This is a genomic window from Desulfosporomusa polytropa, from assembly GCF_055380075.1.
This window is the reverse complement of the sequence record NZ_AP042400.1, coordinates 464919-522589: the sequence shown is the minus strand read 5'-3', so window position 1 is coordinate 522589 and position 57671 is coordinate 464919. Positions and strand designations below refer to the sequence as shown.

The following is a 57671-nucleotide window of genomic DNA, read 5'->3' as shown; positions in this document are numbered from 1 at the left end:
AACGGCAGCTAATACTGCCACTTTTGCTGGACTAATTCCTAATACAGTCGCCAACAGTACACTGTTTTGGATAATATCTGCTTTTTGTTGTAATGTTGGAGCAATATTCATTCCACCGTCAGTAATAATCAAGAGGCGTTCAAAACCAGGTAATTCATACACGGCCGTGTGGCTCAATACCCGCCCGGTCCGTAAGCCTACTTCTTTATCAAGTACAGCTCGCAGCAGATCAGCTGTGTTAATTTTCCCCTTCATCAGCACATCAGCTTGGCCGCTAGATACCAATGCCACAGCCCGGTAGGCAGCCTTACGGCTATCCGGCTCATGAACCAATAATACGTCATCCAGACTAACATCAAATTTATGTGCAATGGCCTTTATTTTATCAATATCGCCTACCAGCGTAAATTCTGCAATTTTTTGTTCGCGTGCTCCCTGAACCGCTTCAAGAACAGCATCATCTTGTGCTGCCGCAACAGCTACCCGCTTAGGCGCTTTGTCTTTTACGGCATTAAGTATATCATCAAAGGTTTTAAGAGTCTTTTCAGTCAAAAGCCCTCACTCTCCTTTAGCATATTCGGGAAAATAACTCATACTGGTTTTTTTCCATTCGCGCGTACTAAATAGTAACTGATAGTTGTCAAGTCCGGTTACTTGGGCCAATTCGTCGGCTAATGCCTGGCATTCTGCCCTCGTATGCGCATGCAGCATTGTGTAAAAATTATAAGGCCACTCAGGTTGGGGGATACGCGAGTAACAGTGGGTAACCACTGTATATGTTGACATAAGCTCTCCTATTTCAGTAAGCCGGGCTTCAGGTACCAGCCAGGCACAAAGCGCATTGGCAGCATAGCCGACTTCCCGATGCCGTAATACAACCCCCATTTTGCGCAGTTTTCCGGCTTTACGGTATTCAGTTAATTTCTCTAAAAGTTGGTGTTCTGTAATTCCAATACGTTGAGCCAATTCTTTATATGGTTCAGCAACTAAGGGAAACTCGCCCTGCATAACAGCAATTATCCTTTTGTCCAGATTATCTAACATAAAACACCTCACCAACTGCTTAACAGCTTATGTAACAGTCCTAATTATCCTTATAGATTGAAGGCAACGCTCACTTTATATTTTTCAATGGCAGGCAGGCTAATAAGCCCCTCCACTCCAGGTAAATTGGCAATAACAGCCAATATCTGATCTTGTTCCAACTGATTCGCTGTAAGGAGGGTAAACCAGAGATTGTATTCTCCATCCCGTTCATAATTATGCGTTACACCTGCATAGGCATTAACTGCTTCGGCAACATCAGCCATCTTTTCCGGATGTACTTTAGCGGCTGCCAACGTACTGACATATCCTAGATAAGCCGAGTCAAAAAAAGCACCAAATCGTCTGATATAACCATGGTCTTTAAGCCAGGACAATCGTTCAATCACGGTGGTCTCTTCAACTTCCAGCCACTTTGCTACTATAGCAAATGGGCGTGGTTCAAGGGGCAGCCTTGTTTGAATAAGGTTAAGCAACTCTTTGTCAAAATCGGTCAGCATATACGCCTCCTGAATTGATCATAGTAATCAAAAGGAAACAGCCGGCTGACTGTTTCCTCCGTATAGTACTATCATTTTAGCAAAATATCCCTGATAACGTCAAGAAGTTCATTCCTGCCAGCACCACTTACCGTAGAATAAGGCAGAACGCACCCATCAGGATTGAGATTCAACATATCAATCCCTTTATAAATCTCCTGACTATGCTTCAGAATACGGCTTTTAGGGATTTTATCGGCTTTAGTGGCCACCACTTGAACATTAAGCTCATGCGCTACCAACCATCGATAAACGTTACTGTCACTCTCCATGGGTGGATGGCGAAGATCAATCAATTGGCATACTAGTTTTAGCCGGGGTGATGTGAGCCAATATTCCTCAATAAACTTTGACCAGGTTGCACGCGCCGCCTGAGCCCTTTTCGCATAACCATAGCCAGGTAAATCAACCAACATGAATTCTAACCGGGACGCATCAGGCAGCTTACCGGTAAGACGAAAGTAATTAATCGTCTGTGTTTTTCCCGGCGTACAACTGATACGAGCTAGCCCATTTTGACGGCATAATGAATTAATCAGTGAGGATTTACCAACATTAGAACGTCCAATAAAGGCAATTTCTGTAAGATCGCCTGCTGGATATTGACTGGAATTAACCGCAGTCGCAACATAACTGGCATTGATGATATTAAAAGACGCAGTATCAGTCATTACTCTGTCACCATGGCCGTTTTTAGCACTTCATCCATATGCTCCACCAATACAAAATCAAGACTGCGTTTTACATTTGCAGGAAGTTCGTCCAAATCGCGTTTATTTTCTTTAGGTAACATCACTTGTTTAATTCCCGCGCGGTGGGCAGCAAGTATTTTCTCTTTAATCCCGCCAACAGGCAGTACCCGGCCACGCAGAGTTATTTCTCCGGTCATAGCGAGCCCGCTCTTAATCGCTTTTCCTGTCAAGGCTGACACAATGGCAGTAGCCATCGTAATGCCTGCAGATGGTCCGTCTTTAGGAATAGCGCCCTCCGGTAAGTGAATATGGATATCCAGATTTTCATGAAAATCTTCATCAATTCCTAGCTCCTTGACCCGGGAGCGGATATAGCTAAACCCTGCCTGTGCTGATTCTTGCATTACATCGCCCAGTTGGCCTGTTAGGAGCAATTTCCCTTTACCTTTCATTGTTGAGGTCTCTACAGGCAGCACCTCACCACCAACCTCAGTCCAAGCCAAACCAGTTGCGACACCTACTTGACTGGTCTCTTCGGCTTGTGCATGGCGATATTTGGGAGCCCCCAGAAACGTATGCAGATTTTGCGCCGTAATTTTAATAACCGGTCCCTTGTCTTGGACTATTTTACGGGCCGCTTTCCGGCATAGATTGGCAATGTTGCGCTCCAAGTTCCTTACACCGGCTTCCCGGGTATACTCACGAATTATTTTTTGAATGGTTCCCTCAGAAAAAGCAATTTGTTTGTCAGACAGACCATGATCTGATGTTTGCTTAGGAATTAAATACCGTTTGGCAATTTCCGTTTTTTCTTCCTCAGTATAACCGGCAATCGAAATAACCTCCATGCGATCTAAAAGCGGCCGGGGAATATTATGCATCACATTAGCAGTAACTACCCACAATACCCGCGATAAGTCATAGGGTAATTCGATATAATGATCACTAAAGGTGTTATTTTGTTCCGGATCAAGTACTTCCAACAACGCCGAAGAGGGATCGCCGCGAAAGTCAGCATTCATTTTATCAATCTCATCCATAAGGAAAACGGGATTTTTAGAGCCTACCGTACGCATACCTTGAATAATACGTCCTGGCAAAGCACCGACATAGGTACGGCGGTGGCCTCTGATTTCGGCTTCGTCACGTACTCCACCTAAGGAAATCCGCACAAATTTACGCTCCATCGCCCTAGCTATCGAACGGGCTAACGAGGTTTTGCCAACACCAGGCGGTCCAACAAGACATAGAATTGGCCCTTTCATCGTTTCAGTAAGTTTGCGGATTGATAAATATTCCAAAATCCGTTCTTTAACCTTTTCCAAACCATAGTGATCTTCATTAAGTATCTTTTCGGCATCGGTAATATCCAGACGATCATCTGTTTCGATATTCCAGGGAAGTGCCAGCAACCAGTCCAGATAGGTACGAATGACACCACTTTCGGCCACCATCGGTGACATTTTTTCCAGACGGTCAATTTCTTTGCTGATCTTTTCTGTTACTTCGGCTGGGAGATTTTTTTCTTTGAGCCGTTCCCGGTATTCTTCCACTTCAGCTGTTCGTTCGTCTTTTTCACCAAGTTCTTTCTGAATAGCTTTTAATTGCTCACGTAAATAATACTCTTTTTGCGTTTTTTCCATTTGTTTGCGCACGCGGACATGAATTTTTTTCTCAAGTTCAAGAATTTCCATCTCGCGCCCAAGAATTTCACACAACCGTTCCAGGCGTGCAGTAATTCCCACTGCCGCTAACAGGGTTTGCTTATCTTCAATCTTCAGTGATAAATGACTGGCAATAAGGTCTGTCAAGCGTCCTGGTTCCTCAACTACCACTACTGATACCAGTGTCTCAGGCGGTATTTTCTTACTCAACTTAACCCATTGTTCAAATTGATTAACTGCCGTACGGGTAAGCGCTTCAATCTCTGGCGTCTTGGACTCATCCTCGTCAAATTCACGAATTTGAACCTGATAATACGGATCAAGACTGATAAAATCTTCAATTTCACCGCGATACAGACCTTCTACCAGTACCCTTATTGTTCCTCCGGGTAACTTCAATAGTTGCTTGATTTCTGCAACAGTGCCCACGGAAAAGATATCCTCAGGTTGAGGTGCATCATTTTGTGCATCTTTCTGTGTAGCCAGCATAATCAGCCGGTCTTGCACCATAGCTTCTTCTAAAGCACTAATGGATTTTTCCCGGCCAACATCCAGATGAATAATCATATATGGAAATACTAAAATGCCTCTCAGCGGCAAAAGTGGTATTGTACGCCGTTTTTCTGCCAACATTGCTTCCTCCTTCGGTAACCCTGCAGTTATTTAAGTCAATTAACAGTAGTTTCAACACCGTTATATAAAATATTCTAAGTGTCTGCTAAAAAATCCTTTTATTCCCCAATAATAACAGCCGGGTTAATAACCCGGCTAAATAATTTACACTTTTTCAACGCCAGCAGCTGCCAAAACCTTGGGCATAGCTGGCAGGACATCCAGCTTTACGGGTTCACTGGTTTTCACCATGGCATATTGTAGTACTTCTTGTAGTGTTTCCACCGGAATGACCTCGACATCCATATTCTTATATAAATCCTGCCAATTTTCGCTAGGTATGATAATGCGCTTGGCCCCCGCTTGTTGAGCTGCAGCTACTTTTGCACTCACTCCACCAACCGGCTTTACTAAACCTCTAATAGAAATTTCTCCTGTCATGGCAACTGTATTATCAATAGGTATATTATTTACAGCCGAATAAATAGCCGTGGCAACCGTTACTCCAGCTGACGGTCCATCGACAGGAATACCCCCGGGGAAATTAACATGTATGTCATAATTATGATATTCAATACCACACTCTTTGGCTAATACCGTAAGTACATTTTCCAGCGAACCTTTCGCCATACTTTTGCGCCGCATGGTGCGCCCAGCCGAACCAAATTCTTCCTCATCAATAACACCGGTAACAGTAAGTTTTCCTGTACCGTAATTATTGGGAACTGCCGTTACCTCCAGCTCCATAAGCATACCGATATTGGCACCATAGACCGCCAAGCCATTAACTACACCAACCTGGGGAATAATCGGAATTTTTTTCTCAGGCCGCGGACTGTATTGTCCAAAGTTGATAACCCATTCGACATCAGCTTGTGTAATGGTGCGTTCCAGTTTGCCTGCACTTTGAACAATCCCAACTGCTATTTGTATGATATTAACGGCCTCACGCCCATTGGTTGCATACCGTTTAATCACCCCCAAGGCACCATCTTCAAGACTATAATCGACCTTTTTAGCTGCAGTCAAAGCTACTTTAGCGATTTCATCAGGCAAAAGCGGTCGAAAAAATATCTCGACACACCGTGAGCGTATAGCTGGAGGAATATCTTGCGGCGTCCGGGTAGTAGCACCAATAAGGCGAAAATCTGCTGGCAAACCATTTTGAAATATGTCATGAATATGCTGGGGAATGTTGGTATCTTCACTGTTATAGTAGGAGCTATCCAAAAACACCTTCCTGTCTTCCAACACCTTTAATAGTTTATTCATTTGGATATGATGAAGTTCTCCAATTTCATCAATAAATAACACACCACCATGTGCTTTGGTTACTGCCCCTGCTTTGGGCTGAGGAATACCTGCCAGCCCCATTTGACCCGCGCCTTGATAGATTGGGTCATGGACTGTACCAATAAGAGGATCGGCAATTCCTCGTTCATCAAAACGGGCTGTTGTGGCATCAAGTTCAATGAATTTAGCCTCAGTCTGAAAAGGAGAATAGCCATTTTGTCTGGCTTCATTGAGTACCAACCGGGCTGCTGCTGTCTTACCGACGCCAGGTGGCCCGTAAATGAGCACATGTTGTGGATTGCCACCACATAGTGCGGCACGGAGTGCTTTTAACCCTTCTTGTTGACCGACTATTTCCGAAAAGTTAGTAGGTCTGGTTTTTTCAGCCAGTGGCTCAGTTAAGGATATTTCCCGCATTTTTTGCAGTTTATCCATTTCTTTTCTAGATTCGCGCTCTACCGCCATCTTATTACCCTGTTGTGACTTTAGCAGATTCCAGAAATAGAGTCCAATAACCACGGCAAAAAATAACTGAATCACACTGATAATATTGACAGCATAATCCAAAATTCCACGAACCTCCTTCCCGGGCAATTTATCGATGTTTTTCCTTTATCATGAGTCTAGTATTGGCAATGGTCACTATTTTATCCTGGCAAAACCCGGCAAGTTAGTTATGAAAAAAAGAAGCCTTGCGGCTTCTTTTTAAGCAGATTCTTCTTTTTTCTTGTTTTTACGCTCAACAGCTACCAGCATTGGTTCTTCTTTGTTACTAATAACTTCTTTAGTAACAATGCATTTAGCAATATCAGTACGGGATGGAATATCATACATGACATTGCGCATAATGGTCTCAATGATCGCTCTAAGACCTCTAGCACCAGTATTGCGTTTTAAAGCTTCAGCAGCAATTTCTTTTAATGCTTCATCTTTAAATTCAAGCTGCACATTATCGATTTCCAAGAACTTCTGATATTGCTTAACAAGAGCATTCTTAGGTTCGATTAGGATGCGTACAAGCGCTTCTTCGTCAAGAGCATCCAGTGTAACAATTACAGGAAGTCTACCGACGAATTCGGGAATAAGACCAAACTTGAGGAGATCTTCCGGCAAGATATTACGCAGCACTTCACCCACTTGCTTTTTCTCTTTGCTGCGAACTTCAGCGCCAAATCCCATCGACTTTTTCCCTGTTCTGGCACCGATAATTTTATCAACACCATCAAAGGCACCGCCGCAGATAAAGAGAATGTTAGTGGTATCAATCTGAATAAACTCCTGATGTGGATGCTTACGGCCACCTTGCGGTGGTACGCTGGCAACTGTACCCTCTAATATTTTAAGGAGAGCCTGCTGCACTCCTTCACCAGAAACGTCACGGGTAATTGACGGATTTTCCGACTTGCGCGCAATTTTATCAATTTCATCAATATAAACAATACCTTTTTCGGCTTTTTCCACATCATAGTCAGCAGCCTGAATAAGTTTTAAAAGAATGTTTTCTACATCTTCGCCTACATATCCGGCTTCCGTTAATGAAGTAGCATCTGCTACTGCAAAGGGAACATTGAGAATTTTAGCTAATGTTTGCGCCAACAGAGTTTTACCGCTGCCAGTCGGGCCAAGCATGATAATATTAGACTTCTGCAACTCAACATCATCCATTTTGGCACCAAGATTGATCCGCTTATAGTGATTGTATACAGCCACTGCCAGGGATTTCTTAGCTTCCTCCTGGCCGATAACATACTGGTCAAGAATATCTTTTATTTCTTTGGGCTTAGGAACATCTCTGAGTTCGACATCAATATCCTCACTCAGTTCCTCTTCAATGATTTCATTGCACAGTTCGATACATTCATCACATATATATACTCCCGGACCGGCAACAAGTTTTTTTACTTGCTCTTGCAGTTTACCACAAAAGGAACATTTCAGCTGACCCCTGTCATCACCGAACTTCAACATATTACCACCTCTCTACTTGGGAGTCTCCTTGTGTCTGTCACCCCGTACCACGACTGCATCAATGAGGCCATATTCTTTGGCCTGCTCGCTGGACATAAAGAAGTCCCGTTCGGTATCATTTTTGATTTTTTCCATCGGTTGACCGGTATGGTGGACAAGAATCCCGTTTAAATGTTCTCGCATACGGAGAATTTCCCGTGCGTGAATTTCAATTTCGGTAGCTTGCCCTTGGGTACCACCAAGCGGTTGATGAATCATAATCCTGGAATTAGGCAATGCATAGCGTTTACCTTTTGCTCCAGCTGTAAGTAGCAGTGCAGCAGCACTAGCTGCCTGCCCCATGCAGGTAGTAGTTACATCAGGCTTAACATATTGCATAGTATCATACATAGCCATAGCAGCAGTAACTACGCCCCCTGGACTATTAATGTATACATGGATATCTTTATCCGGGTCTTCAGACTCCAAAAACAACAACTGAGCAACAAACAAATCTGCCACAGTATCGTCAATAGGTCCACCAATAAACACAATACGGTCTTTTAGCAGTCGTGAGTAGATATCATACGCCCGCTCACCACGGTTAGACTGCTCTACAACAATTGGCACATAGGGCATTATAAGTCACCTCAAACCTAAAATTTATTTTTTTGCAACACTATCAATAATAAGTTCGACAGCCTTTTTACGAAGCACAGAATCCTGGAGAGCTTGGAATCTGTTCGTCTCACGAATTACTTTGGTAATTTCCTCAGCTGTTGTCTGATAGTTCTCTGCCATAGACTCAATTTCCTGCTGCATTTCCTCAGGCGTAGCAGTAAAGTTTTCAGCTTTTACAATAGCTTCTAAAACCAAATCGGTTTTGACATTATATAACGCAGAATCGTGGTAGTTAGCACGCAGAGCTGCCATATCCATTTTAGTATATTCCAGATATTTATCAAGTTTCATGCCGCGCTGCTGTAAATTGATATCAAAATCCTGAATCATATTATCAATTTGGTTTTCAATCATAAGGTCTGGTACGTCAACTTGAGCGTTGTCAACTGCCGTTTTGATGACTGCAGTACGGAATTCGCGTTCAGCTTTAGCAATAGCAGCCTGCTCTAACTTATTCTTAATATCATTTTTTAATTCCGCCAGAGTATCAAAATCACTAGTTTCTTTAGCAAAATCATCGTCAAGCTCCGGAACCTCTTTACGCTTAACATCATTAATCTTAACATTAAATATAGCCGCTTTACCAGCCAATTCAGCAACAAAATAATCTTCTGGGAAAGAAACTGTTACTTCCTTTTCTTCGCCAGACTTAGCACCTATCAATTGGTCTTCAAAGCCAGGGATAAAGCTGCCTGAACCAATTTCCAGAGGATAACTCTTGCCTTCGCCGCCTTCAAAGGCAACGCCATCAACAAAGCCTTTAAAGTCAATAATAGCCAAATCGCCTTTCGTAAGCTCCGCATCTTCAACAACTATCATTTTGGAATTACGGCTACGATTTTTTTCAAGCTCGGAATCTACATCTGCGTCAGTGATTTCAGCAGTAGTATTTTCTATTGCAAGGTCTTTATATTGTCCTAAGGTAACTTCAGGCATTTTAGTGACAGTAGCTTTAAATACTAATGGCTGGTCTTCTGCCAAGGTAACAACTTCAATTTCAGGACGACCAACTGGATCAATACCCTCTTCTTTAAGTGCTTTGCCAAAAGCCTCAGGAGCCAGAATTTCAAATGCTTCATCAAGCAGCGCTTCTTTACCAATGCGCGCTTCTATAACTTTACGTGGGGCTTTACCCTTACGAAAACCAGGAATGTTGACTTGATTAGCCAATTTGCGGTACGCCTTTTCCAGCGCCTTGGCTACCTCAGTTTGGGGTACCTCTAAATTGAGCACCATTTTATGATTGTCTATTCTTTCCGCTGTTACCTTCATTTATGTATTTCCTCCTTATGAAATCTGCTGACACAGCTTATGACTGTCAACATAGTCCCTTATAGTAGTATTCCCATTATTGACATAAATTTCATGTGCTTCCTGGTTTGATCATTGTTTTTTTGGCCAGTATCCACAAATTGCAGCAATGTCATGCATAATATCATACCACACTTAAAAACCAAAGACAAGATATGTGCAAAAAACCCAGCAGAATATGCTGGGTTTATAAATAATGGAGCGGAAAACGAGATTCGAACTCGCGACCCTCGCCTTGGCAAGGCGATGCTCTACCGCTGAGCTACTTCCGCGTATGTCTTAACAACGAAATTTATTATATACCATAACTCAATTATTTGTCAACACCCTTTTTGTGTTTTAACTTTTTAGGAGCTAACACATATTCATTGACTCGCATATTATGTATAAAAAACATAAAGAAATGTTTCTCCCAAAGGAGGCTGATCAGTTGTATTATTACCTGAAAGAGGAATGCGTACTTGTCGAAGGTACAGCACGCGGAGCCATCTATGATCTAACATCAGGCCGAGTATATTCAATTAATCGTGGCGCAGTTGAGCTCCTAAAAGCATGTCAAGGCACAGCAGTAGAAGCACTAATGGATATAGCCCTTGAGGACAATAAAGCATACATTTCCTTCCTTGATGGTTTAACTGCCAAAGGATTGGGCTCCTGCTATAATGCTCCTCAAACAATCACACAGAAGCACCCTATTTCCTGCTATCAGCCGCAATTAGAATTTGTTTGGCTAGAGCTTACCTCGACCTGCAACAACCGTTGTTTACATTGCTACTCTGCCAGCAGTCCAGAAGTACCTGCTGGTTGTGTGTCACATAACCGCTGGCTTGAGCTTATTACCGAAGCTCGTAAGGAGGGTGCCTATACCCTCCAGCTTATCGGCGGCGAACCACTGCTCTATCCAAAATGGCGGGATTTAGTAATCAAAGCCCGTGAAGAAAACTACGAACTAATTGAAATATTTACCAATGCCACTCTTATCGATGATGATTGTATTAATTTTTTCAAACAATATGATGTCAACATTGCTACCACTCTCTACGCTAACAATGCTGCAACTCATGACAAAGTAACGCTTCATCCTGGTAGCTTTGAAAAAACCATGACTGCCATAACCAAAATTCTAGCCAAAAGCATTCCGCTTCGCATTGCCTCTATTCTTATGAAAGCCAACGAGCACGAAGCTGATAATATTATGAACCTATGTACTGAACTTGGCGTAGAAGCCGCACCTCCGGATATTGTCCGGCCTACTGGCCGCGGTGATGACCAGGATTTATTACCGACAGCCTATACCAAGCAATCAATCAAACCACCTTTTTTTACTGACCGGGAATCCTTCGTCAAAGCCCAGAATTTCCATAATTGTTTAGCCGGGCGCCTCGCTATAACTGCCACCGGTGATGTCATTCCTTGCATCTTCGCCCGCAGCCAGGTTTGTGGGAACATAGTCGATAACTCTCTTCATACAGTTCTTACTAATCAACCACTCCAACTGTGTTGGCAAACATCCAAAGCGTGTGTAACTAGATGTCAAGATTGCGAATACCGTTTTGCTTGCCCGGATTGCCGCCCCCTGGCGCAAAGCCTGGACCCTGAAAAATGCTGGTATGCGCCCCCTACTGATTGTTCTTATAATCCTTATACCGGTAAATGGGAGGATGACTAGTAATATCAGCACCCCCTCCTGCCCGCCAACCATGGTTATTCAATATTATTTTTTAAGTTTCCTACTAATATAATTGTTACATGAATAGCGGCAAACAGTGAGCCGATTACATCAGCAATCAAATCAAGATTGGTGTCAAGCAAATTGGGTTGGCTAGGTATTTTGGGGTTAGCTAGACTATCACCCAGAAACTCACCAATCTCATATACCGCCCCAATACTAAGTCCTAATGTAATAATAAAGATAAATGTAAACCCCCGTCCTATCGTAGGCTGGGTAAGTTTACAAATAATACTATAGGCAAACAGTGAAAATGCGTAGCTGCCAAATACGTGCTGCACTTTATCAAAAATTGATGATGTAAGATAATAATCCAAATATAAACCCAAAAAGCTATCGCTAATCAGCACTGCCATTACACTAGCCCGGATACAGTTACTAATACTAATGCCGCACTTTACTTCAAAAAAAGTATAAAGTACCCACAAAACTATTTTTATGACTATATTCTGAGCATAGTCGTATCGTCCCTGTTGCACTAATCCCCATACTACGCCTAATAAAACCACCAGGAAAGTGCCTGTAAGAATAAGCATTGTTTTCCTTTGAGAAATCAAGATGTCCCTCCCAAGCTCCCGAGATATAAAGACTTATGCTACTATGCGCTTTGCATGTCCCTATAGTTTGCCTATTTATTTGCCAAATTATTTTTGAAACAGGAGTAAACAAAACTCTTCTCAGATGTAAATTATATCAAAAAAAGACTCGCATGACTGCAAGTCTTTTTTTGATTATGGTGCGGGAGACAGGAATTGAACCTGCACGCCTCGCGGCGCTAGATCCTAAGTCTAGTGCGTCTGCCAGTTCCGCCACTCCCGCAAATGAGATTGTGTTGTGCTGCAGTTGTTATATTATCATAGTTATTTTACTATGTCAATAACCTACTCAAGGAATGTTATGTATCTTAGAAAAAAGAGATATTTGAACCTTTTAAAAGCATCAACTATCTCTTTCATTTGATTATCACCCATTCACCTGCAATGCATATAATCAATCATCTGTATTTTTCAAGCTAAATTCCTGAATTACAGTGTCTATCTCCCGTTTCAAAGCATCAGGCAATCCCTCAATGTTCACATTAAGAAAGCCGCGGACAATCGTAGCTACCGCTTCCTCCTCATTCAAACCGCGAGCCATCAGATACTCAATTTCCTCAGGCGCAATCTTTCCAACTGCAGCTTCATGGCTGAGCTCTGCATTACCTGTCCGAGCTTCCAGTTCTGGCACGGCATGAATGACCCCTTGTTCTGACAGCAGTAAACCATGGCACTCTAAATGGGCTTTGGTTTCCGGCGACTGTCCCAGCAAATGTCCGCGATTAATCACCACGCCGCCGGTACTAATCGTACGAGCAATAATCTCGGCCTTAGCGCCTGGTGCCGCTAGGATAGCACGCCCGCCAACATCCATATGTGAACCTGGCGGTGCAACCAAAATAGAGTTAATACGGGAAACCGCGCCCCGTCCGACCAGCTTAGTCGTCGGATACATTTGCAAATCCTGTACCGGCTGCATACAGATATAATTTGAAATGTATAAACCATTTTCTTCAATGATAACGCCGGTACGAGGTCTAACCGCAATCTCCTCGCCCCAACGATGAATCATAGTAAATGTCAACTTCCCGCCTTTTTTTACATAGAACTCGCTAATACCAACATGCATGCCTTTTTTTACATGGGGATCAGTAGCGCAACCTGTAATAACATGCAGTTCTGCCCCTTCTTCCACAATGATAATATTATGAACATCTTGGATGATGTCTTCCTGACCAATATATAGACAAGCCTGCACTGGATAATCTATCTTCGAACCCGCTAAGGCCCGAATAAAATAGCCATGTTCCTGATGCAAAGCCGCCCTGGCAGTGTATTTATCAGCATCAGGCTCAACCGCCTGCCACCAATAATCACTCAACCAATCATACTTTTTCAAAGCCTCATCAGTACTCATTAGCTCTACGTCGTCACTGGCAGCATTACAATGCACAACCGAATGATCAATCTGCATATACGTTCCCGAGCGTTCCGCACCCGCTATTTCCATGCCAATACCCGCTAGTTGAGTTTGCTGTTCCAGTGAAAGTTGAGCAGGATCGGAAAAATACGGTTTTTCAATACCCTTATCAGTAAAAAGCGCAAAATCTATATCAGCACCCAGCACGGCCTTTTTCTCAGATGCGGCCTGTGCCTTGTCACGAATGCTTGCCTCGTTCTTCATATTTTCATCCCCTTATAACGCGCAATTAACACATTCCTCATATCCTTTGTCATGAATGCAAGCCAACATTTCCTGCGGATTGCCACTGCACGATAAGGTTCCCTGGTACATTACATGAGCCATATCAGCAGGTACATAATCCAAAATGTGGCCAGTATGTGTAATGATCAGCCCCGACTTTTGCCGATCAGTCCGGCGTTTTTTGATAGTTTGACCGTTCTTTCTAGTACCCCGGTCTAAAATATAATTTGCAGCTTGTCCAACCACAGCGATATTTTCAATGTCAACCCCTGACTCAGGTTCATCCAGCATGACTAAATCCGGCTGTTGCGCCATCAACTGCAACAGTTCGGAACGTTTGATCTCACCACCAGAAAACCCTTCATTCACACCTCTAGCTAAAAATCCCAACATATTTGTTTTACCAGCCAGCATCTCAACATCAACCTGGTTTTTTCCACAAATATTTACTATTTCCCGCACGGAAAGTCCTCGTAAAGTTGGCGGTCTTTGAATCATAACACCAATCCCCCTGCGGGCGCGTTCATCTACCGGCAGATTCGTAATATCCTGCCCCTTGAAATAAATCTTCCCGGTGGTGATTGTATACCGGGCAAAGCCCATAATTGCACCAATCAATGTAGATTTTCCTGTACCATTTGGACCAAACAGCACATGTACTTCTCCCTGCTTGATATGCAGGTTAACCTCATGCAATATCTGGCGATTATTGACTGCCACCGACAAATTTTCCAGTTTTAACAACAGTATCTCCTCCAATGGCTAGAATACCTTCTACGCATGAATTATACTCACTATGGTCTTATGATTTAAACATTCACTATCTCTGTAAACTGCTGCAAGTAATAATATGTATTACTATAATTTATAATTTCGTTTTATTCTATGATAATCCTTCCAAAATTTCATATATTTTCTTTCTTCCTTGAAACGAATATTTCCTCAATCGCAATTTTGCATCGAGCTCAATATTCCTTGACATACTGTACAGAATGCGATATATTGGTTATGAAATATATTTCACAATCTGAAAGGAGCTCTATGGGTCGCCCACATAAAGAACGCCGTGTTGAACAACTACCACCAATTACTCACTACAAGCCCACAGGAGTTCCTTTACACAATCTAGAAGAAGTTACCTTAACCATTGAAGAAATGGAAGCTATCCGTTTAGCTGATATCGAACAACTCGATCAAGCAGCAGCAGCTACACGCATGGAAGTCTCCCGCCCCACCTTTCACCGGATTGTCAATGCGGCACATCAAAAAATAGCTGCCGCCTTATGGGGAGGCCATGCACTACGGGTTGACGGTGGAACTTTTCGTATCGACCATCACTGCCGAACCAACCTGCGACATTTTGTCTGTCAAACCTGTGGCCACAAATGGACATTGCCGCGCGGCAACGGGCAGCGTTGCCATGATCTATTATGTCCTACATGCAAAGAGCCGACTGTCAATCACAACGATAAATAATTTCTAACTAAACTATGAATATATTTCACAATTTGCACGGGAGGCCGTTCTGTACTTATCAGCATTGCCAGCGGCAATGTACTGACCAAAAACTTCCTAGTAAGCAAAAATAAACAGAAGGGGGCACGAAATGACACTGTTAGAAGAAGCAAAAATTAAGCTTGCCCAATTAGCTAAAGATCATAATTGGGCGTCTAACGAAAAAGTTATGATCGTATCTGCACGCAATCTTACTCCTGAAGAGGCAATTGGGAAACCGGATCGCGATGATTATCCTTTACTTACTGGAAAAGAAGTCATGATGGAAGCGCGACTGCGTGATGGCGTGGGACAAGCCTTCACTGATCAACCTGGACAATTCGAAGGTACTCTGGAGGATGTATTGCAACTACCGCTAGATACCAATTTTCATCGTGCAGTATTTGTTGCGACCCTAAACGCAGCGATGCGAAATTTGCAGATGATTGAAGCAACTGTTCACTGCAAAGATAAAGAACCGACCCTTTGCGCTAAAGAGCTGCCTGATTATATTGAAGCAAAGTATGGCAGACCGAAAATCGCTTTTGTCGGCTTACAGCCTGCCTTAATTGAAGCGCTAAACAACGCGTCCTTTGAACTTAAAGTCACTGACCTAAATCCGGATAATATCGGTCAAATCCGCTGTGGTGTTCGCATCGAGGATGCAGCCCTTAATTCTCAGCACGCCTGTTGGGCAGATATCGTTTTGTCTACAGGAAGTGTCTTAGTCAATGACACCTACCACGAGTTATTGCAGGGAAAGCCGGTAATTTATTATGGCGTAACCGCAGCAGGCCTAGCAAAGTTGTTTGACTTGCCAAGATTTTGTTTCTGCGGTCGCTGAAATAACATCCCAATACTCAAATTCTGACAGTTAATTCGTAATTGAAGATTGCAATATATTAGGCCTCTGATAGATAGTCTATCAGAGGCCTAACTATCGTGGCATTATAACTAATTTGTTTTTACGGCTAGATTACGTTGAAGACGTGCTGGCGGACGGCTCTTCATTCCTAGCGCAACAAGGCCAGCAAAGATAGGAAGAATACATAGGACAAAAATTGATGCAGAAAGACCCCAAATATCACCGATACGACCAATTAATATTACAGCGAGACCGCCAATCCCTCCCGCAAATCCCATAGTCAGCCCTGCGGCAAGTGCTTTATTATTTGGAATTGCTTCTTGTGCTGCTATGACAGTCACTGAAAAACTAGATAGCAATGCAGCTCCAGCTAAAGCCAAAAAGATTGTACTTAGCATGCCTTGGGTATAGAAAAAACCCAAAAACATCGGTGTAGAAAGAACTAGAGAACCGACAATAAGCCGTTTACGGCCATAGTGATCAGAGATGAACCCGCCGACGATGCCACCGATGGCACCTGCGGCCAGCATAATAGTCAGCAAGTGCCCTGCCACCATGTTTGATACATTTTCTGATTTGAAATATAGTGGAAGCATTGTTAATAGCCCGGTGTAGGCTAAAGATCGAATTGCAATAACCCCAATAATAGCTACAAGTTCCCGACTTGCTGATTTTAACGATTGTACAACAATTGAAAGTGACGGGGTAGCACCTGATAAAATGTCGTTTTTCGGTGCAAAAAAAGCTAATAAAATTGCGACCAATAGGCCAGGGACTACGGTTACGACAGTAGCTTCTAATCCATACGCCTGAAATAGCGGAATAAGAAAAAGTGGCCCCAAAGCAAAGCCAAAATTTCCGAAAGCTACGAAACCAGAAAGTAATACAGCTTTATGCTCACCACTTAAAACGTTAACCATAGTTGAGGCCTGCGGATGAAATGCAGCCGTTCCAAGCCCGGCTAAACCTGCAAGAGTAACAATTAGCCAGTAATTTTGGGTAATTCCCGTTAAACTTAGCATAGCAGCCATCCATAATGTTCCTACATAGACAAACCATCGTTTACCCGCCCCATCCAAAAAATAACCGAATAGCGGTTGAAAAAACGATGATGTTATCGTAAAAGCCGATATCATTATAGCAGCACGAGTGGCCGTAAAATCAGGATGTAGCACTACCAGAAACGGTAGCATTTGAGGAAGATAGTTACTGTAAAAATCATTTAGCATATGAGATATTGAAAGTATTCCTATCTTTGAATATTGAACCGATTGTATTTGACTCATAAAACTCACTCCTTTGGGATTGGTATATATGTTTGACAGACCCTGTTTTTGATCTATTCTTTCTTTATCACTTCATTATATCCCGATAGAAAAAAATCAAAATTTTTACGGCGTTGTTCAATATCTACTGCAAAATCCGTGAGTGCTGAAATCCCCTTAGTTGTAATTTTGTACCATTTCTGAGGCTGGGACCCCTCGATTATTTTCCATTCTGTTTCTAATAAGCCCTGTTTCTCCATGTCTTGTAAACTTCGATAAACAATTGCACTATCAGCAAAACAATAAGGTAGATTTTCCTTCATCCTGGCCAAAAGCGATGCTCCATAAGAAGGTTCCTGTGCTAAAAAAAGCAATAAAAAGGCCGGGGTATGCCTTCCGTATTTTTTATTCATACGATTTACCTCAATTCTATTAGTTTAGGATGCTCTTAACTATACTGTTTGAAACATCATACTGTTATAAACAGTATATAGCTATAATACAGGATAATCAATATAATCCATGGAATTATTTTAATGAATTGTTCAAAACTATTTAGAGGGATATTAATCCTCATATGGAAATATTAACATTTAAGTTTATTTACAAGGGGGTTTTACGATTGCAACAGCTATTACCGGAAATCATCCCTAAACAAGGAATAATAAAAGAAATTAGAAATTCAATACAGGTTCTACCAATTCCTATATCAGGACTACTCTTAGGAATAATATCAGCAGGTACTATGTTATCTCCATATGGAAATATATTTAAAATTTTGTCAGGGATTATTTTCTTATTCGTAACTTTAATGCTGATATCAAAGACAGTTATCTATACGAATATGATTATAAAAGACCTCCAAAATCCTGTCATTGCTGGTATTGCATCCACTTTTCCTATGGCGATTGTCGTTTTATCCACCTATATTTACCCATTTTGTTCATTAGCCGCCTTCATTGTTTGCGGTTTAGGTATTTTAATGCACATAATTTTGATAATATATTATACTAACAAATATCTCCTTAACTTTAATTTACAACAAGTACTTCCTAGTTATTTTGTAGTTTATGTTGGTATTGCAATTTTTAGCGTAGTATCCCCAGTATTTAATGCTATGTGGATTGGTCAAATATTGTTTTGGTTTGGTTTTATTGCATATTTGCTTTTATTACCTGTTATCAGCTATAGAGTATTTGTAATCAATTCTATTCCTGAACCAATACTACCTACCATCGCAATTTTTGCTGCACCCGCCAGCTTATGCTTAACTGGATATTTAAATTCATTCCAAGAAAAGAATATGGTAATCGTCTGGTTATTGGCTTTTTTATCTATAACCATGCTGTTCATGGTACTTTTATATATGCCTAAAATGACAAAAAATAAGTTTTTCCCAAGTTATTCAGCGTTTACCTTTCCTCTTGTTATTAGTGCTATAGCAATGACATCATTAAATACTTTTTTAATTAGCATTGGTGTTGAAATTGCAATACTGAAATATTTAGCCCTCTTTGAAGAATTCTTAGCGGTATTTTTTGTGATTTATGTTTTTGTAAAATATATTAGCTTCTTATTCCATGATAATTGCCGATAAGAACAAGTTACTGAGAGGCGGAATAAAAAGGAACCATAATTTCTTAATGACAGGCAAAAGGCAAGTATCTAGGGACGTTTTTTCATTTTGCGCCAGAACCAAAAATTATCGAAACAGAATAGTATAAGGTCTGTACTCCTTAGTAAGAAGTACAGACCTTAATTTTATCTTATATTCACAAATAGAGTGTAATAACGAATAGACTGATCACAACCAAAATTTTTCTCACTATATTTGTCATATTTCTCTCCACCTCGGACTTTTAAGGCTTAACAGCTATCACATAATAGTTCGACCCCCTCTTCACTTCACCTTGAGGGGGTCGAAACTATATTTTACTTCCTAATAATATTATTAGACTGACACTGTGGACAAACCATCTCAATCCCTCTCTTACCTGTCCCAAAGGGTACGCTCCATTCATAATGACAATCTTGACAAATAAAATAACGCAACTCGTTAAGATGCTTATGTTCCAACTTAAAATTGCCGCCCTCAAAACGAAGAGCCTTCCCCTCCCACAAAGCCAAAGCGATTTTATTATGTGCCTTAGCCAGGATACGGTTAAACGTAGAACGTGATACTTCCATACTTTTGGCAGCATCAGTATGATCGAGTTGTTCCAAATCAGATAACCTGATAGCTTCTAGTTCTTCATAGGTAAGTACAATTTCCTGGAGATCTCTTAAGGGGATTCCTATTGGTTTATAGTGTGATATTGGTGGAACCTTTTCGATTTTTCGTTCTTTTAGTGGACGAACCATATAAATCTCCTTATGAAATATATTTCATTTTAAATATACTACAAATAAAATTTGATGTCAAATTATTATAACCAAACTTACCATTCATTGACATTTATTATTTAATATTATATATTATTGTTATGGTATATATTCCATAACATTTTAACTTACAAATTAGTCTCTCGATATCATCCATAAATTAAACTTGAATAATAAAAAAAAAGCTCCTGGTTTTCACCAAGGAAATGAAGAGAAGAGTCTTTTGGCACTATTAACAAGAAAATGCATATCAAATACGCTGAGGTGGGAAACACATCGGAAAAGAAATCTTTAAAGAACATGATCACTTTATATCGTTAGCCGAAGGACGGTTTGGCATCGTCAAGAAGGATGTCCATATTAAATTTATAATGACGTCAAGTTTTTTAGAGAGATTTTCCGATATCAGGGCCAGGTGATGTTACGAAAATCTCCTCAACTTCAACAGTTACTACACCTTTCGCATTCAGTTTAAGAACAGATGCCATAGTATTACCTTCCGTTACAAGTAAACCTTCCGTTATGTAAGTAGCAGTGCCTTTAATCTGGTAACCTTGAAGTTTTTCTGCATTATAAACTGTAATCGCTACATTTGGATTATTTTTGATATTTTCTAGGGTTTTTTTCATAAAAACATCAACAAGCATTAACTTATTATCATTAAGCACCTTGGTAAAATATATTGGAACGGCATTCGGGGTATTTCCCGCAGTTGCAAGAACCCACATTTTATTTGCCTCAAGAAATGCCTTAATTTCAGAATTTAATACTTTCACTCCTAAATCCCTCCTTTTATTGCTTTTTTATTTATTTTATCAATATAGGCAGCTGCCAATATTATGATATACTTGCTGTTCTGCAAAAACAAGTATGCACTTTTAAGTAACTTAGGTAACAAAAAAGTAACTTAAATCTAATATCTTACACCTAACATACTGTAATAGGAGAAACAATTATGGAGATAACAAAATGCCCTATAGAAATTACTCTTTCTGTTATAAGTGGAAAATGGAAATTTCTCATAATTCGCGAACTAATGGGAGGCGGGAAACGATTTGGTGCATTACATAAGTGCATTGGTCCTATCAGTGCAAAAATATTGACACAACAGCTTAGAGAAATGGAAAATGACGGATTGGTTGAAAGAAAAGCTTTTTCGGAAATACCACCAAAAGTTGAGTATTCATTAACCCTCTTAGGTCAAAGTCTCTTACCCATTTTGGTTGCTATGAGAAAGTGGGGAATGAATGCCACTAGTAAACACACAGCTAAATGCCACTACTGTAAACAATGTGAACCTGTTTGTCATTTACCTGCACCCAATATGATATATTCTTCAAAATAATGTTACCTTGAAGAATATTCCTTGACATACCGCACACAATATTATATAGTGATTATGAAACATATTTCATAAATGAAAGGATCACTCTGCCTCGCCCATATAAAGAACGTCGCGTTGAACAACTATCAGTCGCGACGATAAATAATTTTTTAGCTAAATTATGAAATATATTTCACAATTTGCAAAGGAGGGCGTTCTGTGCTTATCAGCATTGCCAGCGGCAAAGGCGGTACCGGCAAAACAACCTTAGCCTTATTGCTTGCTGCCGCGCATTCTAGCATCACCCTAATTGACTGCGACGTGGAAGAACCGAACTGCCATTTATTTCTCCAACCAGAGTGGCACGGACCAGAACAAGCGGTCACCATCATGGTGCCGCGCATTGATAGTGACCGCTGCAACGGTTGTGGCGCTTGTTCAGCGATTTGCCTGTTCAGTGCTATCGCAGTTTCCGGCAAATCAGCCTTATTGTTTGACGAACTATGTCATAGTTGTGGCGGATGCCTACTCGCCTGCCAACAAAACGCCATAAGCGAAGAACAAAAGGTAATTGGCACCCTTATGACCGGAACAGCTGCCTCACATCCTGGCATTCACCTGGTAAATGGCACTCTGAAGATTGGTACTCCCAGTGCTGTGCCACTTATTAGAAGAATGAAACAAGAAAGCTTGCAGCTTACAGGCGATATTCTTGTAGATTGTCCGCCCGGTACTTCCTGCTCCATGGTAAACGCCATAAAAGGTAGCGATTTTTGCATCTTAGTTACCGAACCAACCCCCTTTGGCAAACATGACCTCGAATTGGCTATGAATATTACCCACTTGCTCCAAATACCAACAGGTGTAGTGATAAACAAAAGTGATGCTGCTGCTGGCGACGAAAATATTGAAGCCTTTTGTGCGAGCCGCCAAACTCCAGTCTTAGCCAAAATTCCTCATAGTCTTTCTTTCGCCCGTCAATACGCCGCAGGTTGCATACCTGTTGAATTTCAAGGCATTGCGGTTTCTATCTGGCAACAGCTTACGTCTGAAAGGGGCGCGAGAGCATGAAAGAACTAGTCATAGTCAGCGGCAAAGGTGGCACAGGTAAAACCAGTATCAGCGCTGCTCTCGCCTATCTGGCACCACAAAAAGTGCTGGTAGACTGCGATGTGGATGCAGCCAATTTCCATCTGGTCAGCGGCGCTACTATCAAGGACTCTTATGCATTCACAGCCGGGTTTCAACCGCATATTGATGATGAAACCTGTACACACTGCGGCAAATGTACCGACCTATGCCGATTTGGAGCCATTACTGCCGGCGTTATTACCTCACCGCTAAACTGTGAGGGCTGCGGTGTATGCGCCTTTAATTGTCCCAAACATGCTATTGCCATGCAGGAAAAACAAGCAGGACACTGGTTTGTCTCCGACACTCGCTTTGGCTGCTTAATACACGCAGAACTTGGCCTATCAGTAGAAAACTCCGGCAAACTAGTTAGTAAGGTACGGCACGAAGCAAAAAAAATTGCAACAACCGATCATCTGCCTCTCATTATCACTGACGGGCCACCTGGCATCGGTTGCCCGGCTATCGCCGCCTTATCTGGCGCCTCGTTAGCACTGGCTGTCGTAGAGCCATCTGTGTCTGGCATGCATGACTTGGCACGATTAGCAGATTTAGTGGCCCACTTCCAATTACCCATGGCTGTATGCATCAATAAAAGTACGCTTCACCAAGAAAATACGGAGCAAATGGTAACCTGGTGCCAAAGCAAAGACATCCCTATATTGGGCAAAATCCCCTACAGTGACACCTTCCGCAGCGCTGTACAATCTGGCAAAACAGTATTAGAAATACCAGAAAGTAATGTCACGGAAGAGCTGACCGAGCTATGGCAAAACATAGCAAATCAGTTAAACATCCCGAAAAGTGCCAGTGGGCTTGACTTGCTCTGGCAAAAAATCAATATTTTCCGTTAAAGTAACAATTTAATCATTACGAAAGCGAGGAAACACATCATGAAAATTGCCATTACCGCGCATGGCGAAGACCGCCACGCAACAGTCGATTCCCGTTTTGGTCGAGCCGATCATTTCGTCCTTTATGACCAAGAAAAAGACACCTGGGACACTGTACCCAACACGCAAAACCTGGAAGCAGCACATGGAGCTGGCATCCAGGCAGGACAATCTCTGGCCAAAACCGGAGCCAGCGTACTCATCACCGGCCATGTCGGTCCCAAAGCGTTTAAAGTAGTGCATGCAGCAAATATTGCCATGTATTCCTTAGGCACACTGAGCGGTACCGTTGAAGAAGCATTAGCAGCTTTTCGAGCTGGCAAGCTAACGCTCATCGCCGCACCAAACGCTGTTGAAATAAATAAATAATAACACTATCAAAGGAGATGGATTCTGAAATGGCCTGTAACAGTAGCAATCAAGAATTACAAGCACAAGATCAAAAGATCAACAGTTTTTTACAAAATGTCAATCACAAAATCGTAGTCATGAGTGGCAAAGGCGGCGTCGGCAAAAGCACGGTTGCCACCAACCTAGCAGTCTTTCTAAGCAATCAAGGCTATAAAGTTGGCCTGCTTGATGTAGACGTGCATGGTCCCAGTATTGCCGGACTCTTAGGACTTACTGGTCTAAGAATCAATACCATAGGTGACCAATTTCAGCCATATCATTATTCCGACAATTTAAAAGTAATATCCATTCAAGGCTTATTAGATCAGCCTGACGATCCACTTATCTGGCGCGGTCCGGTAAAAATTGGTATTATTCGTCAATTTCTAGCAGATGTAAATTGGGGGCCACTTGATTTTCTGATTATTGACAGCCCTCCGGGAACAGGTGACGAACCACTGACAGTAGCCCAGACAGTAACCGGTTGCCAAGCGGTCATCGTAACAACCCCGCAAGAAATTGCCTTGGCGGATGTGCGCAAATCCATCCAATTTTGTCAAAAAGTCAATCTGCCAGTTTTAGGCATTATCGAAAACATGAGTGGCTTTGTTTGCCCTTCCTGCGGCAATATGCATGCCATCTTCAAAAGCGGCGGTGGTGAAAAAACTGCGGCAAAGTACAATCTTACCTTCTTAGGTCAACTGCCTATTGACCCTAGCGTAGTTACCGCCGGTGATGCCGGTCAAAGCATTGATACTTTATCCAGTCAAACCAAAGAGAAAATGCAACATATTGTTGAGCAATTACTCCAAAAACTTCCTAATAAACAGAAGGGTGTTGACAAATCTATGAAAATTGCGATTCCGGTAGTTCAAGGAAAACTTTGTACCCATTTTGGTCATTGTGAACAATTCGCTATCATCACTGTAGCTGACGGCAAAATCGTTAAACAAGAGACCCTAACCCCGCCGCCCCACGAACCTGGCGTCATTCCTAACTGGGTAGCCGATCAAGGATGTACCGATATCATCGTCGGCGGTATGGGAGAAGCAGCACAAGCCATTTTACAACAGCGTGGCGTAAAAGTTTCCTGCGGTGCCCCCTCAGACACACCTGAAAATCTGGTTGCTGTCTACCTGCGCGGCGAACTCGTTGACTCCGGCAACACCTGCGACCATGAACACGGACATGATCATGGACACGACTGCAGCGGTCATTAAGTAATTTTCTAAGAAGAGGCGCAGCTAGAATTGCATTACGTCATACTAGCTACGCCTTTCTTTATTTCAAAACCCATATTATCCTCAAGATAGCTATTCGCAGACTACAAACTCGTTGAAAATTTCATGATAGTAGTAGCTTCACCCTTACTCAAGTTGCTACTATCATTTTAACCGGGAGGAAAAATGAATATTGCTGTAACTGCTGATGGGCAAAGTTTAAACAGTAAAGTATCTGAACAATTTACCTCATGTAACTACTTATTAATTGTCAATATAAATGACTCAAATGTTATAGCTATTAAAAATGAAGATGATTCGTCAGAAGAAAAGCTTGCTAATGAAGTTGTGGAATATGATTGTGAAGCCATTATTACAGGAAAATTAAATCCGACAGCATTTGATATACTAACAAATGCATGTGTAACAAGATATTTAGGAACGGGGCATTCTGTTGAAATTGCACTTAGCTTGATGGAAAAGCAATTATTAAAGTATATTAAAAATCATGAGGGAACAGATGCATGTGATGGCCATCATCATAAACACTGAACCGGACCTTGTATACAAGGAGGAAAATACAACGATGTATAAAGAAATTGAGTTTTCGGAAAATCAAAAGGGATTTGGATTAGCTTTTACTGATCCATCGACAGGAATTAGGAACTTGGTAGGTATATTTGACACTTATGAAGAAGCTTGTAAAAAAGGACAGGAGGGAAGTAAGCAAGCACTGATGATTAGACCGGAAGTTGTAATATGGGATAGGCAGAATTACGAAGAATACGATTGGGTGTATAATAAATGAAAAAGTTCAAAACACTTTGACATAATTAGTCTTTCAAAAAAAACAAGCACATTTCAGACAAATAGCAACTGTCTAAAATGCGCTTGTTCTTTTATAATCCTTTTTTCTCTAACCAGCGAAACAAAAGAACGGTTATTAATAAGAAAGGTACAATAACCAGCCAATGATTAACACCTAATAGTTGGGGAATGGTAATTTTCCCGTAATTTCCCCAAGTCAGAACAGTCGTTTGCAAATAAGGATATGCTTCAGCATATATTCCCGCCCCTACCAACATACCCAGAATGCCCCAAGCCGAATCCCAGCGTCCTTCACCCAGTGCCCCCAATGAAGTACCTGGACAATAACCAATTTATCCCTTTTTGCAGGCAAATGGCCACGACACAATGCCACCTTCCATGACCTTGACATTTTCAAAGCCTGCACCCTCCAAAATTCCTTCAGCATCATAACCACGCAAACTAATTTTACAAAAGGCTACAATTTCATCCTGTTTGTTCAATTCCAGCAAACGACTGCGCAATTGCCCTAATGGAATATATTTGATATTTGGGCTATCTGACAGACGTATCTGCTTGCATTCGTCTGGGGTGCGAACATCCAGGAAAACCGTTTTACCATCTTCCAGCTTTTCCTTAGCCACGAGCGACGAAACACCTTTGAATTTGCCTGCCAATTTGTTCATGACAGCATTGGCAGCCACCGCTACATTGTCAATAGGCGAATTATAAGGTGGGGCATAAGATAGATCAATGTCAAATAAATCATCAATAGTACCGCCTAAAGTCAGTACCGCTGCCACCACATCCACCCGTTTAGCGACTTCGCCTTCGCCTACTGCCTGCATCCCAAGAACTTTTCCTGTTTGGGCCTCAGCAATTAATTTTACAGTAATCGGTTTGGCACCAGGCATATAATGAGGTTTGTCATGACCTGCAACCATCGCTGTAATATAATCATAACCAAGCTGTTTAGCATCACGTTCACTTAAACCGGTTTTGCCAACGGTAAGATTATGTAGTTTAGCCACAACCGTATTAAGTACACCTTTAAATTTAGCATGACCACCACACAAATTTTCACCAATGATGCGGCCATGCTTATTGGCCGTTGAACCCATCGGCGCAAACACCTTTTGCCCAGATACGCGGTTAACATTTTCTACGCAGTCACCACCCGCATAGATATCAGGATCGTTAGTGCGCATTCCTTCATCTACCACAATGGCTCCAGTTGCACCGATAGTCAATCCTGCATTCTTAGCTAATTCCACATTGGGTCGAGCACCAATTGCCAATATAACAAGATCGGCAGAAATAGTGCGTTTATCAGTCTCAACTGCTATTACCTTTGTCTCACCAGTAAAACTTACTACTTTTTCTTCAGTTAACAGGGTAATACCCTTTTCTGCGGCATACTTAGCTGCTATTCCAGCTATTTCGGTATCAAGAAACGCCGGGAATATTTGCTCCTTCATTTCTACCAGTGTTACCTGCAGCTGTCGTTTCGTTAATGCTTCGGCCATTTCCATGCCTACTAGTCCGGCACCAATAATTACTGCCTGCTTAAAATTCCCGGCCTCAATTCCCAACCTTATTGCCTGAGCATCGTCAGGGTGCCAAAGCGAATAAATATTACCTAAATTCACTCCTGGCAGCGGCGGTTTGATCGGTGAAGCACCTGTGGCAATAACCAATTTGTCATAAGGTATTTTATCTGCTTCGCCAGTAGCAAGTTTCTGCACGGTTACCACCTTAGCTTGCCGATCGATGGCAATTGCTTCTGTTTGAGTTAATACGTCAATGTCCTTACCATTTTTGAAAAAAGCCGAACTGCGTACAATGCCTACCGGCGTCTTCATCAAATCTTCAATGTCATTAACGTCGCCGCCAACATAATACGGCATACCACAAGCGCCATAAGAAATGATTTTTCCCTTTTCCAGCACAATAATACTTGCCTGTGGGTCACCCCTGCGCGCTTTGGCTGCAGCTTTGAGTCCAGCTGCCACACCACCAATCACAACAATTTTTTTCATATGAATCCCTCCCTATTTCTTTATCAGGTTTTCTTTAACATGACAATCATTGTTTGGGTTAATTTCTCAATTCGCTGACGGACATTAGTATCATCTATAGTAATCTCATTCAAACAGGCTTCGGTATAACCTTCCAGAATATGTGCGTTTAATTTGTTGACTGCACCCATTACCGCACTCAACTGAAAAAGAATATCTTCGCATTGCTTATCATTTTCAACCATTTTTTCAATACCTGCAATATGACCTTTAATAGTGCCTAATCTTTGAAGTACACTTTTTTTCATCTGTTCATTAGCCATAACTCATACTCCTCACTATGAATAGTAATCTTGCCTACCTATAGCATTATCCATCCCCACAGGGAGGGGTTATACTATAGGTATAATATACTCTATAAATTACTTAAAATCAACCAAAATTAAAAATCCCCAGACACTAAGTCTGGGGATACTACATTCATGGTGACCCACCCGCGACTCGAACGCGGGACACCCTGATTAAAAGTCAGGTGCTCTACCGACTGAGCTAGTAGGTCAAAAATAATGATGTGGTGCTTGCTTGTGTTAACAGTGATTTCCACTTCTAACATCCCGCATCTCACATCTCAAATGGCAGGGGCGGCTGGACTCGAACCAACGCATGACGGAGTCAAAGTCCGTTGCCTTACCGACTTGGCTACGCCCCTATTCAATGTAAAGTTGGGGTGACTGGAGGGTCTCGAACCCTCGAGTACCGGAGCCACAATCCGGCGTGTTAACCACTTCACCACAGCCACCATATAATTGCCGCTTTCGACAGAATTTATTCTATCATACCAATATCGTTATGTCAAGCATCCTATTTGAACTATTGTTAAGTATGAAAGTACTTATTCATACCAGCAATACTCCTACTAAAAATATGTAGGTATGTATTAGCATAGTACGCTATCATCGTGGACGGACACGGTTGGTTGGAATGGCAACTAGAGGATTATCTGGCCAATAATGTTTAGGATACCTACCCATTAAATCTTTTTTCACTTCAAAATAGGTAGTACGCCAAAAGCTGGCCAAATCTTGTGTAACCTGCACCGGTCGTTGCGCCGGTGATAGTAGTTTTAGGGTTAGCCGTACTTTCCCACGGGCTATACATGGGGTGTCTTGAAGGCCAAACATTTCCTGGAGCCTTACAGCCAGCGCCGGGCAATCAGGCTTGCTGTAATCTATCGGGATATGTTGCTTACTAGGCACAACAAGGTAGGTGGGCGCATATCCTTCAAGCGTCTGCCGCTGGTCCCAGGTAAGCATGTTTTCTAAAATAGCAACAAGATTCAGTTGAGACAAGCCTGCCTGGCTTGTTAAACCATAAACATAGGGTCCAAGCCAAGTATCTAAAGTGGCTAGAAGTGCCTCGTCGGTAACATCTGGCCACCCCTCTTCCCAGTAGTGAATGAATAGCAGACGCTCACGCAATTGCCGCGCCGCCCGCGACCATGGTAATATCGCTAATCCTTCTCCAGCCACCCCGCTCAGTAAAGCCCTTACAATGTCTGCAGGCTTTGGATCAGAGCAAGGACTCACCTTTAATATTAGCGCTCCTAATTGTTCATGCACTCTGGCCCGCACTGCCTGAGCAGATCCATCCCAGATAATCATAGTTTCACTTACTATCTGCTCAGAAAAATGGGTTCTAATTTGTTCTATTTCGATGGGTGCAGCAAGATAAATCCGACTCTCATTCCCCTGTCCATCAAGGTTCGCAGCCACAATATAGTCAGCCTGTGCTACCAGCTGTTTGTCAAAAATCACTGCGCCGCGTCCATTTTCCAGCAAAAATCTTCCCCCGCCCCGCTGTTGTCCTATCCTCTCAGGATAAGCCAAGGCCAACAGCAAGCCACAATAAGCAACATCCTCCGCACAACCAGCTGCATTGCCAAATTCCCATTTCAGGCGGTCACTTTCCTGTTTAATTCGCCAAACTAATGCTTTATCACTAGCTTGACTTACTATCAGTGTACGCTTGTCTTTTATATTATTTAAATCATGAATAACTTCAAGACGCAGACGCAAATCAACATCTGAACCACGCAAGAAGTCCCGTTCACTAAGAATCGCAGCAAGTTCACAGGCTATCCCGCCCAAACCGAGTTCTTGTGCGGCAAGCACCATGTGAGCCAAACGCGGGTGCAAGCCTGTCTGCAGCATTTGTCGTCCATGTTCGGTAATAGCGCCACTCTCTGCCAACGCCTTTAGCTTCCCAAGCAGTTGTCTTGCCTGCGAAACTGTTGACTCAGGTGGTAAATCAAGCCACCTGAGTTGCGTAGGACTAGCCACTCCCCAAGCAGCCAGCTCCAGTACAAGTGGCATCAAATCTGCTGACATAATTTCGGGAGCCGTATTGGGTTCCAGGTAATAATCTTCCTGTTCAGTCCAAAGCCGATAACACCTTCCCGGCCCGAGCCGCCCCGCCCGTCCGCGGCGCTGATCGGCGGCTGACCTTGAGACTCTGATTGTTTCCAGTGAGGTCAGACCCGAACGGAGTGAGTATCGCGGAACACGCATTAACCCACTATCAATCACAGTCTTTATACCCGCAACAGTTAGGCTTGTTTCAGCGATCGATGTGGCCAGTACTACTTTACGTTCACCAGCTAAACTAGGCAAAATAGCTGCATCTTGTGCAGCTATCGGTAAAGCTCCATATAGTGGTGCTACCTGTGCATATCTGGCAATACCTTCTGCAGTTAGTCCTGCTTGAACCCGGCGGATTTCACCAGCGCCTGGCAGAAATACCAATATGTCGCCATCACTATTAGCTAATGCGTTAAACACAGTCCGCACAATACTAACCTCTGAACCTTCATCATCACGTTTTTCAAGATAATGAGTTTCTACCGGAAAAACGTGTCCATTGCCATAAATAAGCGGAGCATTGCCCAACAAACCAGCTACCGGCTCAGCTGCAAGAGTTGCTGACATGACTAACAGTCGCAAATCTTCCCGCAGAATAGCTTGTGACTCCAAAGCTAACGCTAATCCTAGATCAGCATGAATACTGCGTTCGTGAAATTCGTCAAAAATAACAATGCCTACTCCACTAAGACCTTGGTCAGTCTGAAGCATACGGGTAAGCACGCCTTCGGTGATTACCTCTATCCGTGTCTTAGGCCCAATACAAGTATCCAATCTAACTCGATATCCTACTGTTTCCCCAACCTGTTCTTTTAACAGCTGCGCCATATAGCACGCCGCAGCTCGGGCTGCCAAACGCCTAGGTTCCAGCATAATAATGCGTCGCCCGTTAAGCCACGCTTCATCCAACAGCGCCAACGGTATGCGTGTGGTTTTGCCAGAGCCAGGCGGAGCTACCAACACAGCGTTTACCTGTGAACTAAGCGCAGCCTTAAGCTCAGGCAGTATTTCATCAATTGGAAGCCTATTCATGCTTCAGCAACACCCGGCCTCTCCGGCCAGATAATCAATAAACTGCTTTGCGATCCGGCCTGAACGGCCTGAATGTGACATCTCCCATTGCAGCGCCTCGGCCCTAAGCTCAGCAACCGACATAGGTATGCTGCTCCGGCGCGCAATTTCCTCAACAATTCGGAAATATTCTTCCTGGTTAGGCAATGTGTAAAACAGCGTAACGCCAAACCGGTCAGCCAACGATATTTTTTCATTTATGGTATCCTGGCGGTGCAACTCATTGCCGCTGCGATCATCCCAAGTTTCTTTGACCAAATTTCGTCGATTAGAGGTAGCATAAATTAGCACATTATCAGGCCGCACCTCAATGCCACCATCAATCAACGACTTTAAAATTTTGTACTCTGCTTCAAATTCCTCAAATGACAAATCATCGATAAATAAAATGAATTTTTTACCCCACTGCCGCAGTATTGCCATAATTTCGGGAATATGTTTAAAATCAGCCTTGGCTATTTCAATAAGTCTAAGACCTTTGTCAACATAGCGATTGGCTGCTGCCTTAACTGATGACGACTTACCTGTACCTCTGGCCCCAACCAATAGTACATTGTTAGCCGGCTTGCCACTAATAAAGGCCTCGGTATTGCGAACAAGCTCCGCCTTTTGGTATTCATAGCCTACAATATCCTTTAATTGAACCTGATCAGTATGCTCAATACCAACAAGTTGCCGTCGCTCTGAATCCCATTTAAACGCGCCATAACCGGCTAACCGGCCACAGCCATAACAGTCGTAATAGTGGCCAAGAGCCAAGACAACCTCTTCTGGTGTATAGTCTTTTGTCACATCGAAAAACAAATCCCTTAACAGTGACACGTCCTGAAATTTACCTGGTTTCTTACCTTGGATTTCTTGGATAGGATGATAGTCATTAATAACAGCTTGGAGGTCCGCACAGAATTGTTGGGTCAAACCCTTGTTGATTAGCGCCTTCCATATTGTTATATCATGGACGGTGGCCTTTGTCAGACTGCGTCCTGGCTGACCACCAGTTTTGCCGGCAGTATTACTGAATATATTTTCATCACAACCGATTTGACACAATAAATAATTCTCGGCAATATTACCGGCCATGCCACTTTCCTCAGCCCAGACTATAAGACTGGCCGCAAGTGCATACTCATCACACTCAGTGTTCCCTAACGCCTGCAGAGTGTGTAATTGTCTAATCAAACTATCGTCTAATAAATTGCGGTAAATCAGCAATTTACTAAGGTCAAAGCAACTATCTGTCACAATAATACCTCCTATATATGGCGATTACAGGGAAAACTGCACTCTGCGTCGCAGCTGTTACCTGGATGACGGCCAGGTAACGCCATCTTCTTTCGGATTTCGTACAACGTTTCCATTTGCGTGTCTGATAATTCATGAGCTGTACCTAATTGCATTGACATAAAAGTCAACTTGGCATAAAACTCCACTGATTCCAGCTTATGATAGGCAGTAAGCAAATCTTGTCCCCAGGCTAATGCACCATGATTGGCTAATAATACTGCATCAAACTGTTCCAGAAACCGTGCCACCGCATCAGGAACCTCATTGGTGGAAGGCGTTCCATACTCGGCTACTGGCACACAGCCAAGACTCACAACAGCCTCGGCAATGAGTGGTTTATTGAGAGGAGTACGTGCAACCGCAAACGTGGTAGCATATGGCGGGTGAGCATGAACAACAGCTTGAACATCAGGACGCTCCTTATATACTCGTAGATGCATCTTCAGTTCCGATGACGGGCGCCAACTGCCAACAGCAGCCAACACCTGGCCCTCTGCATCCACCTTCACCAGCATGTCCGGTGTCATAAATCCTTTACTTACGCCAGTTGGCGTGGTAAGCACCTCATTGTCGCTCAGCTTAACACTGATATTCCCGTCATTGGCGGCAACAAACCCACTGTCATACATGCGCTTGCCAATCTGACATATTTGTTGTTTAATTTCATCCTCTGTCATTCGCTTTAGCTCCTTACTGCGGCCGCACTTTTCCAGTTAGTTGTTCTATGGTAATTTTTATTACAGTTGTCTTATCCCCGCTGTTTTCAACATATGCTTTCCCTTTTTCCAGATAAGCAGGCGAATACTTAGCAAGTAAAGCAATTAATGCATCCCTTTTTTCTACTCCGGTTACTTGGCTTGCTTGTCCAAAGACAACAACACTTTCGTAGCTTGTCGTGAATTTTTCCGGCATTGAATGTTTCTCACCAACAACACAAAAAGAAACCTTGGAATTAGCGACTATATTATCCAATTTGTGTCCTTCAACAGCACTATGGAAATAGATACTAGCGTCCTTATAAACATAGCTCAGCGGAACACCATAGGGGTATCCATCCTGGCTAATTGTGGATAGTATGCCATATTCACATTTTTCCAATATAGCAACTGCGCATGCTTCTGTACTCTGTCGGTCATTACGTCTCATATTTTTAAACATAGTCTTCTCCTCATTTTTCAGGAATTATATACCTATATTATTTTGACATTATTTATAAAACACCTACTAGGTATGCCGAAAAATCTTATATTGATGTTTTCTTGCTTTTACCTACCGCTTGTGCTTTATGCGTCATTGCCGTTATCGTTTCTTTACGTTTTTCAGCCGACCGGCGAAACATCAGGTAATAGGCCGTATCTCTACTAAACCCCAAGCGCTCTAAAGCAACTTGTTTGGCAGGATCGTCACTATAGATGGTGATACTTATTACCCCTCGCTTATGATTGGCTTTAATCAAATTAATGGCTTTGTTAAGGAGTGAAGGACGCAAATATTCATGGGCACGATGAATGATAAGATTTATTACATAGTTTTCGGCCTTAAAGTAACTATTAATTGTTACTAGAGCAACTAACTTCCCGGACTGCTCTACAACGTAATCGGTTTTCTTTTTGCGCATCAAATAGTTTTTTGCCCATTCCAGATGCCTGACCATCATACTAGGATTAAATTCGCTATAACTACGTTTAATAACTCGCCGCAAGCAAGGTGGTACTGAAGCCTTATATAGGCGATATAATTGGCCGCGATCCTGCGCCGCAAGTTCCCGAAATCCAGGCAATTCCCCATCAGGTGACGCCACCGAGACTTTCGCCTCCCCAAAGGTCATTTCATAATGCAATATTTCAGTTATCGGGCTAAATCCTAAGCGTTGATACAGTCTATACGCGGGATTATCAACCCTGACTTCCAGAACAACATCATGATTATTGGCATCAGCAACATGTTCAAGCAGCTCAGTTAATACCCATCTCCCCAAACCTTGCCCCCGATATTGCTTACTAAAAGCAATATAATCAATATGCAATTGCGTAGCATTAAGATAGGATAGCTGAATAAATCCCACTACCTGCGCGGCGATTTTCACAACATACACATCGAAATGATTTTTTACCCATACAGAAAACTTACTTAACGGTTGTAAAATATAATAAAATTGCCGCGCTCGCCGGATGCGGCGCTCTATTTGCGCAATATCGACGTCTTCGGCAAAAGCAGTAGTAAATAATTGTTCCAGTTGCTCTAAATTAGAACGCTGTACTTTTTCGATTGTCAAATTATCAAATATGTTTTTAGACATATCATTCTCCCTAATAACAGTTTTAGATCACATAAACTTATTATTAGTTAGACACCCGCTTTTTAATCTACTATTAATCCAATTTGCTGTTTAGTAAATAAAAAAGATTGCTGCCCCGCTGCGTTTGCATGATAAAAGTTACATTAAATCATGTTAGCAGCAAGGTCGCAATCTTTTGTTTTATTTGCCGTATAATTCCGCTACTTGCTTTTTCACGTCATCATTATCCAGATATTCATCATAAGGCATCTGGCGATCAACCAACCCATTAGGGGTGATTTCGATAATACGGTTAGCAATTGTTTGAATAAATTGATGGTCATGAGAAACAAACAAGAGAGTACCTTCAAAGTTAATCAGGCCGTTATTTAGAGAAGTAATTGACTCTAAATCCAAATGATTTGTTGGTTCATCCAGCAGCAAGACATTGGCGCCGCTTAACATCATTCTTGCCAACATACACCGGACTTTCTCGCCACCAGACAAAACACTAACTTCCTTTAAGCTTTCTTCCCCTGAAAATAGCATTCTTCCCAGAAAACCTCTAATAAATGATTCTTCCTGGTCACGTGAGAATTGGCGCAGCCAATCAATCAGATTTAAATCCCCACCCTCAAAATATTCGTTGTTATCTTTAGGAAAATATGCCTGACTTGTAGTTACCCCCCATTTGAAAGAGCCACTATCAGCCTCCATTTCTCCCATTAAAATCTTAAAGAGAGTCGTTTTAGCAAGCCCCTCAGAACCGACAAAAGCAATCTTATCACCCTTGTTTATGGTAAAACTGATATCATTGAGAACCTGGTCTTCTTCTATTTTTTTACTGATACCTTCCACACTAAGCAGTTGTGCACCTGCTTCACGGTCAGGCTTAAACGCTACATACGGATATTTACGGGAGGAAGGTCTAATATCATCGAGCGTGATTTTATCCAACATTTTTTTACGGGAAGTAGCCTGCTTGGACTTAGAAGCGTTAGCACTAAACCTTTGGATAAAGCTTTGCAGGTCTTTAATCTTTTCTTCCTTCTTCTTGTTGGCCTCTTTTGCCAATTGCAAAGCCAGTTGACTGGATTCCAGCCAGAAGTCATAGTTACCGACATATAGCTGGATATTTTGGAAGTCGATATCAGCAATATGGGTACATACCTGGTTTAAAAAATGCCTGTCATGGGATACCACAATAACTGTGTTGGGGAAATCGGCCAAAAAATTTTCCAACCAAGTAATCGATTCAATATCCAAATGGTTAGTTGGTTCGTCCAGCAGCAGGATATCCGGGCTTCCGAACAGAGCTTGTGCTAAAAGCACCCTTACCTTTTCATTACCAGTAATATCTCCCATCTTGATTTGATGGAGTTCTTCCTTTATTCCCAAGCCGTTTAAGAGTTTAGCCGCCTCAGTTTCGGCATCCCAGCCGTTTAATTCGGCAAACTCACACTCAAGCTCCGATACCCTAATACCGTCTGCGTCAGAAAACTCCGGTTTGGCATAAAGGGCATCTTTTTCTTCCATAATAGCATACAAACGGGCATGGCCCATGATAACTGTCTTTAAAACCTCAAACTCATCAAATTCATAATGGTTTTGTTTGAGCACGGCCAGGCGTTCGCCGGTAGTAATAGCCACATCGCCAGAACTTGGCTCAACTTCACTGGAAAGCACCTTTAAAAAGGTTGATTTACCTGTGCCATTGGCACCAATAAGACCATAGCAGTTACCTGGCGTAAATTTTATATTGACATCTTTGAAGAGAATGCGTTTACCAAATTGTAATGTCAGACTATTTGTACTAATCATTGTTTATACCTATCTTTCTATAATATGTTACAAAGGTTAATTATAACATATTATAAAATAAAAATAAAGCCTGACACCAAGTGGCAAGCTTTTATTTTTGGTGCTATATTTGCTAAGCCTTTTCCGTCAAATATAAAAAATAAGTAGCTGCTAGTAAATCAGCAACGCCGCCAGGGCTAATATTACGTTCAATAAAGTTTTGATCAAGTGCACTAATTTGCTTCCTACCCTCTCCAGAAAGCATACCACCCTGAGCAATAATATGCTTAGCCTGATTTTGCACAGTTAACAAAACCTCCATTCCATGACGATTTAAAATGGTAGTATCCTGCACAACTGTCATCAAACTCATGAGTGTATGCACCAGAGCATCATTAAGTGATAGACCTTGTTCTAATGCTGCCGTTAATACTGGCAGCCCATACTCTCTGATACTGGGTATCCCGGCTTCAACTTCTCCCCGAATACCTGTCACTCCATACTGTAAATATAGTTTTTCACCGGCTGTCAGTTTACTATTTGCTTGTCCCAAGACAAGTGGCGCCAGCTCACGTTCGACAATTCCACTTGATATAGCAGCTGCTATATCAAGAATTTGATAAGCAGCAATACCAGGCGATTGCTTTGTCGCGTAAGCAGTAGCAGCAGTAAGAATACCTAATAAAAACACGAGTCCTTTTTGGGTATTAACCCCGCCAGTAGCATGCAGCATCTGCCGTTCACCGTCTTTACCGACATTGCGCAGCACTGGCAGTAAATCCTGGAGCAAGCCTTGATGCTGATAGCCAGCGGCAGCACAGCGTAACATGGTACCAGCAAGGGCGCTGCTGCTCATCAAAAACGTAAAAAAGTCCATATCCTGGTGAGCGCCTGCATTATCACGATCTACTAAGCCTGGGGATGGTGTGCACGCCGCTTCCATCAGCATTGCCTCCACAGCCCAGGAACCAATATCCCATACAGCTTTCGGCCAGGGATTCGTAGCTGCAGCAGCGAAAGAAGTTAGCCGTTCACCAACATTGTTCATAATATCCTGACTGGCGTGGCTGCCTAAACGCCGGCATAAGACGGCCGGTTGCTTGCACAAAAAACAAGTACGCTCAGTTCGTCCTAACCCGACACGAGAGAGCTGTCTTCCATTGGCGTCAAATACATCAAGATCAAACAGTCTGGCAAAGTCTCCGGACTCTTCAATACCAATACAAAATAGTTTTAGCTTGTCCGGGTCGCCAGCAATAGCGACTACAGCAGTTGGCCCTGTCAGCGGATAGTTAAACCGTTCTTCAGCAATAGCAAAGCCGTGTTCCCGAGCCATACTTCTAACCCTGTCGACAGCTGCCCGCAACAGACTTCGGCTCTCCGGACTGTCCTTGACTGCTCCGGGAATATTGGTGGTAATACTGATAATAGGCGTTTTATGAATGCTGCGTAATTCAGCCTGCAGAACAGCCAATCGTTCTTTGGCTGCTAAAACATCTGTTAAAGTTACTTGCTGCAACTGCCCATCTCCCCTCATGATTTTTACTAAATTTACCGCAATTTGTTCGAAATATGAATTTCAAAAAATTCCCGGTGTTTTCTCATATATCACCTGTAATCTGGACTTAACCCCGTTTCCGTTCAATATCTTTAATTCTAACAAAAAACTTCTCTACCTTACCAACCTCGCCAGTTACTTCATATTCATAAATCCAGCCTGTAGTCTCACTGCGGCTTTCCACAAAACGAACAGCCACCAGACACTCCTCACCCAAAATACCCGCCCGCCGCGGTTCAACCGGAGTAAAAATACTTTCGGTAACATTTACAAATTTGCGCATAGTGTAACCTCACTTACCAACAACTTAAATTATAGCTCTTCTATTATAACAAGGATAACTGCCTGTAACCATCCTTTTACTGTTTACCTTGACTTTTTTCAACTTTCATATTACATTGGTATTGTCGAGGCTTATAGATAATACAAAAATATGATAGGAGTGAGACACTAATTAATGTCTGAAAGAATGAATTTGCAAGATGTCTTGCGAGAGTATGGAATCCCGCTCGCAACCCTAAATGTAACCGCATCCCAGCAAGATAGTCTGGCCCTGCGCGACCGCCTGTTAGCCATTAGGGATCTTAGCCAAGGTAAAGAACAGGGTTACTTGGAAGTAGCTTGTACTTTTTATATTGATGTTCACGACATCGACCGTTATTTATCAGGAGAATTGCCCGGTCTGGCTGAAATATACACTTTCCCTGAAGATGTAAAAACCCATAAGGAGGAATAACCAGTACATGAAAAAATTATTATTGCTTACCTTTCTATTCATGTTTGCTTTTAACGCTGTAAGTTTTGCCGCTGTTAGCGGTTCAAAGTCAAGAACATCTTCGCCTGCATCAAAACCACCAACATCTCAGACATCGCCAGCCAAAAGCGGCTCTTCTGATTATAAGCCTTCGGCACCAGCCCAAAGCTATGGTGAAAAAGCACCGGCCGCAGCAGCTAAGCCTAATACCCAAGCAGCTCAGCAGCCTTCACAAAGCGGTGGTTTTCTCCGCACTGCCGGTCTTTTAGGCGGTGGTATGCTGTTAGGCAGCATGCTTGGCGGCATGTTCGGTTTCGGTAACTCAGGCATGTTCGCAAATATTATCGGCATGTTATTCAATGTTATGCTATTAGCCGGAGTATTTATGGCCGGACGCTTTTTGTGGAATAAATTTAAAAACAGAGATCGAGATAGTAACCAGCGATATCGTTAATTAGTTACCGGGATGCAAAGTGCATCCCGGTTTTTATTTTTATATCTTCTTCTCAATTGCTTCGATTACAGACTGAACAACCTTTACTCGGGCATATTCTTTGGAATTAGCTTCCACCAGCGTCCACGGCGCATAGCTTGTGCTTGTACGGAAAAACATTTCGTCCACTGCCGCCTCGTATAATTCCCATTGTTCCCGATTACGCCAATCTTCCCCGGTTATTTTCCATTGCTTGCCCGGATTGGCCATGCGTTCTTCAAACCGTTTCTTTTGTTCTGCTTTATCAATATGCAGCCAAAACTTCACGACTATCGCCCCGAAAGTTACCCATTGTGCTTCCATTTCGTTAATTTCTTTATAGGCTCGCCGCCAATCACTTTCAGGGCAAAAACCTTCTACTCGCTCAACCAGTACCCTGCCATACCAGCTACGATCAAAGATAGCAATATGCCCCGCTTTGGGAACATTACGCCAGAAACGCCATAAGTAGTGATGAGCTTTTTCTTCATCTGTTGGTGCACTGGTGGGGTTGACCGTATAACCACGCGGGTCCATATATTCGGTAAGGCGACGGATAGCGCCCCCTTTACCGGCTGCATCCCAGCCCTCAAATGCAATGACCACAGGAACGCGTTTATTATAGATAATGTGTTCTAGCTCTCTTATCCTTGTCTGAGCCTGTTTTATGAGTTTCTCATACTCTGCATCCTTTAGCGTTTTGGTTAAGTCAGTCCCAGCAAGAATCGAGGATGTGAATATTTTTGTTGAAGCTAACCCGGATACGCCTGTATCAACAGTAGTCGTACCGTTTTTAGCCGGACAACAGGTCGAAACTATGGCCAGTTGCTTCTCTATAGCTTTGGCAACAGTAGCAATAATCTTTAAGGTTGCATATCGCCGTTCATGAGCCTCAACTATGGTCCAGGGAGCACATTCAGCATCTGTCTGCTGCAACATTTCTTCGATAACTAGCAGATACTTATTATATTGCCGATGCTGTTCCCAGTCAGTCGCGGTTACCCGCCAAGCAGTAGCTGGATCTTGCTCTAATTTTTTAAACCGTTTGCGCTGTTCCTTTTCACTAATATGTAGAAAAAATTTGATAATGAGCGTTCCTTCATCAGACAGTTGTCGCTCAAAAGCGAGGCTGTCATGAAACTTTTTTTCAGTTTCATGAGCGCTAGCACTTTTACTTACTCGCTCAGCTATCATTTGGGTGTACCAACTTCTATCCAAAATTACCATACGCCCACGTTGGGGAGTTTTGTTCCAGAATCGCCAGAAATAAGGACGCATAATTTCTTCTTGATTAGGTTCACCAATAGAGTAGACATTAAATCCACGTGGATCAAGAGATAAGATAAGTTCATTGATCAACGTTCCCTTACCAGCAGAACCCCAGCCCTCAAAAAGTACCAACACTGGAATTCCCAAATCTCTGGCCTGGCGCTGCAGTTCACCCAGGCGCTCGCGTAATCCGTCAAGCATCTCTTTATACTCAATTTTGCTGATCTTTTTCTTTAAGTCCACCTTTTCCAGCATGCCATCACCCCTCCCCTTCATGTAAACCCAATGACTATCTCTATTTTACCAAATTTGCATATTCCCGTCACAGAATAATGCGAATAAATATAACGAAATGAAACTCTCCTACTCTTGTAACAAAAAGACTCCGATAACGCTTTTAATTCGTCATCGAAGTCATTATTACCGATTTGTATAAAAAAATTTCAGTGCTGCTCAAACTAGCTGGCACTTTGACTTGCTTGAGCTTCCAACTGCTGTATCTGAGCATCAATTTGCTGTATCTGGTTTTTCAATGATTGTACCTGTTGTTCCTGCGCCTTCTCATCGGTTGTGTTTTGCTGCTGAATTTGATTTAATTGCTTTTCTAGTTCATCTTGTTGTTTTTCTAGATTTTCAATCTCATCATCTGTTGAAGTTGATGTAGTACTGGAACCAGTTATATTCTAACTACAGAGAATAAATAAGTGACTTTTGGGGATTATTGTTTTACAATCAAAAGTAGCACGTATAAATATAAAGATAGACAAAAGGAGCTTGTCTATGAAACTACTTTTAGTTGAAGATTCCTGCCGCTTGTCAGAAGCATTATCCCATATTTTAAAAAAGCACGGCTATATAGTTGACACGGCTTTGGATGGCGAAGCTGGTTTCAATATGGCAACAACAGCAGCTTATGATATTTTGATCTTAGATCGCATGCTTCCCAAAAGAGATGGCCTTGACATTGTAAAGGAAGTTCGCAAGCTTAAAATTGACACTCCAATACTGCTTTTAACAGCGAAAGATACTACCAAAGATCGAATAGAAGGTCTGGATGCCGGCGCTGATGATTATCTGGTTAAGCCCTTTTCCACTGATGAGTTACTTGCTCGTCTGCGCGCATTGGCCCGCAGACAAACAAAACCTTGGGAAGAGGATACGCTTGAAGCTGCTAATTTACTATTAGATCCTTTAAAATGTGAAGTAATCAAAAATAACAAAACTATTAAGCTGACACTTAAAGAATCGTTGTTGCTTGAATTATTAATGCATAACTTCGGCATAGTCGTTAGCAAGGAACGAATCTGGGAAAAGGTCTGGGGCTTACAAACCACCAGCGAAGTAGCCAATGTTGATTTGTATATTCATTACCTGCGAAAAAAACTTGATACCACCTGTATCAAAACTGTTAGAGGGATCGGTTATTATCTCTCAAATGAGGACTAACAAAAGCGACGCTGGATTTATTTCCAGCGTCGCTTTATTTCCCTAACAGAAAGTATAACTTTCTTAAGAACAGGATAAGGGCAACATCGGCTTCCGCTTTCGCCAAAGGCTCGGCGCAAGCCGTGTTTTCTTTAACTCTAGCTTTTACAAACATGATAGACTTGCGCCACAACTTCTTCTGGCAGCACACTATTTATACACTCGCTCGTCCCTGTCCGACATGTTGTCTTGTGGCAAAAGGAACACTGGCGTTCGTTAACCACAAAGCTACTTTGCTTACCAGGCGGCGTGTATGTGGCAGGATTAGTCGGACCAAAAATTGCCACTGTTGGTGTTTCCAGGGCAGCTGCCATATAGAGCGGGCCGGTATCACCAGCAACGACTACTGTCGCTTGTTCAAGCAGCGCTGCCATTTCTAAGAGACTGGTTTTTCCGATAGCGTTGATTACCGGCACACCAGCCTTAATGGCTATTTCCTGCCCCCTGGCAACTTCACCCCGACCACCGCACAACATGATTTTGAAATCTTGAGCAAGTATTCTTGCCGTTGTCGCAAACAGCTCAGGCGGCCAATTCTTCGTCGGCCAGGTAGTACCAGGAACTATTATAGCCAACTTGTCTGGTGCTAATACCTTTTCCTTACTTAAATAGCTTTGGGCAAATTGTTTAGCTGCAGCAGGTACAACAAGTGTCATCTTCCGGGTTGCAGGGGTAATACCTAAAGGAGATAGTACGCCCAAGTACCTTTCGACAATATGTTTTCCCAGCGGTTTAGCGGTCTTCGTCATTAGCAGCGGATTTAGTTCTCTTGCATCTTGCAGGCCAATCCGCAAGCTGGTCTTTGCCTGCCTGGCAATCATCCCAGTGAGGAAAAGCCCGTGAATATCAAGCACCACATCATACGTTTTCACTGCCAGTTCTGATTGCAACCGCCGCCACATGCTATAAGCCTGCGCAAATTCATAAGCCCGTAAATGTTTTTCAAAGCGTTCCCGTGACCAAATCATCATGTGGTCAATATCGGGATTATATTTTATTAGGTCAGCACAGATCTCACCGACAAGCCAAGTAATTTTACAGTCCGGCCAAGCTGCCTTCAGCGCTTCGGCCACAGGCGTGCAATGCATAACATCACCGATCGAACTGAGCCTAATAATTAATATTTCTTTAGTCACAAAACTCCCTGCCTTTGACCATTCGGATAAGACTCCCGCCTCTATAGGCGGCGTTAATTCAGGTGGAGTAGACTCTCCACCTGAATCCCCAATGTTTCAGCTATGCTGAAACGAGTTCACTTCAGTTTCATCTTAGCAAGTGCTTCCGCAAGTGCATTATTGAAAGGCTGATTATCGCTCTTTTCTTGCTGGTTTAGATAACGTGACACATCTTTTTTAGAAATCTTGGTGTCGCCCTCTTTTTTCTTACGTTCAGTAAAAACAGCCAATTTTTCTCGATAACCACACACACAGGCAAAAGTACGCGCATCACCTTCTCCGCGCAGTTCAAGTTTCTTGTGACAGTTCGGACAGCGGGCGTTGGTTGTCATGGCAATATTTTTTCGGTAGCCGCATTCACGATCCTGACAAACAAGCACCTTGCCGCGTTTACCATTAACCTCAAGCAAGTACTTGCCGCATTCAGGGCAACGGGTGCGCGTAATATTGTCATGTCGAAACTGTTCCTGACTGTTTTTTATCTCGATAATAATGGCTTTGGTATAGTCTCTTATCTCAGAAATAAAAGCTTGTTTTTGCAACTTGCCTTTGGCAATTGCACTTAGTTTCTGTTCCCACTCAGCAGTTAACGCCGGTGATTTCAGATCAATAGGCGCTAAGTCTAACAGTTGCTTACCTTTTGCCGTAATAAAGATATCTTTACCTTTTTTTTCAATAACAAAACTACTAAATAGTTTTTCAATAATATCGGCTCTGGTGGCAACTGTCCCTAGGCCGCCTGTTTCACCGATAATTTGTTTAAGTTCCTTACTCTCATCTGACATATATTTTGTCGGATTTTCCATAGCCGATAATAGACTGGCTTCATTGAAAAGAGCTGGCGGCTTGGTCGCCCCCTTGGTCTGCGCAACTGTAGTGATCGGTAAAAGATCACCTTTGTTCAAGCTTGGTAGTAGTTGCTCGGCGATGTCATCCGATTCTTCGTCCTCCAGGTGGTTGTTATATAACTCTTTCCAGCCAAGCGCCAGCACTACCTTACCTTTCGCGATAAAGTTTTCACTGCCAATCTGGGTTTGGACTGTTGTTTGCTCATATTCGAAAGGTGGATAAAGCACCGCCAAAAATCGCTTAACAACTAAATCATAAATCTTTTTTTCCTTATCGGTTAATGAGCTAAGCACCACTGATTGTTCAGTAGGAATGATAGCATGGTGGTCAGATACCTTGCTGTTGTCAACGAAATGTCCGTTGGCCCTAATTGGGCTTTTTAGAATTTTAAGGATTTGTTTCGAGTAAAAACCGGTGTCACAAGCTTTCACCCGGTCTTTTAGTGTGTCTACAATATCTGTAGTGATATAGCGCGAGTCCGTACGCGGATAGGTTAAGGCTTTATGAGCTTCATATAATTTCTGCATAATTGATAACGTTTCTTTGGCTGAAAATCCAAAGATCTTGTTGGCATCGCGTTGCAACTCAGTCAAATCGTATAGCGGTGGAGAAAAATTTTTCTTGCTCACTTTATGTACGTCAAGAACCGCTGCATTTTTACCTCTTATTGTACCCATTATTTTGTCACAGCGATCTTTATCAAACGTCCTACTTTCGTGAGTTTTATTGTCTTGCCAGGTTAACGTAAGCCGCTCGGCAGATGCGGTGATACCATAATAAGTTTTGGGCTGAAAATTTCGTATCTCAGCTTCCCTGGCAGCAATGATGGCTAGTGTAGGTGTCTGTACCCGGCCGCAGGATAGTTGAGCATTATATTTGGTAGTAAGCGCCCGGGTAGCGTTAAGGCCAACAAGCCAATCGGCTTCCGAGCGGGCAACCGCTGATGCGTATAGATTTTCATAATCTCTGCCAGGTCTAAGCTTGCTGAACCCTTCGCGAATGGCCTTATCTGTGACCGAGGATATCCATAGCCGTTTTATTGGCTTATTGATATGGGCTTTCTCCAATATCCAACGGGCGACAAGCTCTCCTTCGCGTCCAGCATCGGTCGCAATAACAACTTCGCTGACATCTTTTCTGGTTAGCTGTTCTTTTACAGCATGAAACTGTTTGCCGGTTTGCTTTATTACGACAAGCTTAAGCTCTTTGGGCAGCATCGGCAAATCATCCAGCCGCCAGGCTTTATATTTCTCGTCGTAGGCTTCAGGATCAGACAGTGTTACTAGATGCCCAAGCGCCCAGGTTACAATATACTTAGGGCCTTCAAGATACCCGTTGCCTTTGGTGTTGCAATTTAATACCCTTGCTAAGTCTCGCCCAACAGAGGGTTTTTCAGCTAATACAACTATTTTACTCATGATAAAACCTCGCTAAAATTTGTATAGTTATTATTATACCCGCTATTTGCCAAATTTGAAAGGCAATAGAAAGCTGCCAGAGGAATGGCTCCTTTGGCAGCTTTCTAACCTAAAACGAAATTTTATCTTAATTGCTGAGTCAAGACTCTCGCCTCTACAGGCGGCGTCAGTTCAGGAGGAGTAGACTCTCCACCTGAACACCCGATGTTTCAGCTCTGCTGAAACGAGTTCACTATATTACTAAACGGCTTACCGGCGTACCGCCCTCGATGTGTTCTTCCATTATGGCCTCCACGTCATCAGGTGTTACCGAGCCATACCAAACATTATCTGGATAGACAACAACAATCGGCCCCTTGTCACAAATTCCGAAACAGCCGGTGTTTGTGACAAAAACTTCTCCTCCTAATTCTCGCTCCTCAATCTCCTCCATGAAATTTGCGACGATTTCTACGCCGTCTTTAGTGTGACAATGGCCTTTTTGCTGACCATTAGGCCGAGAACTTGTACATACAAAAATATGATATTTGGGCTTGTTCATAATTGACTCCTCCTTTTTAATTAAAAAAAGTCGCTAACCCATACCAATATGGGCAGCGACTTCTACGTCACAAATTATATTATTTTATTTATCAAGTATACGTAAAAATATCTATAATGTCAAGAAGACGTTTTCTCTTCCCTGTTGTTTTGTCCTTTATATAGGCCGATAACCCATGCTTCAGCCCTCATAAATGGCTGAGTTCCGGCTAAGGAAAATACGGTTAACGCCAGCCAGATTAAGCTAAATGATACTAGGTGAGCAATTGTAAAAGGTTCATGATATAAGATTACACCTATCGCTAAGGTAATTGTCGGCGACAGATACTGGATGAAGCCCAGCAAGCTGAGCGGCAGGCGGTTAGCGCCACTGGCAAATAGGATAAGCGGCGTTGCTGTAACAGCACCGGCTCCCATCAAAAAACCGGCTGTAAGCAAGGAAGATAGACTGAAATAGCCACTTCCCTGTCCCTCAAGATAAAATAGATATAACAAAGCGGCAGGTGCTACAATCAGTGTTTCCAGAGTGGTAGCTGTTATCGCACCAATTTTTAACATTTTTTTGCACATGCCATAAAAAGCAAAAGAAATAGCCAGCGACAGCGAGACCCAGGGAATAGCACCAAAGCTTATCGCCATATTCGTAACACCAATACCAGCAAGCACAAAAGACACACTCTGCCATAAGGACAACTTCTCTTTCAACACAGCTACACCCAGAAAAACATTGACTAGTGGATTAATATAATAACCCAGACTTGTTTCAACAACCCTGTTGGCATTAACAGCCCATATATAGATCAGCCAGTTAGCACTAATAAGCAGAGAAGCAACGACTAAACCCAATAGTTTTTTAGGTTGGTGGCTAATGTCCGCAGTTTCGTTACAAAACTGCCTTATCCCGCGCGTTACCAACAAAATAACAACCATAAATACACAGGACCAAATAACGCGATGAGCTAAAATCTCATAAGCAGGAACCTGGGACAGTTGCTTCCAATAAATAGGCAATACGCCCCATAGCAAATAGGCCCCAGCAGCTGATAACACACCTACCATTTGTTCGTTTTTCTGTTTATCGTCAGTATTCATAACTTTGACCCCCACCGATTCCTAAACTTCGTGTTCTGCTTCACGCTGACCAATTGATTTTCGCCGCCAAAAGTAAAACGGATCATGTTCAATATCCTGGGCACGTTTCCCCATGATGTTAAATGCCCACTGAATGGACGGACCTAACGTAAAGGCTACAAGCAGAGTGCCGATGCCGATAGGTCCACCAAGCAGGTAGCCCAAGGCTGCAACTGTCGCCTCCAGTATTGTTCTTACCTTCCACACTGGCCACCCTGTTTTCCGAATTGCCCCGACCATAAAACTGTCGCGCGGCCCAGCCCCAAACGCAGCTGATAAGTAAAAGTAACTAGCCCAGCCAATAAGCCAAGTGCCGGCAAACAACATCGCCAGCTGCCCCACCCAGTTATCTGGTACAGAAATCCAATTGCCAGCCATAATAATATCGATAAACAAGCCAATAAAGTACATGTTTGCTAAACTGCCCCACCCTGGCTTGATTCCTAAAACCCAACTAAAGCTTATCACAATAATCCCGGTCATCTGTGAAACCTGCCCCATTGTTAACGGCAGATAATTGGTTAGCCCCAGATGCAAAACATCCCAAGGCGCAGTCCCTAGGTCACTTTTTACTGTCAGGACTATTCCCAACCCAAATAGCCATAGACCAAAAAACAAACGGAGAATTCTCTTTATCATCTGAACAGCTCCCTAAACCAACTAATATCAAATAGGTATTAGTTAAGCATATCACAACTCTGAACTATTTCACAGGAATAAAAACTTTAATGAATGTGAAAAAAACGCTAACGCAGGCCTTTAGATTGTGCGCACATCAGATATCCAGTCAATCGAATACAAAGAAAGATGTTTTACTTTTGGCATTGCCACAAAAGTAACAAAAGGTCTAGGCCCCAAGCCTCCAAAAGCTGAAAAGCCGGACGATATTCCTAAAATCCGTAAACTCGCTACGCTCAGACAGTACGGATTTTTTTACGGAATACCGCCCGGCTTTTCTCCTGCGGAACGCTTTTTCCGGCAAAGGCCGAGGGGGGGATACGAGGGTTACCAGACGTAAACAGTACGGCTGCCTGTGCCGGATTTTGTACTTGACACCCCTTGTTTTATAAATCCTGGTAATATTTTCCCCATCGTTGTTAACAGTAAGTAAAATGTTTGTAAACATTATTCAAGTACTCTGCCTACCTTCGTACAATTCCTAAAAAAAACACAATAACTTCTATAAAAATACAATAACACCTGAAAGAAATTTCAGATTATGATTAAGCTAACATTGAAAACTTTTGTGAAATGGGAGGCAAGTTATGAAACCTTTTATGGATGAAAACTTTTTGTTGACCAACAAAACGGCCGAAACCTTGTATCACGACTATGCGAAAGATATGCCGATTTTCGACTACCACTGCCATTTAAATCCTCAGGAAATTGCAGAAAACAAACAATATAGAAATATTACCGAAGTATGGTTAGGCGGTGACCATTATAAATGGCGGGCTCTACGTAGTAACGGCATAGATGAACGCTACATAACTGGCGATGCCCCTGATAAAGAGAAGTTCATGAAATGGGCGGAAACTATGCCCCAGTGCCTTGGTAATCCACTTTTTCATTGGACTCATTTAGAATTAAAAGCCTACTTTGGCATTAATCAAGTTTTGTCACCGGCCACTGCCGAAGAAATCTGGGAAAAATGCAATACTTTGCTAGCCAAAGATGAGTTCAGAGCTCGCGGTCTGATTGAACGCTCTAATGTTAAGGTTATCTGTACAACAGACGACCCGGTAGACTCTTTGGAACATCATATTGCCCTAGCCAAGGATACTTCCTTTACGACAAAAGTTCTGCCAGCCTTCCGTCCTGATAAGAGCTTCAATATTGAAAAACCTGGCTTTGCAGACTGGGTTGCTAAGCTAGCTCAAGTATCTGGCACAAAAATCAAAGGTTTAGAATCCTTAAAAACAGCCTTACTACAGCGGGTGGAATTCTTCCATCAGGTTGGCTGCCGCGTTTCTGACCATGCATTAGATCCGATAGTATTTGCCGCCGGAACAGACGTACAGGCTGATGCCATTCTCCAAAAGGCACTCACTGGCCAATCACTGTCTGATAATGAAGTGGCTCTATATAAAACCAACATCCTTTTGTTCCTGGGCAGACAATATGCCCGCCTAGGATGGACCATGCAACTGCATATGGGCACCATTAGAAACAATAACTCCCGTATGCTGAAACTCCTTGGCCCTGACACTGGTTTTGATGCAACAGCTGACTATACCATCGCTGAGTCTCTGTCAAAATTCCTTGACGCCCTAGATTCCACTGATGAGTTACCTAAAACCATCCTTTATTCCTTAAATTCCCGCGACAACGAAATCCTAGGTACCATTATCGGCTGTTTCCAAGGCAGCGGTATTCCTGGCAAAATGCAGTTCGGCTCAGGCTGGTGGTTTAATGACCAAAAAGATGGCATGATCAAGCAACTGACCGCCTTGGCCAACCTTGGTTTATTAAGCCGTTTTGTAGGTATGCTGACAGATTCACGCAGCTTCCTTTCCTATACACGTCATGAATACTTCCGTCGAATTCTTTGTAACCTCATTGGTGAATGGGTAGAAAACGGTGAGTTTCCGAACGATATACCCTTGTTAGGCTCCATTGTGCAAAATATCTGCTTTAATAATGCCAACAACTACTTTGGTATCGAATAATAACGCTTACTCCCTTCCTTTGATATATACGAAAAGGACTGAACTCACCCCCTTGAGTTCAGTCCTTTTTACTATGGCTTATCTGATAACCAACTTGCTCTTTATCAAACAGTAAGCCTCCGGTGTACCGGAGGCTTACCCATTGCTATTAACCTATTACTTTGCTGGCATTTTTCAGAAGTTGCTCATGAAGCTCACTATCTTGTGCAACAATTGTTTTGATTTTAGCCTGAGTAGCAGCAACAAATTGTTCCTCTTTAATGCTGCTCAAATTAATTTTTACATTATATAGTGCACCATGGAGACCGGCATGAGCCATAAGCCCAGCTACAGCAGCATCACTTGCAGCATTAACATTACCGATAGTCAGTACGCGCTGCGCCATAGCCAATACTTTTAAACAGCACTCCGCTACTTTCAGCGGTAAGTTTGCAGCCTGCTGCATGGCTTGTTGAATGGCTTCACTCCGGGTGACCTTTTCTTCATCAGTTGCTTTAGGAAGTTTATAAGCGGCCATTACCTGGTTAAACGCCTCGGTATCTTCATCAACAGCTTTGGTAAGCCAGACGGCTAACTGATCAGCCTCAGTAAGAATGGTTTCCACCTCACTTTGCACTTCGGTGTATTTACTATTGCCTACTGTCAGACGACATACCATAGTAGTTAACGCGCCACCAAGTGCACCGGCCAGGGCCGCAATGCTGCCACCACCTGGCGCAGGTGAGTTGGAACCTAATTCCTGGAGAAAGTCAGTAATTGTCATTTGCGTCAACATTTTATTTGGCTCCTCTATCTAAGGTTTTCTTCCAATACTTGCTTGCGCTCAAACCCTTCCAGTTGCAGATAAAACTCGGCAGTGTCAACAAGCGCCTGCAAGGGAACCATCCCGACAATTTCGCTGCCGATGATGCTAACACCATACCGGGCCGCTTCTGATTTAACAGTCTCAAATACCCGATGTAAAGGTGTCCCAGTATAGTCTACCATATTAATGGTTACTTGGGCCATATTCCGATCTTCAATCATGACTCCCATAGCGCGGCAATATTTATAACCACCTTTAGCCTCGCGAATAGAGCCCGCAATTTTCTTAGCAATATCGACATCACTTGTACTTAGGTTAATGTTGTAGGCAATCAGGAATTGACGCGCACCAACTACAGTAGCTCCAGCTGTAGGATGCATCTTGGCAGGGCCATAGTCTGGCTGGCGCTCTGGACTAGCAATGGCGGTCTTTAAACCTTCGTATTGGCCTTTACGAACATCTGGCAATTTGACCCGGGCCGGGGTCTTGGCTGCCGCTTCATATAAATATACTGGAATGTTAAGCTTATCAGCAATTTCCTGGCCTAGTTCATTGGCCAGTTGGACACATTCTTCCATCGTAATGTCACTTACCGGAATAAAGGGAATTACGTCAGTAGCTCCCACCCGGGGATGTTCGCCTTGATGTTGTTCCATGTCAATAAGCTCAGCCGCTTTAGCACAAGCGTTGAAGGCTGCAAGTTTAGCCGCCTGCGGCTCACCGATAAAGGTAACAACTGTGCGGTTGTGACTGGCATCAGAGTTAATATTAAGCAAGCTAACACCTGCGACCTTTTTTACTTCTTCAGTAATGGCAGCAATGACCTCCGGACGGCGGCCTTCACTAAAATTTGGTACACATTCAACAAGTTTACTCATTCGTCATTCTCCTTAGCGTTAATTTATTTTGTGAAAAAGTTGATAAACCATACGATGTTAGGTATTGCCACAAAATCAATGAGAACGGCACCACATAGTGGTACAATCAATAAAGCCTTGCGGGAAACCACACCATATCGCTCTGTTACAGCTCCCATGTTGGCAATGGCATTCGGTGTAGCACCAAGACCATGCCCGATCATACCTGCACACATAACAGCCGCATCGTAATTTCGACCTAAAAGCGGGAACAAGAAGTAGATACAGTAGATAAACATAAAAATTGTTTGAACAGCCAGAATGAGCACAAGTGGCCCTGCCAGGCTGGAAAGCTCCCAGATCTTCAAGGACATCATGGCCATTGTTAAGAATATGCCCAAGCTTACATCAGCAATTAAGTCAATTGTCTTTTCATTCAACTTAACCATTGGTTTCACATCATTAAAGTTTCTTATTAGCACAGCAACAAACATAGCACCTACATAGCCTGGTAATACAAAGCCTGTAAGCTCTTTAATTTTTGTTGATCCCATAGCGCCGAGTACCATGGCCACAAGAATAATAGCCATGCTAGACAAAACATTGTCACTAGCTATACCTTGTTCTTGTTCTGCTGTGGCGGCATGTAAAGCATCAAATTCTTCCTCACTAGTCTCTATAGCTAAGTTATAATGTTCAATCAGCCATTTAGCAAGCGGCCCACCAACCAAACCACCAGTTATCAAGCCATAAGTGGCTGCAGCTACGGCAACAACGAACGCACCCTGAACACCAAGTTGTTCTGCAGTAGGGCCAAATGCTGAAGCTGCACCCATACCACCTTCCAGCGAAACTGCACCCGCCATTACGCCAAGCACCGGATGAATACCTGCCAACATAGCAGTTCCCGCGCCAACAACATTCTGCATAATAGCTAAAACCCAGCAGCCGACAAGATATACAATGAGTGATTTACCACCCTTTTTAATAAGTCCAAAACTACCACCCAAACCTACGGTAGTAAAAAATGCAATCATAAAGGGCATTTGCAACACAGTGTCCATTTTGAAAGTAAGTATATTAGTTTCCTTTAACGCCCAGGCTAACATTGAAAAGGTGAAGCCTCCGATAACGGCTGATGGAATACAGAACCGGGCTAAAACCGGGAATACGCGACGTATCCAGGCACCAAACATTAATAGTAAAACTGCAACAGCTACTGTAGCAACGATGTCAAGCTTCATAACCATGACTTGGTTTACTAATTCAAAGCTCATACTTTTTCCTCCTAATTTTTATCTCTAAATCCCGATTATGCCATTTCTCCTTTCTAAAAATTCAGTTTCATTACACTATATTGCAAGTAACGTGCCAGTACACAATCCCTACATAAACGGCAAATTTACGGGTATTGCACTAAAATAACAAAAAACTTCTGCAAATTTTTCATGAAAAATTTGCAGAAGTTGAAAAAAATGCACTCTTAGCGCAATTCATATTCCTTAATCTTATACCATAACTTCCGTTCACTGATTTTTAATGTTTGGGCTGTTTTAGCTTTATCTCCCTGATAATGCTGAAGTGTCTTGATAATGACTTTTCGTTCGATTAAATCTAAATCCTCACCAATATATACAGGAATAATCATAGCCGTATCGATCTGGCACCGTTCCTCTATTCCTAAGTTCTGCACTTCCATTGGCAGATTAGTTACCCGCAACCTACCATCATCAGCAAACACCATAGCCCGCTCAATAATATTCTCTAATTCCCTTACATTGCCTTTGAAATCATATTGAGAAAGCATCTCCAAAAAAGCTGGTTCAATTTCTTTAATTTGTTTAGCCATTTTTTTGTTATATTTATTAACAAAATGTTCTACCAGTAGGGGAATATCCTCCCGTCGCTGTCTAAGTGCTGGTAGATTGATTGTCACGACATTTAGACGAAAGTATAAATCTTCTCGGAATTTCCCTTCAGTTACCATTTTCTTTAAATCTCGGTTGGTGGCACAAACAATACGTACATCAATTTTACGTCTATATCCCGAACCAATTGGCACTATTTCTTTTTCCTGTACAACGCGAAGTAGCTTGGCTTGCAGCTTTATATCCATTTCACCAATCTCATCAAGAAACAAGGTGCCTTGGTCAGCCAACTCAAAAATCCCTTTTTTTCGCTGGGCGGCACCAGTAAATGCACCCTTTTCATAACCAAAGAGCTCACTTTCTAACAGTTCAGAGGGAATAGCAGCACAGTTAATAACTTCAAACGGCTCATTTTTGCGTACACTTAAGAAATGAAGGGCTTTAGCCACAAGTTCTTTGCCTGTTCCACTTTCCCCCGCTATAAGCACATTAAAATCAACATCTTTTACACGCTCAATATCACCCATAATATGCCTGATAGGTGCCGAAGTACCAACTATACCTGCAATTTCACGGCGTTCGGTCAGCTTATCATTTAGATACTCAATTTTGGATCTCATGCCAATATACTCTGAGGCATTTATAAGTAACATATCCAGTTCATCCATATTAATTGGTTTTGTCAAATAATAAAAAGCCCCTGCTTTAATCGCTGCTACTGACGATTTTATACTGCCATACGCAGTCATAATAATAACAATCATATTGCTATCCCGTTCTTTAATCTGCTGTAATACTTCCATCCCATCAACGCTGCCCAGCTTTAAATCCAGGAGTATTAAGTCAAACGCCTGCTCGGTAATAGCGGTTAGCGCTGCCTCAGCCGAGCCTGCAGTTGCTACCATATAATTATCTTCCAATGCAAAAGCCAATGATGAGCAAATTGCTGGTTCATCATCAACAATTAGTATCTTAAGCATGTAAATTCTCCTCTGAGCCAAACTTCAAAATGACCTTAGTTCCAATTCCTTCTTGACTTTCAATCATTATTGTAACACCATTTTGCTGAGCTAGTTGATAACTGACAAATAAGCCCAGTCCGGTCCCGCCAGTCTTAGTTGAAAAAAAAGGATCAAAAATAAACTTTACGTTCTCCGGGCTTATCCCAACACCATTGTCCGAAATAATCATACATGGCTGATTGTCCCTTACTTCAGTACTAATGGTTAGTCTAGGCTTATCCCTGCCAGCTAGCGCTTGCAGAGCATTTAGTAAAACATTAATCATGACCTGCTTCATTTGCTGAATATCAACATATATCATTTGCTCTTCCTTAATGTCTAGCTGTAAATCAACACCTTGTTTGGCAATATTGTCAGCAAAAAACACCATAATGTTATCAATCAACCGTTTGATTGGAATGCAAATCCGCTCTACCTTCCGTGGATTTGCATATGTCAGTAAATCATTAACAATATTATTAAGACGCTCAATCTCCTGTGGTACAAACTGGCTCATTTTTTCCCGAAAAAGTGGATTATCATACTTAGCTGGAAGCAGCTCAACAAAGGTCTTTATTGAAGTTAATGGCGTACGAATTTCATGGGCAATACAAGCTACAAGCTTGCCTAGCGCCTCCAGTTTATCTTTACGCTGCAATTCTTCATTGATTATCTCAATTTCTTTAGTCCGTTTCTTAACCTCCCGCTGCAAATACAGGTTAATCTGAATAATGATTACCGCTAAAACGATTAAGATAATGACAGCACCTATGGCAAAAGTAAAATTACGTTTATAGTACTGAACCGGGTAATCTATCGGCTCGCCAAACCATTTTACATATATTTTGTCATAGGTACCGTTTTGTTTGATATCCTTTAGTCCCCTATTAAATACGGACAATATTGGATCACCATTTTTCACCGCAACACAGTAACCTTCAGAATCAATAGCCCCGCCTACAATTTTTATATACTGGTATTTTTTAGTACGCTGCAATATATATTGACCTGTTAAATTATTACCAAAAGCAGCTTCTACTTTCCCATTAACTAAAAGTTCCAAAGCCTCTTCCTGATTATTCGTAATCACCAGCTCTATCGGCTGATCCTTGAGCCGTTGATAAGCTATCGCATCTTTTTGCACAGCAACCTTGCGGCCTACCAAATCTTCAATAGATGCAATAGCCTGCATGTCTTTAAGCACAAATATGGCCAGTGAATTTATCATATACGCTTCAGAAAAATCATATACTTTATCCCGCTCGCTGTTATACTTCATTCCGCCTACGGCATGAACATCACCACGATCAAGGGCCTTCATCGCCTCCGCCCAGGGCATAGGCCGAAACTGGATCTCATAGCCTGTGCTTAACGCCACTGCTTTTAGCAAGTCAACATTAAATCCGCGATAAACCTGAATACCATCAATCACATCAACAAATTCGTAAGGAGGAAAGCTTTCATCGCCAGCTACTATCAACACCCTGTTCTCATTATCTTCCTCTGCAGCTATGAATTGTACTCCCGCATGCATAAATAAAACCAGCATAAGAACAGTTACCCATAATCTCCAATTCATATTGACATCCTCCTAGTAGAAACATAGAATAATAGCATTTCGACAAATAGTATGTCAACTCCTGTACCATCTGATGAGTAGCGGCCATATATACTAATATGATATAGTCGGGAGCACCCGTAAAACGGGTGGCTTGATTACGCCCTATAAGGGCATGATACTAGCTGAATCTCAAGAATCACTGAATAGTCCACCGCATAACCTTTTCAGCCAGCCCCTAAAGGGGCTCATTTTTATGACTTTTTTACTGGTTCACCCGTAAACGGGTCTATTAATTCTTTTAGACTTAGTTGATCTGCAATATGCATAGCGTGCGGTATTCGCTTACGCAAAAATACCCACAACTTACTTTTTCAGTAAGTTGTGGGTATTTCTCTGTTATCGTTTGCTTCAAGTGGGAAACAGCCAGACATACGCTATATGTTGAAGCTAGTGCGGCAGCGCCATTTTGTGTTAATTAGAAACTGTAAATCAATTGAGCAAGGAGGCTTTGCTTATCTTTGTTCTGACCAGCTGTTAAAGCTTTAAGCTCCAAATCATCATACTGAACTGTCAGTATACCGTTTTTAAACACAGTATACTCAACCCCGAATTCAGCACCTTTAACATTGTCAAGAATGCCATAAGTTGTATCAGCGTATCTACCACAATCAAGAGTGGTCAGTTCGGCAGGATCGAAACCTTTCTCAGCATCTCTGTAACCCACCCACAAGCCTAAGGAACCTACTTTATCTTTTTGGGCACCACGATATTTAAGTTGGGCCATCCAGGCTTTTGCCTCATCGCCATTGTTATGGGAATTAGCATGGTCGGAATCATTCAGGCCATACTCACCGGTTATGGCGAAGTCTTTAATTCCTGTATAACTTAAGCCAAATGACGTAGTTTTATAAGCAAGATCATCCTTATCAGCAAGGTAGGATGCGGTCAGGTTGAGGTTTTTATTGATAGTCGCATCAATATTGGCAGCTTTAAAATTCAAATTTTCTGGCGTAGCATAGTCGTCCTCGTATATTCCAGTATCATATTTAAAGGCACCTGCAGTAATTTTTACCTTGTTACCGCCGCTTAACAACAAACCATCACAATTGCCAGTAATATCGGCAATCATACCTTGCCCCAACCAGATAGGCTGACGGCCAAAGCTATAGCCTACTTCACCCAGTTTGCCATTGATATAGGCTTGTCTCAGCTTGGCTTCAGAACCAGCACTTTTGCCCCACTCTGATTGTGATTCATAACGGCCATGGAAAGTAACATTTTCAGCTATCGGTGCTTCCATGTTTAAACGCAGACGAGTGCGTTCCTTAGTACGATCAATATCAGTGTCTGCCTTGTCCTGGTAATCATACCGTGCCCGGATTTGACCGGTGAATTTTACGTTAGAAGCATTTTTCTCAAGATTGTCAACGCGAACGCCGAGGTTGTTGAGTTCTGCGCCGAATTCGGCTTTCAGAGCTTCAATTTCTTTTTGAGATGCAGCGTCTGCTTTGTCGCTGTTAGCCATAGCTTTGGCTACGATAGTAGCAACTTCATAACGGGTAAGGGTTTTGTTACCTTGGTAGGTACCGTCGCCGTAGCCGGAGATTACGCCAGCTTGAGCAAGTTTGTTAATAGAGTCGTACGCCCAGTGTTTTGCAGGCACATCAACAAAAGGATTAGCAGGAGCGGCCAGCGCTGTTCCTGCTACGCTCATTGCAAACACTGCTGCAAGAGCCATAGCTGTTTGTCTTTTCATTGTGTTTTCCCCCTTAGGTTTTTAATTTTGAGCAGTTACCTAAGAAGAAATTATCTAAGTATCCATAGTTTCCTCAAATCCTCCTTCTTAGCCTAACGACTCAGTATCTAA

The 57671-nt window shown here is 42.5% G+C and carries 55 protein-coding genes and 5 tRNA genes (1 of these 60 only partly in view); 15 read left to right on the top strand and 45 right to left on the bottom strand.

All coding sequences use genetic code 11. The features are described from left to right. The 10 genes from ACZ449_RS04050 to ACZ449_RS04005 all read right to left on the bottom strand — a co-directional run. Nucleotides 1-552 carry the 5' portion of a phosphate butyryltransferase gene (locus tag ACZ449_RS04050; protein WP_464259784.1) on the bottom strand. The gene continues 357 nt to the left of window position 1, outside the view, so the window shows 552 of its 909 coding nt (coding positions 1-552); its start codon is at nucleotides 550-552; its stop codon lies beyond the left edge, outside the window. Nucleotides 553-558: 6 nt separating this feature from the next. Next, nucleotides 559-1044 (bottom strand): siroheme decarboxylase subunit beta, encoded by a 486-nt coding sequence (gene ahbB, locus ACZ449_RS04045; protein WP_464259783.1) that lies wholly within the window; start codon nucleotides 1042-1044, stop codon nucleotides 559-561. A gap of 50 nt (nucleotides 1045-1094) precedes the next feature. Then, nucleotides 1095-1544, bottom strand: coding sequence for a siroheme decarboxylase subunit alpha (gene ahbA, locus ACZ449_RS04040; RefSeq protein ID WP_464259782.1), 450 nt, complete (start codon nucleotides 1542-1544; stop codon nucleotides 1095-1097). Nucleotides 1545-1615: 71 nt separating this feature from the next. Continuing rightward, the gene (gene yihA / locus ACZ449_RS04035; protein ID WP_464259781.1) at nucleotides 1616-2254 is read right to left on the bottom strand and encodes a ribosome biogenesis GTP-binding protein YihA/YsxC; all 639 of its coding nucleotides are present in this window, start codon (nucleotides 2252-2254) and stop codon (nucleotides 1616-1618) included. Continuing rightward, nucleotides 2254-4569, bottom strand: a complete 2316-nt coding sequence (lon, locus tag ACZ449_RS04030; protein ID WP_464261804.1) for an endopeptidase La — start codon at nucleotides 4567-4569, stop codon at nucleotides 2254-2256. Before lon ends, yihA begins: the two co-directional genes overlap by 1 nt. Before the next feature lie 147 nt (nucleotides 4570-4716). Further along, on the bottom strand, nucleotides 4717-6411 hold the full coding sequence (gene lonB, locus ACZ449_RS04025; protein WP_464259780.1) for an ATP-dependent protease LonB: 1695 nt from the start codon (nucleotides 6409-6411) through the stop codon (nucleotides 4717-4719). Nucleotides 6412-6549: 138 nt separating this feature from the next. After that, on the bottom strand, nucleotides 6550-7812 hold the full coding sequence (clpX, locus tag ACZ449_RS04020; RefSeq protein WP_464259779.1) for an ATP-dependent Clp protease ATP-binding subunit ClpX: 1263 nt from the start codon (nucleotides 7810-7812) through the stop codon (nucleotides 6550-6552). Between the two features lie 12 nt (nucleotides 7813-7824). Then, a complete protein-coding gene (gene clpP / locus ACZ449_RS04015) occupies nucleotides 7825-8430 on the bottom strand; it encodes an ATP-dependent Clp endopeptidase proteolytic subunit ClpP (protein WP_464259778.1) in 606 nt (201 codons plus the stop codon). Between the two features lie 24 nt (nucleotides 8431-8454). Continuing rightward, entirely contained in the window at nucleotides 8455-9744 is a 1290-nt protein-coding gene (gene tig, locus ACZ449_RS04010; protein ID WP_464259777.1) for a trigger factor, read from the bottom strand. Nucleotides 9745-9980: 236 nt separating this feature from the next. Then, nucleotides 9981-10055: transfer RNA gene (locus ACZ449_RS04005), tRNA-Gly, on the bottom strand. A 158-nt stretch (nucleotides 10056-10213) separates the two neighbouring features. Here ACZ449_RS04005 and ACZ449_RS04000 point away from each other — a divergent pair. After that, on the top strand, nucleotides 10214-11452 hold the full coding sequence (locus ACZ449_RS04000) for a radical SAM protein (protein WP_464259776.1): 1239 nt from the start codon (nucleotides 10214-10216) through the stop codon (nucleotides 11450-11452). Nucleotides 11453-11487: 35 nt separating this feature from the next. On the opposite strand, the gene ACZ449_RS03995 is transcribed toward ACZ449_RS04000, so the two are convergent. From ACZ449_RS03995 to ACZ449_RS03980, 4 genes are all read right to left on the bottom strand, one after another. Next, the gene (locus ACZ449_RS03995) at nucleotides 11488-12069 is read right to left on the bottom strand and encodes a DUF2238 domain-containing protein (protein ID WP_464259775.1); all 582 of its coding nucleotides are present in this window, start codon (nucleotides 12067-12069) and stop codon (nucleotides 11488-11490) included. Nucleotides 12070-12246: 177 nt separating this feature from the next. Continuing rightward, nucleotides 12247-12331: transfer RNA gene (locus ACZ449_RS03990), tRNA-Leu, on the bottom strand. Nucleotides 12332-12502: 171 nt separating this feature from the next. Continuing rightward, nucleotides 12503-13732, bottom strand: coding sequence for a SufB/SufD family protein (locus ACZ449_RS03985; RefSeq protein ID WP_464259774.1), 1230 nt, complete (start codon nucleotides 13730-13732; stop codon nucleotides 12503-12505). A gap of 12 nt (nucleotides 13733-13744) precedes the next feature. After that, nucleotides 13745-14497: an ABC transporter ATP-binding protein gene (locus ACZ449_RS03980; RefSeq protein ID WP_464259773.1), complete on the bottom strand. Its 753-nt coding sequence runs from the start codon at nucleotides 14495-14497 to the stop codon at nucleotides 13745-13747. Between the two features lie 297 nt (nucleotides 14498-14794). Between ACZ449_RS03980 and ACZ449_RS03975 the strand changes: the two genes are divergently transcribed. Next, nucleotides 14795-15229, top strand: a complete 435-nt coding sequence (locus ACZ449_RS03975) for a DUF134 domain-containing protein (protein ID WP_464259772.1) — start codon at nucleotides 14795-14797, stop codon at nucleotides 15227-15229. A 130-nt stretch (nucleotides 15230-15359) separates the two neighbouring features. Further along, nucleotides 15360-16091 (top strand): Rossmann-like domain-containing protein, encoded by a 732-nt coding sequence (locus ACZ449_RS03970; protein WP_464259771.1) that lies wholly within the window; start codon nucleotides 15360-15362, stop codon nucleotides 16089-16091. A gap of 110 nt (nucleotides 16092-16201) precedes the next feature. Here ACZ449_RS03970 and ACZ449_RS03965 read toward each other — a convergent pair whose 3' ends face one another. After that, a complete protein-coding gene (locus ACZ449_RS03965) occupies nucleotides 16202-17398 on the bottom strand; it encodes an MFS transporter (protein WP_464259770.1) in 1197 nt (398 codons plus the stop codon). A gap of 53 nt (nucleotides 17399-17451) precedes the next feature. After that, on the bottom strand, nucleotides 17452-17790 hold the full coding sequence (locus ACZ449_RS03960) for a PadR family transcriptional regulator (RefSeq protein WP_464259769.1): 339 nt from the start codon (nucleotides 17788-17790) through the stop codon (nucleotides 17452-17454). Nucleotides 17791-17999: 209 nt separating this feature from the next. On the opposite strand from ACZ449_RS03960, the gene ACZ449_RS03955 reads away from it, so the two are divergent. Then, a complete protein-coding gene (locus tag ACZ449_RS03955; protein WP_464259768.1) occupies nucleotides 18000-18974 on the top strand; it encodes a TDT family transporter in 975 nt (324 codons plus the stop codon). Nucleotides 18975-19309: 335 nt separating this feature from the next. Here ACZ449_RS03955 and ACZ449_RS03950 read toward each other — a convergent pair whose 3' ends face one another. Then, entirely contained in the window at nucleotides 19310-19738 is a 429-nt protein-coding gene (locus ACZ449_RS03950; RefSeq protein WP_464259767.1) for a DUF134 domain-containing protein, read from the bottom strand. A 407-nt stretch (nucleotides 19739-20145) separates the two neighbouring features. Next, nucleotides 20146-20535: a pyridoxamine 5'-phosphate oxidase family protein gene (locus tag ACZ449_RS03945; protein ID WP_464259766.1), complete on the bottom strand. Its 390-nt coding sequence runs from the start codon at nucleotides 20533-20535 to the stop codon at nucleotides 20146-20148. 179 nt (nucleotides 20536-20714) lie between these two features. On the opposite strand from ACZ449_RS03945, the gene ACZ449_RS03940 reads away from it, so the two are divergent. The 7 genes from ACZ449_RS03940 (at nucleotide 20715) to ACZ449_RS03910 (ending at nucleotide 25525) form a co-directional block, all read left to right on the top strand. Next, the gene (locus ACZ449_RS03940; RefSeq protein ID WP_464259765.1) at nucleotides 20715-21104 is read left to right on the top strand and encodes a winged helix-turn-helix transcriptional regulator; all 390 of its coding nucleotides are present in this window, start codon (nucleotides 20715-20717) and stop codon (nucleotides 21102-21104) included. Nucleotides 21105-21302: 198 nt separating this feature from the next. After that, complete coding sequence (locus tag ACZ449_RS03935) at nucleotides 21303-22154, top strand: nucleotide-binding protein (RefSeq protein ID WP_464259764.1); 852 nt, start codon at nucleotides 21303-21305, stop codon at nucleotides 22152-22154. Further along, nucleotides 22151-23068, top strand: coding sequence for an ATP-binding protein (locus ACZ449_RS03930; protein ID WP_464259762.1), 918 nt, complete (start codon nucleotides 22151-22153; stop codon nucleotides 23066-23068). The genes ACZ449_RS03935 and ACZ449_RS03930 overlap by 4 nt, the downstream gene beginning before the upstream one ends. Nucleotides 23069-23107: 39 nt before the next feature. Next, nucleotides 23108-23476 (top strand): NifB/NifX family molybdenum-iron cluster-binding protein, encoded by a 369-nt coding sequence (locus ACZ449_RS03925; protein WP_464259761.1) that lies wholly within the window; start codon nucleotides 23108-23110, stop codon nucleotides 23474-23476. A gap of 29 nt (nucleotides 23477-23505) precedes the next feature. Next, nucleotides 23506-24717 carry an iron-sulfur cluster carrier protein MrpORP gene (locus ACZ449_RS03920; protein ID WP_464259760.1) on the top strand — a complete coding sequence of 404 codons (1212 nt, stop codon included), beginning with the start codon at nucleotides 23506-23508 and terminating at the stop codon, nucleotides 24715-24717. A gap of 186 nt (nucleotides 24718-24903) precedes the next feature. Continuing rightward, entirely contained in the window at nucleotides 24904-25269 is a 366-nt protein-coding gene (locus ACZ449_RS03915) for a NifB/NifX family molybdenum-iron cluster-binding protein (protein ID WP_464259759.1), read from the top strand. A 34-nt stretch (nucleotides 25270-25303) separates the two neighbouring features. After that, nucleotides 25304-25525 (top strand): hypothetical protein, encoded by a 222-nt coding sequence (locus ACZ449_RS03910; RefSeq protein WP_464259757.1) that lies wholly within the window; start codon nucleotides 25304-25306, stop codon nucleotides 25523-25525. Nucleotides 25526-25616: 91 nt separating this feature from the next. On the opposite strand, the gene ACZ449_RS03905 is transcribed toward ACZ449_RS03910, so the two are convergent. From ACZ449_RS03905 to ACZ449_RS03840, 14 genes are all read right to left on the bottom strand, one after another. Beyond that, nucleotides 25617-25853, bottom strand: a complete 237-nt coding sequence (locus ACZ449_RS03905) for a hypothetical protein (protein ID WP_464259756.1) — start codon at nucleotides 25851-25853, stop codon at nucleotides 25617-25619. Nucleotides 25854-25877: 24 nt separating this feature from the next. Next, a complete protein-coding gene (locus ACZ449_RS03900; protein ID WP_464259755.1) occupies nucleotides 25878-27563 on the bottom strand; it encodes an FAD-dependent oxidoreductase in 1686 nt (561 codons plus the stop codon). A gap of 23 nt (nucleotides 27564-27586) precedes the next feature. Then, nucleotides 27587-27865, bottom strand: coding sequence for a metal-sensitive transcriptional regulator (locus tag ACZ449_RS03895; RefSeq protein ID WP_464259754.1), 279 nt, complete (start codon nucleotides 27863-27865; stop codon nucleotides 27587-27589). 160 nt (nucleotides 27866-28025) lie between these two features. Further along, nucleotides 28026-28101: transfer RNA gene (locus tag ACZ449_RS03890), tRNA-Lys, on the bottom strand. A 74-nt stretch (nucleotides 28102-28175) separates the two neighbouring features. Next, nucleotides 28176-28251: transfer RNA gene (locus ACZ449_RS03885), tRNA-Gln, on the bottom strand. A 14-nt stretch (nucleotides 28252-28265) separates the two neighbouring features. Then, a tRNA-His gene (locus tag ACZ449_RS03880) sits at nucleotides 28266-28341 on the bottom strand. Between the two features lie 154 nt (nucleotides 28342-28495). Beyond that, nucleotides 28496-30991 carry an ATP-dependent helicase HrpB gene (gene hrpB, locus ACZ449_RS03875; protein ID WP_464259753.1) on the bottom strand — a complete coding sequence of 832 codons (2496 nt, stop codon included), beginning with the start codon at nucleotides 30989-30991 and terminating at the stop codon, nucleotides 28496-28498. Nucleotides 30992-30994: 3 nt separating this feature from the next. Beyond that, nucleotides 30995-32272 carry an ATP-binding protein gene (locus ACZ449_RS03870; RefSeq protein ID WP_464259752.1) on the bottom strand — a complete coding sequence of 426 codons (1278 nt, stop codon included), beginning with the start codon at nucleotides 32270-32272 and terminating at the stop codon, nucleotides 30995-30997. Nucleotides 32273-32283: 11 nt separating this feature from the next. Then, nucleotides 32284-32991 (bottom strand): class II aldolase/adducin family protein, encoded by a 708-nt coding sequence (locus ACZ449_RS03865; RefSeq protein WP_464259751.1) that lies wholly within the window; start codon nucleotides 32989-32991, stop codon nucleotides 32284-32286. A 13-nt stretch (nucleotides 32992-33004) separates the two neighbouring features. Further along, entirely contained in the window at nucleotides 33005-33472 is a 468-nt protein-coding gene (locus ACZ449_RS03860) for a pyridoxamine 5'-phosphate oxidase family protein (RefSeq protein ID WP_464259750.1), read from the bottom strand. 85 nt (nucleotides 33473-33557) lie between these two features. Next, complete coding sequence (locus ACZ449_RS03855) at nucleotides 33558-34613, bottom strand: GNAT family N-acetyltransferase (protein ID WP_464259749.1); 1056 nt, start codon at nucleotides 34611-34613, stop codon at nucleotides 33558-33560. A 180-nt stretch (nucleotides 34614-34793) separates the two neighbouring features. Then, entirely contained in the window at nucleotides 34794-36413 is a 1620-nt protein-coding gene (locus tag ACZ449_RS03850) for an ABC-F family ATP-binding cassette domain-containing protein (RefSeq protein WP_464259748.1), read from the bottom strand. 112 nt (nucleotides 36414-36525) lie between these two features. Beyond that, nucleotides 36526-37911, bottom strand: coding sequence for a triphosphoribosyl-dephospho-CoA synthase CitG (gene citG, locus ACZ449_RS03845; RefSeq protein ID WP_464259747.1), 1386 nt, complete (start codon nucleotides 37909-37911; stop codon nucleotides 36526-36528). Nucleotides 37912-38017: 106 nt separating this feature from the next. Continuing rightward, nucleotides 38018-38233 (bottom strand): hypothetical protein, encoded by a 216-nt coding sequence (locus ACZ449_RS03840; RefSeq protein WP_464259746.1) that lies wholly within the window; start codon nucleotides 38231-38233, stop codon nucleotides 38018-38020. 174 nt (nucleotides 38234-38407) lie between these two features. Between ACZ449_RS03840 and ACZ449_RS03835 the strand changes: the two genes are divergently transcribed. After that, nucleotides 38408-38686, top strand: coding sequence for a hypothetical protein (locus tag ACZ449_RS03835; protein WP_464259745.1), 279 nt, complete (start codon nucleotides 38408-38410; stop codon nucleotides 38684-38686). Between the two features lie 7 nt (nucleotides 38687-38693). Then, nucleotides 38694-39158, top strand: coding sequence for a hypothetical protein (locus tag ACZ449_RS03830; protein ID WP_464259744.1), 465 nt, complete (start codon nucleotides 38694-38696; stop codon nucleotides 39156-39158). A gap of 39 nt (nucleotides 39159-39197) precedes the next feature. Here the strand turns inward: ACZ449_RS03830 and pap are convergent, their stop codons facing one another. Together pap and ACZ449_RS03820 are read right to left on the bottom strand one after the other, a co-directional pair. Beyond that, nucleotides 39198-40700 carry a polyphosphate:AMP phosphotransferase gene (gene pap, locus ACZ449_RS03825; RefSeq protein WP_464259743.1) on the bottom strand — a complete coding sequence of 501 codons (1503 nt, stop codon included), beginning with the start codon at nucleotides 40698-40700 and terminating at the stop codon, nucleotides 39198-39200. Nucleotides 40701-40903: 203 nt separating this feature from the next. Continuing rightward, nucleotides 40904-41083 (bottom strand): hypothetical protein, encoded by a 180-nt coding sequence (locus tag ACZ449_RS03820; protein ID WP_464261803.1) that lies wholly within the window; start codon nucleotides 41081-41083, stop codon nucleotides 40904-40906. Nucleotides 41084-41225: 142 nt separating this feature from the next. Between ACZ449_RS03820 and ACZ449_RS03815 the strand changes: the two genes are divergently transcribed. Next, entirely contained in the window at nucleotides 41226-41891 is a 666-nt protein-coding gene (locus tag ACZ449_RS03815; protein WP_464259742.1) for a response regulator transcription factor, read from the top strand. 137 nt (nucleotides 41892-42028) lie between these two features. Here ACZ449_RS03815 and ACZ449_RS03810 read toward each other — a convergent pair whose 3' ends face one another. From ACZ449_RS03810 to ACZ449_RS03790, 5 genes are all read right to left on the bottom strand, one after another. Beyond that, nucleotides 42029-43066 carry a glycosyltransferase family 9 protein gene (locus ACZ449_RS03810; RefSeq protein ID WP_464259741.1) on the bottom strand — a complete coding sequence of 346 codons (1038 nt, stop codon included), beginning with the start codon at nucleotides 43064-43066 and terminating at the stop codon, nucleotides 42029-42031. Nucleotides 43067-43182: 116 nt separating this feature from the next. Next, complete coding sequence (locus ACZ449_RS03805) at nucleotides 43183-45372, bottom strand: DNA topoisomerase III (RefSeq protein ID WP_464259740.1); 2190 nt, start codon at nucleotides 45370-45372, stop codon at nucleotides 43183-43185. 232 nt (nucleotides 45373-45604) lie between these two features. Beyond that, entirely contained in the window at nucleotides 45605-45913 is a 309-nt protein-coding gene (locus ACZ449_RS03800) for a 2Fe-2S ferredoxin (RefSeq protein ID WP_464259739.1), read from the bottom strand. A 119-nt stretch (nucleotides 45914-46032) separates the two neighbouring features. Next, complete coding sequence (gene rarD, locus ACZ449_RS03795) at nucleotides 46033-47004, bottom strand: EamA family transporter RarD (protein ID WP_464259738.1); 972 nt, start codon at nucleotides 47002-47004, stop codon at nucleotides 46033-46035. Nucleotides 47005-47025: 21 nt separating this feature from the next. Next, nucleotides 47026-47682 (bottom strand): YczE/YyaS/YitT family protein, encoded by a 657-nt coding sequence (locus ACZ449_RS03790; protein WP_464259737.1) that lies wholly within the window; start codon nucleotides 47680-47682, stop codon nucleotides 47026-47028. 626 nt (nucleotides 47683-48308) lie between these two features. On the opposite strand from ACZ449_RS03790, the gene uxaC reads away from it, so the two are divergent. Continuing rightward, on the top strand, nucleotides 48309-49712 hold the full coding sequence (gene uxaC, locus ACZ449_RS03785) for a glucuronate isomerase (protein WP_464259736.1): 1404 nt from the start codon (nucleotides 48309-48311) through the stop codon (nucleotides 49710-49712). Between the two features lie 148 nt (nucleotides 49713-49860). Here the strand turns inward: uxaC and ACZ449_RS03780 are convergent, their stop codons facing one another. The 6 genes from ACZ449_RS03780 to ACZ449_RS03755 all read right to left on the bottom strand — a co-directional run bounded on the left by ACZ449_RS03780 (nucleotide 49861) and on the right by ACZ449_RS03755 (nucleotide 57560). Next, nucleotides 49861-50487 (bottom strand): cyclodeaminase/cyclohydrolase family protein, encoded by a 627-nt coding sequence (locus tag ACZ449_RS03780; RefSeq protein WP_464259735.1) that lies wholly within the window; start codon nucleotides 50485-50487, stop codon nucleotides 49861-49863. Between the two features lie 14 nt (nucleotides 50488-50501). Beyond that, entirely contained in the window at nucleotides 50502-51395 is an 894-nt protein-coding gene (gene ftcD / locus ACZ449_RS03775) for a glutamate formimidoyltransferase (protein WP_464259734.1), read from the bottom strand. 23 nt (nucleotides 51396-51418) lie between these two features. Beyond that, a complete protein-coding gene (gene gltS / locus ACZ449_RS03770) occupies nucleotides 51419-52651 on the bottom strand; it encodes a sodium/glutamate symporter (RefSeq protein ID WP_464259733.1) in 1233 nt (410 codons plus the stop codon). A gap of 206 nt (nucleotides 52652-52857) precedes the next feature. Then, entirely contained in the window at nucleotides 52858-54222 is a 1365-nt protein-coding gene (locus ACZ449_RS03765) for a sigma-54-dependent transcriptional regulator (protein ID WP_464259732.1), read from the bottom strand. After that, complete coding sequence (locus tag ACZ449_RS03760) at nucleotides 54215-55822, bottom strand: transporter substrate-binding domain-containing protein (protein ID WP_464259731.1); 1608 nt, start codon at nucleotides 55820-55822, stop codon at nucleotides 54215-54217. The genes ACZ449_RS03765 and ACZ449_RS03760 overlap by 8 nt, the downstream gene beginning before the upstream one ends. A gap of 457 nt (nucleotides 55823-56279) precedes the next feature. Further along, nucleotides 56280-57560 (bottom strand): S-layer homology domain-containing protein, encoded by a 1281-nt coding sequence (locus tag ACZ449_RS03755; RefSeq protein ID WP_464259730.1) that lies wholly within the window; start codon nucleotides 57558-57560, stop codon nucleotides 56280-56282. Nucleotides 57561-57671: the final 111 nt, after the last annotated feature.

Excerpts from the sequence above, each read along its gene's own strand:
- ahbB (WP_464259783.1), bottom strand. The coding sequence starts at position 1,044 with ATGTTAGATAATCTGGACAAAAGGATAATTGCTGTTATGCAGGGCGAG.
- ahbA (WP_464259782.1), bottom strand. The coding sequence starts at position 1,544 with ATGCTGACCGATTTTGACAAAGAGTTGCTTAACCTTATTCAAACAAGG.
- yihA (WP_464259781.1), bottom strand. The coding sequence starts at position 2,254 with ATGACTGATACTGCGTCTTTTAATATCATCAATGCCAGTTATGTTGCG.
- clpX (WP_464259779.1), bottom strand. The coding sequence starts at position 7,812 with ATGTTGAAGTTCGGTGATGACAGGGGTCAGCTGAAATGTTCCTTTTGT.
- clpP (WP_464259778.1), bottom strand. The coding sequence starts at position 8,430 with ATGCCCTATGTGCCAATTGTTGTAGAGCAGTCTAACCGTGGTGAGCGG.
- tig (WP_464259777.1), bottom strand. The coding sequence starts at position 9,744 with ATGAAGGTAACAGCGGAAAGAATAGACAATCATAAAATGGTGCTCAAT.
- ACZ449_RS03985 (WP_464259774.1), bottom strand. The coding sequence starts at position 13,732 with ATGAAGAACGAGGCAAGCATTCGTGACAAGGCACAGGCCGCATCTGAG.
- ACZ449_RS03975 (WP_464259772.1), top strand. The coding sequence starts at position 14,795 with ATGGGTCGCCCACATAAAGAACGCCGTGTTGAACAACTACCACCAATT.
- ACZ449_RS03970 (WP_464259771.1), top strand. The coding sequence starts at position 15,360 with ATGACACTGTTAGAAGAAGCAAAAATTAAGCTTGCCCAATTAGCTAAA.
- ACZ449_RS03965 (WP_464259770.1), bottom strand. The coding sequence starts at position 17,398 with ATGAGTCAAATACAATCGGTTCAATATTCAAAGATAGGAATACTTTCA.
- ACZ449_RS03960 (WP_464259769.1), bottom strand. The coding sequence starts at position 17,790 with ATGAATAAAAAATACGGAAGGCATACCCCGGCCTTTTTATTGCTTTTT.
- ACZ449_RS03950 (WP_464259767.1), bottom strand. The coding sequence starts at position 19,738 with ATGGTTCGTCCACTAAAAGAACGAAAAATCGAAAAGGTTCCACCAATA.
- ACZ449_RS03940 (WP_464259765.1), top strand. The coding sequence starts at position 20,715 with ATGGAGATAACAAAATGCCCTATAGAAATTACTCTTTCTGTTATAAGT.
- ACZ449_RS03930 (WP_464259762.1), top strand. The coding sequence starts at position 22,151 with ATGAAAGAACTAGTCATAGTCAGCGGCAAAGGTGGCACAGGTAAAACC.
- ACZ449_RS03925 (WP_464259761.1), top strand. The coding sequence starts at position 23,108 with ATGAAAATTGCCATTACCGCGCATGGCGAAGACCGCCACGCAACAGTC.
- ACZ449_RS03920 (WP_464259760.1), top strand. The coding sequence starts at position 23,506 with ATGGCCTGTAACAGTAGCAATCAAGAATTACAAGCACAAGATCAAAAG.
- ACZ449_RS03915 (WP_464259759.1), top strand. The coding sequence starts at position 24,904 with ATGAATATTGCTGTAACTGCTGATGGGCAAAGTTTAAACAGTAAAGTA.
- ACZ449_RS03910 (WP_464259757.1), top strand. The coding sequence starts at position 25,304 with ATGTATAAAGAAATTGAGTTTTCGGAAAATCAAAAGGGATTTGGATTA.
- ACZ449_RS03900 (WP_464259755.1), bottom strand. The coding sequence starts at position 27,563 with ATGAAAAAAATTGTTGTGATTGGTGGTGTGGCAGCTGGACTCAAAGCT.
- ACZ449_RS03895 (WP_464259754.1), bottom strand. The coding sequence starts at position 27,865 with ATGGCTAATGAACAGATGAAAAAAAGTGTACTTCAAAGATTAGGCACT.
- hrpB (WP_464259753.1), bottom strand. The coding sequence starts at position 30,991 with ATGAATAGGCTTCCAATTGATGAAATACTGCCTGAGCTTAAGGCTGCG.
- ACZ449_RS03865 (WP_464259751.1), bottom strand. The coding sequence starts at position 32,991 with ATGACAGAGGATGAAATTAAACAACAAATATGTCAGATTGGCAAGCGC.
- ACZ449_RS03860 (WP_464259750.1), bottom strand. The coding sequence starts at position 33,472 with ATGTTTAAAAATATGAGACGTAATGACCGACAGAGTACAGAAGCATGC.
- ACZ449_RS03855 (WP_464259749.1), bottom strand. The coding sequence starts at position 34,613 with ATGTCTAAAAACATATTTGATAATTTGACAATCGAAAAAGTACAGCGT.
- ACZ449_RS03850 (WP_464259748.1), bottom strand. The coding sequence starts at position 36,413 with ATGATTAGTACAAATAGTCTGACATTACAATTTGGTAAACGCATTCTC.
- ACZ449_RS03840 (WP_464259746.1), bottom strand. The coding sequence starts at position 38,233 with ATGCGCAAATTTGTAAATGTTACCGAAAGTATTTTTACTCCGGTTGAA.
- ACZ449_RS03835 (WP_464259745.1), top strand. The coding sequence starts at position 38,408 with ATGTCTGAAAGAATGAATTTGCAAGATGTCTTGCGAGAGTATGGAATC.
- ACZ449_RS03830 (WP_464259744.1), top strand. The coding sequence starts at position 38,694 with ATGAAAAAATTATTATTGCTTACCTTTCTATTCATGTTTGCTTTTAAC.
- pap (WP_464259743.1), bottom strand. The coding sequence starts at position 40,700 with ATGCTGGAAAAGGTGGACTTAAAGAAAAAGATCAGCAAAATTGAGTAT.
- ACZ449_RS03815 (WP_464259742.1), top strand. The coding sequence starts at position 41,226 with ATGAAACTACTTTTAGTTGAAGATTCCTGCCGCTTGTCAGAAGCATTA.
- ACZ449_RS03805 (WP_464259740.1), bottom strand. The coding sequence starts at position 45,372 with ATGAGTAAAATAGTTGTATTAGCTGAAAAACCCTCTGTTGGGCGAGAC.
- ACZ449_RS03800 (WP_464259739.1), bottom strand. The coding sequence starts at position 45,913 with ATGAACAAGCCCAAATATCATATTTTTGTATGTACAAGTTCTCGGCCT.
- rarD (WP_464259738.1), bottom strand. The coding sequence starts at position 47,004 with ATGAATACTGACGATAAACAGAAAAACGAACAAATGGTAGGTGTGTTA.
- ACZ449_RS03790 (WP_464259737.1), bottom strand. The coding sequence starts at position 47,682 with ATGATAAAGAGAATTCTCCGTTTGTTTTTTGGTCTATGGCTATTTGGG.
- uxaC (WP_464259736.1), top strand. The coding sequence starts at position 48,309 with ATGAAACCTTTTATGGATGAAAACTTTTTGTTGACCAACAAAACGGCC.
- ACZ449_RS03780 (WP_464259735.1), bottom strand. The coding sequence starts at position 50,487 with ATGTTGACGCAAATGACAATTACTGACTTTCTCCAGGAATTAGGTTCC.
- ftcD (WP_464259734.1), bottom strand. The coding sequence starts at position 51,395 with ATGAGTAAACTTGTTGAATGTGTACCAAATTTTAGTGAAGGCCGCCGT.
- gltS (WP_464259733.1), bottom strand. The coding sequence starts at position 52,651 with ATGAGCTTTGAATTAGTAAACCAAGTCATGGTTATGAAGCTTGACATC.
- ACZ449_RS03765 (WP_464259732.1), bottom strand. The coding sequence starts at position 54,222 with ATGCTTAAGATACTAATTGTTGATGATGAACCAGCAATTTGCTCATCA.
- ACZ449_RS03760 (WP_464259731.1), bottom strand. The coding sequence starts at position 55,822 with ATGAATTGGAGATTATGGGTAACTGTTCTTATGCTGGTTTTATTTATG.
- ACZ449_RS03755 (WP_464259730.1), bottom strand. The coding sequence starts at position 57,560 with ATGAAAAGACAAACAGCTATGGCTCTTGCAGCAGTGTTTGCAATGAGC.